The sequence below is a fragment of the Arthrobacter silvisoli genome (assembly GCF_003369445.1).
Taxonomy (GTDB): domain Bacteria; phylum Actinomycetota; class Actinomycetes; order Actinomycetales; family Micrococcaceae; genus Arthrobacter; species Arthrobacter silvisoli.
Genome location: NZ_QRCU01000006.1, coordinates 1 through 56,901, shown reverse-complemented (window position 1 = coordinate 56,901; position 56,901 = coordinate 1). Strand labels below are relative to the sequence as shown.

The window sequence follows — 56,901 nt, the reverse complement described above, 5'->3', positions numbered from 1 at the left end:
TTGATCCGCACGGCCACCAAGGCCGGGATCGCCCCGGCCAGGGCGCCCACCAGCACGGCGGCACCGAAGCCCAGTATCGCCGCCTCAAGCGGAAACGGCGGGTATTCGCTCAGCGCCGGTGCCACCTTCTGCTGGATCCAAGGATTCTTCACCACGGCCACCGCCAGCATGACGCCGACGATCCCCGCCACCGCGGTGGCCACGAGTGATTCCATCATGACGCCCACGAAGATCCGGCCCGAGGTGGCGCCGAAGCTGCGGCGGATGCCGATCTCCCGGACCCGGTAGCGGATGGTCACCATCGAGATGTTCAGCATGCCCATGGCGCCGAGGAGAAGCACCAGCCCGGCCACCGCGCCCACCACCAGCTGCGCTACGGCGATCGGGTCCCCGTGGGCGGCGTAGTCCACGCGGCTGACGTCCACGTACATGTCCGGGAACTGCAGCTGCAGGTCCGCCTGCATGGCGGGCATCAACGCCTCGGCCTGCCCGTCCTGCACCCACACTTTGAACTGGCCGAAGCCCTCGGCAATTCCTGCGGTTTGCGCCGCCCTGTTCAGCATGAACGCCGACGGCGGCGCCTGCGGGAAGAGATCGGGTACGACGCCGATGATCACCGCCGTCGTCTCTTGATCCCCGACGAGCTTCGCCAGGGGTTTCCGCACGAGGTCCGGCCTGCCGGCTGTGTTGTAGAACGCCTCCGAAACGACGACAGCGGGCGCCAACCGCTGTTCGTCATCGTCTGCAAACCACGAGCCGCGCGTGACGTCCGTGCGGTGGATGACCCCGTAGCCCGGATCCACCAGCGTCATCTGTACATCCTGGACGCCTCCCGGGAACTGGAAGCGCGCCTGAGCCTGCCCTGTGTGGGTCCAATAGCTGATCCCATAGCGTTCCACGATCCCCTGATAGGCCTTCTCGAGCCGTTCGGGATCCGGCATGGTGGGTCCGTTGACGCTCAGCGCGACCGTTGCCGTGCGCCCCTGGCTGCGTTCCGCCTGGACCTTGAAGCCTTCCCGGGCGAGGTCTCCCACGCCCACCACTGAAGTCAGAGCGGTCACTGAAACCGCCACGCCCACCAGCGCCAGCAGGATGCGGACCTTGTTGATGCGCAGTTCCTGCCAGGCCTCCACAAGCGCCGAAACGATGCCGGAAAGAAAGCCGCTCATGCCGGAACCTCCGCCGCTGCCTGCAGCACGCCCGCGTCGAGGCGGTACCGGGACCTCGCCAATGCCGCCACATTATGGTCGTGGGTGATGGTCACCAAGGCCGCGGCAGACTCAGTGGCGATCGAATCGAGCAACGCCATCACGGACTGCCCGGTTTCGACGTCGAGCGCCCCGGTGGGCTCATCGGCGAGAATCAGCCGGGGGCGCCGAACGAGCGCCCGCGCGATGGCGATCCGCTGCTGCTCGCCGCCGGACATCATGTTCGGTTTGGCTCCCGCCCGGGCGGCGAGGCCCACGCGGTCCAGCATTTCCATGGCCAGTTCGCGGCGCCGCCAGAAGTCCCTGCCCTTGGCGTAGTACAGCGGAGTCATGACGTTGTCCAAGGCGCTGCGACCCTGCAGCAGGTTGAACTGCTGGAACACGAAACCCACCGTGGAGCCGCGCAACCGGGCCCGGGCGTTGCCGCCGATGCGCTGCACCGGAGTTCCCAGGAAGTCCAGTTCGCCGTTGCTGGGAACGTCCAACAGCCCAAGCAGGTTCAGGAGGGTGGATTTTCCGCAGCCCGAGCGGCCGACGATCGCGGTGTGGTCGCCGCTGAAAACTTCGAGATCGATGCCCCGCAGGATGTGCAGTTCCTGGTCATCGGGCAGGACCACTGAGCGGGTGACCCCGCGCAGGCTCAGCAAGGTCTCCATGCCTAGCCGCCCGCCGGACCGTACATCATTTGCCCCGGGCCGGGCATGGCCGGATTCGCGGCGGCACCCGGCACGAACTCCAGCACCATGTCCCCCTCGGCCAGGCCCGAAGTGACCTCCACCTTGGAGCCGTCGTTCAGGCCAAGCTTCACGCGGCGCTGCTCCGGTTCCCGGGCCTCCCGGACAGGGGCTCCAGGGGCTCCGGGTGCGGCACCTGGCGCGGCTCCGGCGTCCGCTACAGCCGCAGCTTCCCCGGCGAGCCAGACGATTCCTTCCTTGACGCTTCCCTTCACCGAGCTCAGCGGAACAGTGATGACATTCTTCGACTCGCCCGCCGTCACGGTCATAGTGGCGCCGAGGCCTGCGAAGACCTCCGTTCCCGAGGGGATGGCGCAGCTCAACGTCCCGGTGGCCGGTCCGCCGTCCTGGGGTGCTTCCCCTCCCCCGCCGGGAACGGCGACAGCGGCCGGCTGCAGGCCGCCCGCAGCCACCGCCATGCCACCCGCACCCGTGCCGCCACCCGTCCCGCCTCCGGAAGCACCGGCGTCGGAGGCGTTGTTCTTAAGTGTCACTTCCGGGCAAGTGAAGGGCGCCGGGCCGCCGGTCAGCGCGATCTCCGCCGAGCCCGGCTTGCCCAGGAGCCGGAACTGCTGTGCGGCGGTCACGGGGCCGGACACCGTGTAGCTCCCCGGGTCCACCTTGCCCACGGTCTCGCCAACGGTCACCTGCTGGTCGATCAGCACACCGAGTTCGCTGACTTTGCCACCTCTTGGAGCGGGAACATCCGTGTAGACATACACCGGTTCGCTGCTCTGTTCTTCCGCAGCTTCTTCACCCGGTTCGGTAGCCTGCCCCGCTTCGCGGGGCTGCTCCGTCCGTACCTGGATCACCGCCTCGCCTTTGGCGACTGTGGTCCCGGCGTCCCGGTAGATATACACCACGGTTCCGGCGGCGGTGCTCCGGACGGCCTGTGCGGGATCGCTCTGGACCGTCGCTTTGAGCTGCACGGTGTTCGTCACCGTGGCCCGGACCGCGGGTACAGCCGGCGTCCCCACCTGCGCCATCGGGGCCGGCCCGGATTCTTCGGACCGCAGGCCGTCGATGAACGCGATTTTGACCAAAGCCAAAGCTATGACTGCAAAGACCAGCAGCCAGGCCACCGGCAAGACGACACGTCGAAAAACACTCATCCCTGCTCCATTCGGTAACTCCCCACAGAAACGCTCTGCGAGGGATGAACTACCCCAGCCTAAACGTACCGACCGGCACGTATGTTTTACCGGGAGCTTGAGTTACCCGGCCAAGCGGAGGAAAGCCGCCCGGAGGGGGCACCGCCTGCGGTGTCCCGGGTGAGAGGATGGTCACCATGAGCAAGCACATCGCCAGGCCATGGCTGTTCAACCAGGAAAACCAGGACCCGCGGGCCGCCACCGGAAAGACCCTGCGCTGGGGCGTCGTCGCCACGGGCGGGATTGCCCGGACCGTCACCGGGGACCTCCTCCAGCTTGAAGACGCCGAGCTGTACGCGGTCAGTTCGCGGAGCCAGGAGTCGGCGGATGCCTTCGCCGCGATGCACGGCGCCAAGAAGGCGTACGGGGACGACGGCGGAGTGCATGGCTACCAGCGGCTGCTCGCCGACGACGCGGTGGACGTCGTCTACGTCGCCACCCCGCATGCCCAGCATTTCGAGGTGGCCAAGGCCGCGCTGGAGGCCGGCAAGCACGTGCTGTGCGAGAAGGCCTTCACCATCAATGCCCGCGAGGCCGCGGAACTGGTGGCCCTGGCGCGCGATCGGCAGCTCTTCCTGATGGAGGCGGTGTGGAGCCGTTTCCTGCCCAGCATGCAGAGGGCCTTCGCGATTGCGGCCTCGGGCGAGCTGGGCGAGATCAAATGGGTCAGCGCGGACCTGGGCTTCCCCGCACCGTACGACCCCGCGGCACGGATCTGGTCACCGGCGGACGGCGGCGGCGCCTTGTTGGACCTCACCGTCTACCCGCTCCTCTGGGCGTGGGGCACCCTTGGCGCCCCGCAGACCGTCAGCGCCGTGGGCACCCTGAACAGCGACGGCGTCGACTCCCAGAACGCGCTGACCCTCGGATACGACAGTGGCGCCCTCGCGCAGCTGACCTCTTCCTTGCTGGCACACGGCCCGCGGTCTGCGTCCGTGGCCGGAACCGGCGGGTTCCTGCAGACCCACGGCTCCATCAACAATCCGCGCGAACTGCACATCCGCACGGGGTGGGACGAGCCGCGGGTGGAGCGTTTCGACGTCGTGGGCGTTGGCTACTGCTATGAACTGCGCGAGGTGACCCGGTGCGTCCAACAGAGCCTCACGCAGAGCCCCGTGATGCCGTGGGATGACACGGTGGACACCATGCGCTTGTTTGACGGCGTCCGGTCGCAACTGGGGATCCGCTACGCCAACGACCAGCCCAAGCGCGTGTGACAGGAGCGTCACACGGGGTTGGAAGATTCCGTACCAACGCCCTGTTCCCGTCATCTACCGGGACCGCCATGACACTTGGCGTCGATATTCCGCTTTTTCTGGACCGGCCAATTCCCTGGTCCTACGATGTACGCAACCGTTGAATCTGAGTCAGAGGCTGGGGGCGTCAGATCAAAGCTGCGCAAAGCCGCATAGCTGCTTCGGAAACCACGGCTACTAATCCGGCGGGTGGCGTCCCGTCCGGAGATCAGGTGGTGGCTCCGATTGCGGTCCCTGTCAACATCGGAGCCACCATGCTGACGATACTTCCGGCGAACTTCAGCCGCTAGCGCCTCCCGCTTTTCCTGCCCGCCCCTCGCACTCCGAAGCCCCGCGCCCCGGACATCTTCCGGTCCAGTGAGGCGGCGCCCGAACCCAGGAACACCAAGGCCAGGGACACCACGACGTAAACGATGAGCAGTTCGCCGGCGATCCCGCCTGTCCCGGCCAGCAGGGGCTTGCCGGATTCGGTGACGAACCAGATGGCTGCGAACATGACCGCTGCCAGGAACCCGGCCAGCCGGGTGAAAGCTCCCAGCAGGAACATCGCGCCGAGGCCCGTTTCGCCGAGGATGACCAGCCAGGACAGCATCTCCGCTTTCTGCACTCCCATCCCGGCAATGGACGCTTCGAAGGCTTCCTGCCCGGCCAGGATCTTCCGGACCCCGTGCAGCGCCATGAGGGCGCCGACGCAGATCCGGAGCAGCGCGGTTCCGTACGAGCTCGATGCGGCGGAAGGATTGAGGAAATTCACCCACCCAATCTAAGCCGCCCACCCAACTGGCTCGCATTTTTGTCGTTACGAGCCCTCGCAACTCAACGACTGCGAGCCAGTCGGGGGCTAAAGGGCAGAATGGAAGCCATGAATGTTGACGTAGTGGTGGTAGGCGGCGGAGCGATGGGCTCGGCCGCGGCCTGGCAGCTGGCCCGGGGCGGCACATCGGTGGTGCTCCTGGAGCAGTTCGAAGAAGGTCACAAGATCGGGGCCTCGCACGGCGCCACCCGGAACTTCAACACCGCCTACGCCGAAGCGGACTACCTCGAACTCCTCGCCGAATCCCGGAAGCTGTGGGACGAACTGGCCGAGGAAACCGGAACGCAGCTCCTGGACCTCGTCGGACTGGCGAACCACGGCAACGTGGCCAAGCTCCGCACGGTCCGCGAAGCCCACCAGGAACGGGGTATCGAGAGCTACTTCCTCTCCGCAGCCGAGGCCGGGGAACGCTGGCAGGGCATGGCCTTCCGCGGCGACGTCCTGTTCGTGCCCGGCTCCGGCCGGGTGCGGGCGGCCGAGGCACTTATAGCGCTGCGGAAAGCGGCCGAGGCCCGCGGCGCCCGTTTCGAATACTCGACGCCGGTACGCGCCATCCGGGTCCTCGGCGCCGACGCGGTGCTCGTGGTGACGGACCAGGCCGAGTACACGGCCCGCCGGGTGGTGGTCACGGCCGGCGCCTGGGCCGGCAAGGTCCTCGACGGTCTCGCCACCCTGCCGCCGCTGGTGGTCACCCAGGAACAGCCGGCGCATTTCACACCGCTGGACGGCTCCCTGGACTGGCCCAGCTTCAACCACAACCCGGATCCGGACGATCCCAGGGACGACTACTGGTACAGCCCCGTCTACGGCATGCTGACTCCGGGCGAGGGCATCAAGGCCGGGTGGCACGGTGTCGGCCCCGTGACGGATCCCGATGCGCGCACCTTCGAGCCCGAACCCCGGCAGCTCGAAGCCCTGGTGCGCTACGCGCGCGAGTGGCTTCCCGGCGTCGACCCCGCAACGGCGGTGCCGATCAGCTGCACGTACACCACCACTCCGACCGAGGACTTCGTGCTCGACGGATTCGGCCCGCTGGTGGTGGGCGCCGGCTTCTCGGGACACGGCTTCAAGTTCACCCCGGCGATCGGCAGGGTCCTGGCGGACATCGCCGACGGCGGCGTGGCGGCACCGCGTTTCGCAGCGGTGCGCTGACGGGGCGTTAAACCCAACTGACTCGCAGTAGATGTCGTTTTAACTGCGAGTCAGTTGGGTTAGGCCGTGACTACTTCAGGCCGGCGATCACCGTGTTGAAGGTCTCGGACGGGCGCATGACGGCGGAGGCCTTGTCGGCGTCCGGGCGGTAGTAGCCGCCGATCTCCACCGGGGAACCCTGCACGGCGAGCAGCTCGCCGACGATGGTTTCCTCACCGGAGGTCAGCGCCTCGGCGACCTTCGCGAAGGAGGCGGCCAGCTCGGCGTCGGCGGTCTGCTTGGCCAGCTCCTGGGCCCAGTAGGAGGCCAGGTAGTAGTGGCTGCCGCGGTTGTCGATGGTGCCCAGCTTGCGGCCCGGCGACTTGTTCTCCAGCAGGAAGGTGCCGGTGGCGCGGTCCAGGGTGTCGGCCAGGACCTGTGCCCGGGCGTTGCCCTCGGTGGTGGCCAGGTGCTCGAAGCTGACGGCCAGGGCCAGGAACTCGCCCAGGCTGTCCCAGCGCAGGTAGTTCTCCTTGAGGAGCTGCTGCACGTGCTTCGGGGCGGAACCGCCGGCACCGGTTTCGAAGAGGCCGCCGCCGTTGATCAGCGGAACCACGGAGAGCATCTTGGCGCTGGTACCCAGTTCCAGAATCGGGAAGAGGTCCGTGAGGTAGTCACGGAGCACGTTGCCGGTCACCGAGATGGTGTCTTCGCCCTTGCGGATGCGCTCCAGGGTGAAGGCGGTGGCCTTCTCCGGGGACATGATCTCGATCTGCAGGCCCTCGGTGTCGTGGTCCTTCAGGTATTCCTTGACCTTGGCGATGAGCTGGGCGTCGTGCGCGCGCTCTTCGTCCAGCCAGAACACGGCGGGGGTCTTGGAGGCGCGGGCGCGGGTGACAGCCAGCTTGACCCAGTCGCGGATGGGCAGGTCCTTGGTCTGGCAGGCGCGCCAGATGTCGCCGGGGGCAACCTCGTGCTCAATCAGAACCTTGCCGGAACCGTCAACCAGCTGCACCTTGCCGGCGTCCTGGATTTCGAAGGTCTTGTCGTGGCTGCCGTATTCCTCGGCGGCCTGGGCCATGAGGCCGACGTTCGGGACGGTGCCCATGGTAGTGGGGTCGAAGGCGCCGTTGGCACGGCAGTCGTCAATCACCACCTGGTACACGCCGGCGTAGGAGCTGTCCGGGAGGACGGCCAGGGTGTCGGCTTCCTTGCCGTCCGGGCCCCACATGTGGCCGGAGGTGCGGATCATGGCCGGCATGGAGGCGTCCACGATCACGTCGGAGGGAACGTGGAGGTTGGTGATGCCCTTGTCGGAGTCGACCATGGCCAGTGCCGGGCCGTTTTCCAGGCCCTGCTTGATGGCGGCGGCAACGTCTTCGCGGATGTCTTCCGGGAGTTCGTCGAGGCCGTTGAGGATGGAGGCGAGGCCGTTATTGGCGCTCAGGCCGGCGGCGTCGAGCTGCTTGCCGTAGGTGGCGAAGAGGTCGGCGAAGTAGGCCTTGACCACGTGGCCGAAGATGATGGGGTCCGAAACCTTCATCATGGTGGCCTTCAGGTGTGCCGAGAACAGCACGCCTTCTTCCTTGGCGCGGGCAACCTGGGCGGCGAGGAATTCGTCCAGGGCGGCGGCGCGCATGACGGTGCCGTCGACAACTTCGCCGGCCAGCACGGGGATGGACTGCTTGAGGGTCTTGACCGAGCCGTCTTCGCGGACCAGCTGGATGCGAAGGGTGTCGTCGGCCGGGACCACCACGGACTTTTCGTTGGAGCGGAAGTCATCGGCGCCCATGGTGGCGACATTGGTCTTGGAGTCGCTGCTCCAGGCACCCATGGAGTGCGGGTTCTGGCGGGCGTAGTTCTTCACGGACAGCGGGGCGCGGCGGTCCGAGTTGCCTTCGCGCAGCACCGGGTTCACGGCGGAGCCCTTGATCTTGTCGTAGCGGGAGCGGATGTCCGTCTCTTCGTCCGAGGAAGGGTTGTCCGGGTAGTCCGGGAGGGCGTAGCCCTTGCCCTGCAGTTCGGCGATGGCAGCCTTCAGCTGCGGGACGGATGCGCTGATGTTGGGCAGCTTGATGATGTTGGCTTCGGGCTTCTTCGCCAGTTCGCCGAGCTCAGCCAGGGCGTTACCGATGCGCTGCTCTTCGGTGAGGTAGTCCCCGAAGGCTGCGATGATGCGGCCGGCCAACGAGATGTCTCGGGTTTCCACGTCCACGCCCGCCGTCGAAGCGAAGGCCTCGATGATCGGCAGGAAGGAATACGTGGCCAGCATCGGCGCTTCATCGGTGTGGGTGTAGATAATCTTGGCCATTGCTCGGGCGTCTCCCTGAAGGTCTCCCGGGGCTGCAGCCGCACCATTGCTCCAATCGGCACGCAGGACGGACCACAAACCCCTTGCGTTGTTTGCCGGATGATGCCCGGCGGAACATTCCAACTATGCCACAGCGGGCCATTTTGCCCCTAAATTGCGGGGATTCCCGGGATTCCATGACGCGCCGCCGCGAGGGCGGCAGACGGCACGGCAGCCGCCCTCATAATTCATAGAGCGCTATCACAAACTCTGAAACATCCCTTTACAAAGCTGTCACAGCACGGGTACCTTCATTCCGTTATCCCGCGGCGGGGTTTCCGTCCGGGCCCGCTTTCCCCACCGAAAGTCAGGACAATCGTGACAAGAACCAAGACCCTGGCCACAAGCCTTCTCGGTCTCTCCGCGGCCGTACTGTTCGCCTTCACATCCGCGGGAGGGGCGGCCGCGACCTCCGCGTCCCCGGACATCAAGGAGGTGTCCCACCCCGTCAGCACCGTCCTGCAGACCAGCGGCGTGGCCGACTACTGGACCCCTGAACGCATGCGCTCGGCAATCCCGGGCGACGTCCTGGCACACAAGGCGCTGGAGCGTGGCAAGAGCACATCCCGTGCCGCCGTCGAAAAGGGCACCTCGACCAGGATTTCGGGCAAGGCCGGCAAGGGCAAACCGTCCCTGCACACCGACGAGGCCCCGGTATCGCACATCGGCAAGGTCTTCTTCACCCTCGGTGGCCTCAACTACGTGTGCTCCGGCAACTCCGTGGCTTCGGCCAACAAGAGCACCGTCTCCACCGCCGGCCACTGCCTCAACGAGGGCCCCGGAGCCTTCGCCACCAACTTCGTCTTCGTCCCGGCATACCTGAACGGCGCGGCTCCGTACGGGAAGTGGACCGCACGCGCCCTGTACACCACCAGCCAGTGGAGCTCCGGCGGGGATATCCAGTACGACACCGGCTTCGCCGTCGTCTCCACCCTGAACGGCCAGAGCCTCTCCGACGCGGTGGGCGCCTCCGGCGTCGAGTTCAACGCGGCCCGCGGCCTGAGCTACAAGGCCTTCGGCTACCCCGCCGCGAGCCCCTTCGACGGCCAGTCACTCAAGGCCTGCACCGGCACCGCCCATGACGACACCATCAACCCCGGCGGCACCACCCAGGGCATCCCTTGTGACATGACCGGCGGCTCTTCCGGCGGCCCCTGGTTCATCGGCAGCAACTCCGACGGCTACCAGAACTCAATCAACAGCTACGGTTACGGCAGCCGCTCCACCACCATGTACGGCCCCTACTGGGGTTCGGTCATCCAACAGGCCTACGGCACCGCCTCCGCCAACTGAGCTGAGTTAACGCAGCCCGGTTAAGCGACGACGGCGGCCGTCCCCTTTGAGGGGACGGCCGCCGTTTTCGTGTGGGCTGCAGTGCTTCTTAGCTGCAGTGCTTCTTAGTGGAAGAAGTGGCGTGCGCCGGTGAAGTACATCGTGATGCCCGCAGCGTTGGCCGCGGCAATGACTTCCTCGTCCCGGACGGAGCCGCCGGGCTGGACCACGGCGCGGACACCGGCGTCGATCAGGATCTGCAGGCCGTCGGCGAACGGGAAGAACGCGTCGGAGGCCGCCACGGCGCCACGGGCACGCTCAGGTGCGCCCGCTGCGGAGGCGTTGGACGCGCCGCCGGGGGCATCGCCCCCACTAGCGCTGTCGGACTCCACCGTCATGCCCAGGGTGTTGGCGCGTTCGACGGCCAGCTTGCAGGAGTCCAGACGGTTGACCTGGCCCATGCCGATACCGACGGTGGCACCGTTGTCGGCCAGCAGGATGGCGTTGGACTTGGGGGCGCGGCAGGCGGTCCAGGCGAAGGCGAGGTCGGCCAGGGTGGCGTCGTCTGCGGCTTCACCCGCGGCGAGGGTCCAGTTGGCGGGGTTGTCGCCGTCGGCGTCCACCTTGTCGCTCATCTGCACCAGCACACCGCCGGACACCTGGCGCATCTCGGCCGGATAGCGGTCGTAGCCCTCGGGCAGGGCGAGCAGGCGGATGTTCTTCTTCTTGGAGAGGATCTCCACCGCTTCCGGCTCGAAGTCCGGGGCGATGACGACCTCGGTGAAGATACCGGCGACCGTGCGCGCCATGCCGGCGGTCACGGTACGGTTCGCGGCGATCACGCCACCGTAGGCGGAGACGGGGTCGCAGGCGTGGGCCTTGGCGTGGGCGTCAGCAATGGGGTCCTCGGCGTCGGCGGAACCGACGGCCACACCGCAGGGGTTCGCGTGCTTGACGACAGCCACGGCCGGCCCGGCGAAGTCGAAGGCGGCGCGCAGGGCGGCGTCGGCGTCCACGAAGTTGTTGTAGCTCATGGCCTTGCCGTGCAGCTGGTCGGCCTGGGCGATGCCGGCCGGGGCGGCCTTGTCCACATACAGGGCGGCCTGCTGGTGCGGGTTCTCGCCATAGCGCAGCACCTCGGAGCGTTCCAGCGCCAGGCCGGCGTACGCCGGCCAGTCGATGACGCCGTCGCCGTCCTCGTCCAGGAACTGGGAGGCGGTCCAGGTGGCCACGGCGGTGTCGTAGGCAGCGGTGTGGGCGAAGGCCTTGGCGGCCAGGCGGCGGCGGGTCTTCAGGTCGAAGCCGCCGGCCGCGGCTGCCTCAACTACTTCACCGTAGAAGGAGGGGTCCGTGACGATGGTGACGGCGGCGTGGTTCTTCGCGGCCGAGCGCACCATGGCGGGGCCTCCGATGTCGATCTGTTCGACGACGTCGTCCTGCCCGGCACCGGAGCGGACCGTTTCGACGAAGGGGTACAGGTTGACGACTACGAGGTCGAAGGGCTCGATCTCCATCTTGGCCAGGGTGTCCATGTGGGCCTGGACGCGGCGGTCGGCGAGGATGCCTCCGTGCACGCGCGGGTGCAGGGTCTTGACCCGGCCATCCAGCATTTCCGGGGAACCGGTGACTTCTTCGACTTCCTTGACCGGGATGCCGGCCGCGGCGATCTTCTTGGCGGTGGAACCGGTGGAGACGATGGCGACGCCGGCTGCGTGCAGGCCCTTCGCGAGCTCCTCCAGTCCTGTCTTGTCGTAAACCGAGATGAGTGCACGGCGGATAGGGACACGGTCAAGCTGCGTGAAGCTCACAAAAAATCTCCGTCTTGGATCGCGTTGGGCTCGCGGATGGTGGGGATACGCCACAGTTTATCGCGTCCGCGGTGGCCCCCGTTTTCATTGCGTTGCGGCGCCCCGCTCTCCGTGCTCTGCAACCCCCCAAAGGACGTAGAGCAGGCCTCACAACGCGTAGTAGCTTAGTGCTCATGAACGCTTCGGAGATGGTGCTGGTGGCCGATCTCGGCAAGAGCAGGTGCCGGCTGGAACTGCGCTCCGGAGACCGGGTGCTCGCCCAGGCAGACCAGCACGGCTTCCCCGGACTTGGTATCACCGACGGCGCACGGCTGGCCTTCGAGCTGCTGGAAGAGACGGCCGCGATGATTCCCGCGGAACTGACCGCGTCTGGCCCGTCCGGATCCCCGCTGGCCGGTTTCGGTGCAGCCGTGGCCGGCGTCGAGGCTTCCGCCGAAAGCTCCAGCGAACTGGCCGCCCTGCTCTCTCGCCGCTTCCATGTCCCCGCCGCAGTCCTTTCCGACGCCACCGCCGCGCAGCTCGGCGCCATGCAGGGCGCCCCCGGCACCGTGCTCATCGTGGGCACCGGCGCGGTGGCGTTCCGCTTCGACGACGGCGGGCAGTTGCACCGCGCCGACGGCTGGGGCCCGCTGCTGGGCGACCGCGGCAGCGGCCGGTGGATCGGCCAGCGCGGCCTGGAGGCAGTGGTGCAGGCGTTCGACGGCGGCCCGGAGACTTCGCTGAGCGCCGCGGCCGGCGCTTTGGTCGAGACGCCCCTCCTCCTCCCCGCCTGGCTGGGCGGTTCCAAGAACCCGTACCGCAGCATGGCCAATTTCGCTCCCCTGGTGCTGCACGCCGCGCAGGCGGGTGACGCCGTCGCGCGCAGGATCGTGGACGAGGCCTGCACCATCCTCGCCGGCACGGTCACGCGGGCCAACGGCGGCCACGGCCGGGTGGCGGTGCTGGGCGGCCTGGCCAGCTCGGTGTACTTCGCGGGCCTCTTGCACAACACCCTGGCTTCGGCTGGGATGGAGATGGTCGAGCCCCTCGGCGACGGCATGGACGGGGCGGCCCTCGCTGCGACGCGCCGCGGGCTCCTGCAGGAAAGGTACATCCACCGTGACGGAACAAACTGGCCCGACTGACCCCACCGCCGCAACCCCTCCGCACGGCGACCCCCTGGCGGGGCTGCGCACCGAACTCGCCGGACTGCAGACCGAACAGGCGGCCCCGGACCTGGGCGGCATCGACACCATGGGCACCGCCGAACTCGTGGCCGCCATGAACGAGATCAACCGCGGCGTCCCCGCAGCCGTCGAGGAAGCCGCGCCCGCCATCGAACAAACAGTCGACGCCGTAGCGGAGCGCCTCGCCCGCGGCGGCCGCCTGCTCTACGTCGGCGCCGGAACTGCGGGCCGGATGGGCGTGCTGGACGCCAGCGAGTGCCCGCCCACCTTCGGCACTCCCCCGGGCCTCGTGGTGGGCATCGTCGCCGGCGGCCCCCAGGCCATCCAGAAACCGGTGGAGTACGCCGAGGACAACGCCACGGCGGGCGCCCGGGATCTTCATGACATCAACGTGACGGAAAAAGATGCTGTGATTGGCATCTCCGCCTCGGGCCGCACGCCGTACGTGATCGGAGCGCTGGAGGAAGCCCGCAGCCGGGGTGCGTTCACGGCGGCGATCGCGTGCAACCACGGCTCGGCCATCGGCAGGCTAGCGGACGTGGCAATCGACGTGGTGGTGGGCCCGGAGTTCGTGGCAGGCTCCACCCGGCTCAAGGCCGGAACCGCCCAGAAACTCGTGCTGAACATGATCAGCACGCTCACGATGGTCAAGCTCGGCAAGACCTACGGGAACCTGATGGTTGACCTGAAGGCCACCAACCAGAAACTCCTGGCACGCTCCCAGCGCACCATCCAGCACGCCACGGGAGCCGACGCGGACACCGCCATCCGTGCCCTCGATTCGGTGGGCGGATCGGTCAAGGCGGCCATCCTGGTGCTGCTGACGGGCATCGATCCGGGGCAGGCCAAGGGCGCCCTGGACGAGGCCGGCGGCTTCCTGCGGAAAGCGATAGAAAACCACCGCTAAAGTTTTCCCCAGGAGGGGAAAATGAACACGTATACGTCAGTGCCCAGCGGTGAGCAGGTGGTCCAGGAACTGCCTTGGCGCTGGGCGGTCCAAGGCCGGATTTTCCTGATCGGCGGCTTGGGCTTCATGTTCGACGCCTGGGACGTCACGCTCAACGGCATCCTCATTCCCCTGCTCTCCAAGCACTGGTCCCTGGAAGCAGCCGACGCCGCCTGGATCGGCACCGCCAACCTGATCGGCATGGCCCTGGGCGCCTTCGCGTGGGGAACCATCGCGGACACGATCGGGCGCCGGAGGGCGTTTACGGCCACACTGCTGATCTTCTCGCTCTTCACCGTGCTGGGCGCCTTCGCCCCGGACTTCGTGTGGTTCTGCATCTTCCGCTTCATGGCCGGTTTCGGCCTGGGCGGCTGCATTCCGGTGGACTATGCCCTGGTGGGAGAGTTCACCCCGCGGAAGCAGCGCGGCAGGGTGCTTACCGCGATGGACGGCTGGTGGCCGGTGGGCGCCGCGCTGTGCGGTTTCGTGTCGGCCGGGCTGATGGCCGCGTTCGCCGACTGGCGCCTGACCATGCTGGTGATGGTGCTGCCGGCCCTGCTGGTGTTCTGGGTGCGGCGCAGCGTGCCCGAGTCCCCGCTCTTCCTGATCCGCAAAGGCCGGCGCAAGGAGGCCGCGGAAGTCATCGACGCCCTCGTCGCTGCCACCGGCGCGGAGCCGCGCGCGTACAGCCTGCCCGATCCGCAGGGAGCACCGCGGCTCTCCGCCGGGAGCGCGTGGACCCAATTGCGCAGCCTGTGGCAGTTCAGCTGGAAGATCACGACGGCGGCCTGGGCTTTGTTCTTCACCGTCCTTCTCGTCTACTACCTGAGCCTGACCTGGATGCCGCGCATCCTGATCGGCGCCGGGTTCGAGGAATACAAGGCGTTCCTGACGACGGCGGGGATGGCCGCCGTCGGACTGCTGGGCGTGGTAGTGGCGGCGCTGCTGGTGGAGCGGCTGGGCCGCAAGTGGATCCTCGCCGTGACCGGCCCGTTGTCCGCGGCGACGCTCGTAGTGGTGGCGCTGGTGGTGGACATCCCGTCCGCTGCGGTGTTCTGGCTGCTGGTTTTCGGCTTCGTGGTGCAGGTTGCCATCCCGGTGCTGTACGCCTATGTGTCCGAGCTCTACCCCACCGAACTGCGGGGATCGGGGTTCGGCTGGGCCTCGACGTTCTCCCGGATCGGCGCCGGTTTCGGCCCGCTCGTGTTTGCCTCGTTCTTCTGGCCCACCTTCGGCCTGGCTACGTCCTTCGCGCTGGCCGGCGGACTGGTGCTGCTGGCGGTTCTCTGGATGGGGCTCTTCGCCCCGGAAACCAAGCAGCGCGCCCTGGACTGAGCCTGTTCAGTACTGAGGCCGTCCAGCCCGGCGTGCGCCGGGTCCGTCAGTCCCGGCGCCCCAGTGCGCGTGCGAGGACCATGCGTTCCCTGGCGGACACCTCGGGCAGGTAGGCGCGTGCCAGGGCCATGCCGATACGCGGCAGTGCCGAGAAGTCCGGGAAGGCCATGAACAGCGTGGTGTATTCAGGGTGGAACTTCGCCTTGAAGCGGAACAGGGAGCCGAAACCATAGGCCGGCTCGAGCGTCCTTGACAGCCAGGCGAGGAAGGCGGCGATGCCGGCTTCGGTTCCCTCCGGCTCTGCGTTCTCCGGTACCGGTTTGGTGGCCAGTGGAGCACCGGACAGGCTCACATACCGGGCGCCTTCCTCCTGCAGGTGCAGCGCGGCAGAGGCGATCAGGAATTCCATGACGCCGTTATGGGCATCGGGTGCGCGGCGCATGAAGTCCAGGGTCCAGGCGACCACCTCCCCGCCGTCATACACCGGCATCCAGGACGTCAGCGCCTCGATGCGCCCGTCCTCTGCCACGGCGAGCATGAGCCGGACCTCCGGATCCTTGAGTTCCTCCAGGCCGCCCAGGGTGAACCCCATTTCGGGCAGCTTGTTCTCCGCCACCCAGGATTCGGAAATGGCCACGATTTCGGTGGTCGCCGCGAACGGCAGTTCGCTCCAGGACGTCCACACTGCCGTCCTGCCTTCACGGATCGCCTTGTTGAGGGCGGTCCGCACGCTCTGCCAGTGCTTGCCCTTCATGGTGAATCCGGCGGTGTGGATCACTGTCTCCTCGCCCACCGGCATGTGCCGCCAGCCGAGCCGCTCGAAGTAGGGCAGCAGGCCGGGGTGGAAGGAATAGAAGACAGGGGTCCAGTTGTGTTCATCGCAGAACACCAGGAATTCACGGAGGGTCTGCTCCACCCGGTCCGGGGCGCAGACAGGCTCGCCGAGGACGATGGCCTGCCCGTTGACCTCGCGGTACGCGAGGGCCCCCTCACCGTCGGCGGTGAACCAAGGGGTGTTGCCCTCCCAGGTGGTCATATGCCCGAGCGAGCCGCCGCCGCGGCGGCGCAACAGCGCGCGGAACTTCTCGACGTCGTGCGCCACTGCAAGGCGCGGCGAGCGCGAAAGCAGCCAGAGGGCAGCGAGCACGAAGACCGCCCAGAACACGGGTCCGCTCCACTGGTAGGCCCAGCTCACGGCGGTGTGCCGCGGGACCACCAGGTGCGCCGGCCCGCCGAGGAAGTGCGGCGGGACGAAGCGGCGCGGCGCTTCCAGGAACAGCGTGGCAGCGTTGACCCGCGGCGCGATCGACTTCAGCGCGGACAGGGCGGTGACCGTGCAGGCGGCCGCCAGGACCAGGAAGGAGCCCAGCACCACCAGCAGGAAACGGCGGAACGCCCGCCGGGGTGCCCGGATGCCGAAGTGCCTGCGCTTGAGGATGAGCAGGAGGAGGGAGGCCACCGGGACCAGGGCCGCCGTGATCATCCAGACCAGGAGCTCCTGGCCGTTGAACGGGCGGTGCACCGGGGTTCCGGACTGCGCGATGAGGCGCACCACGCTGAACGATGCCGGGGAGACCAGGAGGATCGCAGTGTTGACGCACACCGCGAGCCACCAGCCGAAGCGCCTGCCCCGGTACAGCCCCCACGCCGCCACGCCCAGGAGCACCACGGGGACGAAGGCAAGGACCACCATGCCCGGTCCCTGCGAACCGATCCGGGCGAGCTGGTGGATACAGAGCCGGGACAGCGGCATGTCGCCGCGGCAGGCCGCGGCGAGCGTTCCGGGGTCCACGGGGTCGTTCATGAACAGGTAGGAACCGAACGCGAAGGGCGTCAGGTCCGTGCTCCCCAAATAGGCCACCAGCGGGCCCACTGCCGTGACCAGGACGACGGCGGCGACCAAGGTGCGGGTTTCCCGGTGCGAGCTGTAGGCCACGTGGAGGGGGCGCTTGGCGGACCGCAGCAACGCGCCCAACGGAAGGCCGGCAAGCACGGCCAGGAGCCGGTAGAAGTCTTCGGGGTCGCCTGAATACAGGACGAAGATGAGCACAAACGTCAGCAGGACCACCCTGATCCGGCGCCGCCACAGCAGCCCCATGCTGCCCGTGGCAGTGGACAGGGCGCCCAGCACGCCGGTGAGCGGATCAACCGTGGTGGAGGCGGACGCGCCGGTGGACCACCACTCCCAGGTGAGCGTTCCCAACCATTGCAGGAGGAGGCCCAGGAACCCGCCTGCCAGGCCGGTCGCGAGGAAAGCAAGCGCGGCCTTCCGCGTCCCGAGGGTCCGTTCCGCCAGACCGAGCAGCAGGATGGCCCCGATGGCCGCCAAGGCGGTTGCCGTGGCGTCCTGCGGAACCAGCAGCGCCGTCAGCAGGGTCCACCCGTGGCCTCCCTCGAAAGTGGTGTCCACGCCCAGGCCCCAGTGCACGCTGGCATCCACGCCGAACAGGGTGCGGCTGAACACCGCAGCGGCCAGGAAGACCGCCGCCATCAGGAAGGAGAAAGGGATGCGCCGGAGGAAGCTGTCCAGGCGTTCCTTGCTGTTCTGCACGTGGCTGCGCTGCTCCGGCGGCACGTTTCCCGGGCCGCCGTGCGCGGGTGGACGTTGCGTTGGCGGACCCTGCATGGGTGGACGCTGCCGGGTGATGTTGTGGCTCATGACGGCGACAGGCCCCAACGCGGGTAAAGGATCCGGAAGGCTTCGGCGAGCCCGCCGGCCACGGCGTTGCGGACGTGTCCCGCGCCCGGGACGCTGAAGAAGGATGCCCTGATTCCCACGCCCAGGGCGGTGGCGAGCATGCGTTGGGCCTGCTTGGTGTAGTCCGGGTCCTTGCTTCCGGCCGTGTACACGCCCACCATGTCCTCGTAGCGGCCGTGGGCGCGCATGATGTTTTCCGGCTTCACGGCGTCGTATTCCGCCTGGTTCCCGCCGAACACGGTGGCCAGGTTGTAGGCGGGCTTTTCGGATCCTTGGAACTCCTCGCCGGAGATGGAGATGTAACTGCCGAAGTCCTGGGGGTACTTGGCCGCGAAGTAGCTGGCGCACACCCCGCCGTCAGAGTATCCGGCGAAGGCCCAGTGCTTCCGGTCCTGCAGGATGGGCAGGTTGGCGCGGGCCCAGGGCAGGACGTCCTGCATGACGTAGCTCTCCACCTTGCCCCGGTTCGAGTCCAGGCAGAGCGGGTCGCTGTACGGGTCGCCCAACTGGTCCACCACCAGGATGATCGGCGCCAGGCCGTGGTTCTGCGCGGCCATCGCGTCGGCCACGTTCCCGGCCGGCTGCGGGCTGGGCGCTCCCGGCTGACCCATCATCATGATCACGAAGGGCAGCAGCGGTGGATGCTTCACCAGGGCCGCGGGCGGAAGGTAGAGGCCCGACCAGCGAGCCTGGAACCCGGAGTGCTTGGCCGGAATGGGCAGGGGCGTCTTGCCCCGGAGGCCGGTTTGCGGCATATCGGCAGGGGCCGTCCATGTCTCGTACAGCGGCCGCTCCGAACTCTTGAGCCACGTGGAGCGGAGCGGGATGCGGACGGTGTTCGCGGTATTGATGTTGAGCACGGATCCCAGGGTCTGGTTCAAGCCGTAGGAGGCGTTGACCTGGAAAGCAGCGGTGGCGATGAACACCGGGACAGAGCCGGCGGCGAGCACTGTCCGCCACCAGCGGCCACCCCGGAAATTGGCGATGGCGAGGGCGATCGCGGCGAAGGAGGCCGGTGCCCAGAACCAGACGTCGGCAATGAGGGGTCCTCCAAAAGTGTTGTCAACGAAGACGCAGTACCAGAGGACTCCGAGCCCCACTGCGGTCCCCGTGGCCAGCGCGCCGGCGGCCAGCGCAAACCAGCGGACGTTCCGCTTCTTGAGCAGCAAGCAGGCCAGCAGGGCCGAGCTGAGGAGGGTCCAGGCGAGCAGGAAGCGCGGCCCCGTGACCGTCATATCCAAGACGGGTTTCCAAAATCCCACAACCGCTCCTCGCATGTCCGCCGGTGCTACTCAAGGCGCGCCCGTATCCACGGAGGGGTGTCTGTCCGGCGTGCGATTCTTTATAGCAAGCGTTGCTGGGCGATGTCTGACAAAGTGCTGACAAGCAGCCGACGTTCCACGACCTTGATGCGTTCGTGCAGCGAGTCCTGGTCATCCCCGGGGAGGACGGTCACGGCTTCCTGGGCGATGATGGGCCCGGTGTCCACGCCGGCATCCGCCCAGTGGACGGTGCAGCCGGTGACTTTCACGCCGTAGGCCAGGGCGTCGCGCACGCCGTGCGCGCCGGGGAAGGCTGGCAGCAGGGCGGGGTGGGTGTTGAGGTATTTGCCGTGGAAGGTGTCGATGAATTCGGGGCTGACGATCCGCATGAACCCGGAGGACACCACCACGTCCGGCTGGTAGGAGGCCACCTTCGCGGTGAGGGCAGCGTCCCATTCGGCGCGGGTTTCGAAGGAGTTGAAGTTCACCACGAAGGTTTCCAGGCCGGCGTCGGCCGAGCGCTGCACGCCGTAGGTGTCCTCGCGGTCGGCACCCACGGCGGCGATGTCGACGTCGAGCTCCCCTGCCTTGACGGCGTCGATGACCGCTTGGAGATTGGAACCGGTGCCTGAGACGAGGACAACAATGCGCATTGCAATAGCTTATGGCTGCCTCGCGTAGGCTGGAAAACATGAATCCCGACGCCGGACCCCGCCCGCAGCTGCCAGCTCAGGGGGAGGCGGCGGCAGCCGCGCAGTCCCGTACGCAGCTCCTGTTCCGAAGTTTCCTGTTGACCGTGCTGGGCGCGGCGTTCGTCTACACCATGAACGTCAGCTACGTGTGGCTGAGCGGCATCCTCACCGTGGCCGCTTGGGTGTTGGGCGTTGTGGTGATGGTCCGCGCGGTCCGCTTCCGGCAGGGCAGGATCCTGCTGTTCGGCACGATTTCCGGACTGATGGTCTCGGCGGTGCTGGGCCTGCTGGTGGCGTTCTCGGCGTTGTTCTTCAACCAGGTCAACACTTTCCAGGAGTGCGCCCGGGACGCCCTGACGGACCGGGCCCTGGCCGGCTGCACGGCGGACTTCGAGAACTCCTTGCCCGCGGCTCTGCGGCAGCCCTGACCCTGCAGCAGGCCTAGAACTTGGCGGCTTCCAGGTCCGCCTCGCGCAGCTTCTGCCGGCGTTCCAGCCACGGCCCCGCCGTGTACCCGATGACGACGCCGATCCCCACTTCCGCGGCCAGCCAGGCCGCCGTCCAGAGCGGGTCGGGTCCAATCTCCGTGAGGCGGCCGATGCCGGCCGATCCCCGCGCAATCCAGGCCAGTGCACCGGCGAGGGCACCGGCGACGGCGCCGATGAGCGCACCGAGCACCACCGTGGACGCGGCGGCGGTGAACCAGCGGGCGCGGATCTTGATCGAGAGCCATTCGTCAAAGTGGTTTTCGCCCTCGCGCAGGAACCACCAGCCGGCCAGCACCCCGGCCAGCACGGGAAGGACCAGGGCCACCACGCCGAACTCCAACTGTCCGGTGGGCAGCCCGCCGAAGACAGGGACCGCGGGTAGGGGCCCGACGGCGGTGCCCAGCGGTCCGGCGTGCGAGCCGACTCCCAGCGAGAAGCCGGAGCCGGAGCTCCAGGCCAGGGTGAAGACCACCAGGTTGGGCAGGTAGCCGAGCTGGGCGATGGTGAGGACGGCGCCGCCGAGCGCCCCGGCTTTCAGGCCTTCGTAAACGGCGATGATTTGTGCCCAGTGGATGCCGAGGTCGACGGCGAGCAGCAGGGCGGCCAGGGCAAGCGAGGCCATCAGCGCCACGGACCCGGCCTTGATGGCGGAGGCGAAGTAGGAGCCTGCCCAGCGGGAATGTTGGCTGGTGCGGGCGATCCAGTCCACGGCGTCCACGCCGATGAGCCTGCTCCAGGAGCCTGATTCGCGGCGCGCCCCCACCACCATGCCCAGGCCGAAAGGGATGAGGGGCAGGAGCATGCCAAGCCAGATGTTGATGACCACTTCCTGGGTGCGGCAGATGAAGGCCGTGGCTGCACCGAAGGCACCGTAGACCAGGAGTGCGCCCAGGAACGCCTGCCACAGCTGGTCGGTGTATGACGCGCGGGCGAGCCGGCGGCCGGCGCGCCAGGCAAGCAGGAAGGGAATAAGGGTCAGGCCAAGGGGGAACAGGGAGAGGACACCGCTTCCTGGCTGGGCCGCGGTGCCGAGGTTGACCGAGGCGAGTTGGAGGGGGACACCGTGGATCAGCAGCCAGGACTGGCCTGCCAGGCGGGCCAGGAAGTCGACCTTGCGGTTCTCGAATCCGTCGGTGGCCCAGACCCCGGCGAGGGGCAGGATCACCACCAGCGCGGAGATGATGGCCGCCTGCGCCGATTCGAGTGCACCCTGCAGCCACAGGGGCATGGGAAGGCCACGGTTTCCGGTCTGGTCAGCACGCAATTTCATCGTGATCCATCGTGCCACGAAGGCCCTGCCCGGGCCCGTCGGGCGCGCTGGTGCGGGGCTGTTTTGACGCCGGCCTGGGCGCCCGCGGACCGGCCGCCTGTTGCGGAACGCGGGGGCCGCCGTCGGGCGCCTTTTCAGCGGCCCGGACGTAAGATGGGGAGTGTTCCCACGGAATGGTTGGAGGGCATATGAGCAGCGCGGCGTCACATGCGCAGGGAGTCCATTTCGGACGCCAGGACATCCAGGTAGCCGGCATCGGCGTGGCCTTGCTCGTGGCGCTGGTGGGCGTGCTGGGCTTCGTGCCGGGCATCACCACCCAGTACTCGGAGATGCGGTTCTTCGGGCCGGATTCGCAGGCGATGCTGCTGGGCTTGTTCCAGGTGTCGGTGCTGTTGAACCTGGTGCAACTGGCCGTCGGGGTGAGCGGCTGGTTCATGTCCCGCACCGTGTCCGGGGCGCGGGCGTTCCTGTATGGCTTCGGTGCCTTGTATGTGGTGCTGAGCGCCTACGGCCTGGGCGTCGGGACGGATTCCGCAGCGAACTTCCTCTCGGTGAACATCCTGGACAACTGGACGCACCTGGTCCTCGGAATCCTGATGATGACCGCCGGCTGGATGTTCTGGCCCAATCAGTCCGGTGGGAGAAAGTAGCCCGGATCTGGCAATCCCGGGACGATGAGGAGTGGCCAATGAATAGCGAGCACAGCTCAATCTAACGAGTCATCAAAAGGGTTGGCACAGTCTCTCCGGCGAAGCTGCCGGGGGCTGCGCCAATCTTTTTGTTTGCCGGGCGGTGGCACCGGAAAAATCACTGGACTTCCACGCATCCGCCTGCCCAGACTGTCCTAAGAACCGGCAGCCCGGCCTATTGGGGGTCCACACGCCGCCCGTTCACTGACGCTGAGAGGATCAGTCATGGGAGATCTTGTAGCTTTCCTGCCGCTAGCTTTCGGAATCATCGGTGTCCTGGTCGTCATCGGGGTCGTCTGGGGAATCATGAAGGCGATGTGGAAGGTGGCCGAGCCGAACGAGGCCCTCATCATCTCCGGCCTGACCCGCGGGACCCTCGAAAACACGGACGGCATGGACTTCAAGATCGTCACCGGCAAGGGCGCCCTGGTGGTTCCCGGCCTGCAGACGGTACGGACCCTTGCGCTGACCCTGAACGAGACTGAACTTCAGGTCAACTGCGTCACTTCCCAAGGCATCCAGGTGGTGGTGGAAGGCGTGGTGATCTACAAGATCGGCGACTCCCCCGCGTTCATCGCCAACGCCGCCCGCCGTTTCCTGGGCCAGCAGCCCAAGATGGAGAGCCAGGTCTACAACGTGTTCGAGGGCCACTTGCGCTCGATCATCGGGTCCATGACAGTTGAGGAAATCATCCGGGAGCGCGACAAGCTGGCCTCGCTGGTCCGCAGCGCGAGCGGCGTCGAGATGGAGAAACTCGGCCTCGTGGTGGACTCCCTGCAGATCAAGGACCTGCAGGACCCCACCGGCTACATCCAGAACCTGGCCAAACCCCACATCGCCCTGGTCAAGATGGAGGCACGGATCGCCGAGGCCACCAGGAACCGGGAGGCCGCCGAGAAGGAGGCCGAAGCCGCGGCCCAGATTGCTGACGCGCAAAGCCTCTCGGCCATCCGGCAGTCCGCGGCGCAGGCAAACGCGGAACGGGCACGGGCCAACGCCGCCCAGGCCGGTCCGCTCGCCGACGCCACCGCCCGCCAGCAGGTGGTGGTGCAGGAAACCGAGGTGGCCAAGCTTGAGGCCGACCGCGAAGAGCAGAAGCTCCAGACCACCATCCGCAAACCCGCCGACGCCAAGGCCTACGCCCAGCGCACCGAAGCCGAAGCACAGAAGGCGGCCGACATCAGCGCCGCCGAGGCACGGGCCAAGCGCACCGAACTCGAGGCCCAGGCCAACGCCCGGAAGCTGGAAGTCGAAGCGCAGGCGAGCGCAGCGGCCGCGGCTGCCATGGCCGGTGCAACGCGGGTCACCGGCGAGGCCGAAGCCGCTGCCACCAAGGCCCGCGGCGATGCCGCCGCTTCGGCCGTGAAGGCCAAGGCCCTTGCCGAAGCCGAGGGCATCAAGGCGCGTGGCGAGGCGCTGGAAACGAACCAGGACGCCGTGATTTCCCAGCAGCTGGCCGAAAACATGCCGGCGATCGTTGCCGCGGCAGCCGAACCGTTCGCCCATGTAGGGCAGCTGACCGTGCTGAACGGCGGGGAGGGCCTGAATAGCATGGTGGGCGGCATCCTGTCCCAAGTGGGCAATTTCCTGCCGTCGCTTGCCTCGGCGCTAAGGGGCGGGAAGGACGGCGTGAAGCGTCCCCCGGCCACACCCAATGCATAGAAACGTCGACCACAGCCTCACCGGCAAGATCGGCCGTGTCACGGGACGGATCGGCCCTGGAACCATCGGCGAGGTGATGCTGCCGTACCGGGGCGGGACCAGCGCCTTCCACGCCTATCCCTTCGACAAGAGCAGCGAATATCCCGTGGGCGAAAAGGTCTTGGTGATCTACTTCGAGCCGCCGCAGACCGTGTACGTGGATGAGCTGCCGGAGGAGCTGCGGGAGTCGTGGCCTGCCCCGGGGTGAGGCCCGCCCGACGGCGGCGGGCCGGTTTGGCTTCGGCGGCGCCGGGTCCTCACGGCTGCAGTCCGTAGATGAACTCCTTGGCATGGTTTACTGCCTTTTTGAAGGCGTCGTTGCGAAGCGAAACCTGCTCCCTGGTGCCGTCACCGGGGGCCGGTTCGACAAACGCCGTGGGTCCGGGCCGCAGGATCCAGATGTCCCCGGCCGGCGGCAAGTAGAAGACTCCGAAGGAGCGATGCCGGGGATCGTCGGTCCAGATCGGCACCACTGCGACGGCTGCGCCCGTATCGGGATTGATCCATTGCGCCCGTGGCATTGGCTGCTCGTGGACTTCCGGGTCCAGGAAAGGCGCGGTTCCTTTGCCCCAGCGTTGTTCGAAGCGCTCGTAGAAGGCGGGCATCAGGTGGCTGTCATAGGAACGCCAGGCACTCATACAGGTCTCCTTGGATAGCTTGTCCGGTTGCCGGGCAGGGGTGACCACCGGGTCGGTCCGTAGCTGAGCGGCTGGTCCGGAACGGGGCTGCCGGTTCCGGGTTGCGGGTGGGCCGGCTGCCGGTGAAAATGCACCTTCACAGGCGTCCCGTTCGCCGTGGCAGGACCCGCAGCGGTCCCCGCGCCGGCACCGCCAGGGCGGCCCCGGTCGTAGGCCGCCCGCTTTGCCGGATCAGACAACACCCTGTAAGCCTGCATGATGGCGTGCAGGCGCTCGATGTCGCGCGATGCGGAGGTGCCGCCGTCGTCGCTTTCCTGGCGGGTGTCCGGATGGAACCGCCGCAGCAGAGTGCGGTAGGCACGGGCGAGCTCCCGCGCCGAGGCAGTTACCGGCACGTTCAGGATCTGGTAGTAGTCGGTGTGGCTGTTTCCCACGATCGGTCCCGGTCGGGGTGCTATGAAATCCAGGTGCTATGGAAGTGGGGATGGCCCCCGGGCGGACCGGGGGCCATCGTTGGGGAGACACCGTCGGGGACCGCGTTTCCTCTGCGCAACAAGCGCTGTGGCGTGGCACGAAGCCTGCGCCCACTCTTCCGATGCGGTCGGTCCGATGCTCCCGGTCAGGCGCTCCGCCGTGGCCACCGGACCACGGGGCGGAGCGGGCGGGTCAGGCGTTGATCTCCTGGCGTTGTCCGCTGGAGGTGATCTCGATGCGCCGCGGCTTGGCCTTCTCGGCCACCGGAATGCGGAGCGTCAGGACGCCCGCGTCGTAATTGGCCTTGACCCCATCGGTGTCCAGGGTGTCCCCAAGGATGAGTTGCCTGCTGAAGACACCCTGCGGGCGTTCGGCAGCGATCATCTCGGTGTCCTCGCCCGCCGGCGACTTGCGTTCGGCTTTGACGGTGAGGACGTTGCGTTCGACGTCCAGCTCGATGGAATCAGGGGCCACCCCTGGCAGGTCGAGGGCAACGATGAATTCCTCGCCCTCCTGCCACGCATCCATGGGCATGCCGGCGGGGCGTGCTGTTGTGCCAAAAACCTGTTGGGCGAGCCGGTCGAATTCGCGGAACGGGTCAGTGCGCATCAGCATTTGGTTCTCACTCCTTCAGATCGTGATGCTGATTTGTCCGTTCCCAGCCTTCCTTGATCTATGGTGGCTGGTATAGTTTTTTTATAGCACTGGCCATAAAGAGGTGCAAGAGGTTTCGGAAGGGTTTTCATGGCTGATCCGGGTGGCGGGTTTTCCGCCGGAGAGCACGACGGCGGCACGGCCGCTGCAGCGGGCGGCGGCACCGGCCGCGGGCCTGCCGGACGGGACCACCTTGGGGTCTACGCCATCTCCGTCGCGGCCGAACTCGTCGGCACCGGCCAGCAGAACCTTCGGCTCTACGAACGCAAGGGACTGCTCACGCCGGAACGGACCGGCGGCGGCACCCGCCGCTACAGCGAGGCCAACCTCGTCACCCTGCGCCGGATCGGCGTGCTCCTGGATGAAGGACTGAACCTGGCCGGGGTGAAGCTGGTGCTGGAACTGGAAGCCACCAATCGCGGCCTGCTCGAGGACAACCGCGGCTTGGTCGAGGACAACCGGGGCCTGACTGAGGACAACCGCGAACTACGGGCGGACAACCGCGGGCTCCGGAAGGATCTGCAGCAGGCGCGGGGCACCAAGGACGGCGCTGAATAGCGGAGCCTGGGGCCCGAAGGGTTCAGCTCGATTCTTCTTTTCTCCAAGCGGCCGGCAGTTCGGACTTCCCGACATACCCCCGGGGGTGTTTTGACTACCCCAGGGGGTATCTGAAATACTCGGCGGGGTATTCATCCCTTCCTTCACGAGAGACGAGCCATGACCCCCTCCTCGACGGCTGCTGCTGCCACGCTCACTCCCGAAACCCTGCGAGCCTGGTTCAAGCAACACCGCGACCTCATGGTCATCGATGTCCGCTCCGCCGCGGAGTTCGAATCTCTGCACATCAAGGGCTCCTACAATGTCCCGCTGCCGCTCCTGTCCGAACACGCCGACGAACTGGCCACGCGGCTGGGCGCCCAGGTGGTCTTGGTCTGCCAGTCGGGAATCCGCGCCGAGCAGGCACGCCAACGATTGGACGCGATCGGCCTCGACAACGCCTCCGTGCTCACCGGCGGAGTGACGGGCTTTGCCGCGGCGGGCGGCGAGGTCGTCAGGGGTCGGGAGCGCTGGGACATCGAGCGCCAAGTGCGCCTGGTCGCAGGCACCCTGGTGATGCTGGGGCTGGCAGGCGGCCGGTTCGTATCCCCGAAGCTGCGCCTGGTGGCCGGAGCCATCGGCACCGGCCTGACGTTCTCCGCGGCAAGCAACACCTGCGCCATGGGGAAGGCCCTTTCGGCACTTCCTTGGAACAGGGCCGTCGCAGAGCCCACCCGCGAAAGTGCGATCCTGCACCTTCCTCCCACTGGCGACCGGACCACGGCGGCATGATTTCCGCCCTGGTCCTGGGGCTCGCCGTCGGCGTCATCCTGGGAGTGGTTGGCGGCGGCGGGTCGATCATCGCCGTCCCCGCCTTGGTATACGGGGCAGGCATGAACCCAGCCCAGGCTATTCCGACGTCGCTGCTGGTGGTAGGGCTCTCCTCCCTGGCCGCGTTGCTGCCGCGCGTCCGCGATGGCCTCAACTGGCCCGTGATCGCGGTGGTGGGAGCGGCCGGCATTCCCGCAGCGTGGGGTGGAGCGGTAGTGGGCCGGCTCCTGGACCCCGGCCTATTGATGCTCCTGTTTGCAGTGATCATGGTTGGCGCCGGAATCCGGATGCTTTCCGCACCCCGCGAAACAGAAGGCTCCTGCAGCACGGGCCCTTCGCGTGCAATCCGATCCTGCGTCCAGAAGGCGGTGGGCGTCGGCTTGCTCGTAGGGTTCCTCACCGGCTTGTTGGGGGTGGGGGGTGGTTTCCTGATCACGCCGGCCCTGACAATCTTCCTTGGGCTGCGCATGAAACAGGCCGTCGGAACATCCCTCGCCATCATCGTCGTCAACTCCGCCGCGGGTTTTGGTGCCCACGCCGCCGGATTCACCATCGACTGGCCCATCACCCTGGCTTTCGCGGTCCCGGCCATCGTGGGGTCCGTCATTGCGGCCCGTTTTGCCCGCCGGCTGAAGGACACGCACGTCCGCGTTTCCTTCGCCGTGCTCATTTTCGCCGTCGCGGCGTGGGTCACCGCCGGAGCTGTCACCGCCTGACCTGGCGCCGGGCCTTACAGATATCCCCCGGTGTCCGCCGTCGTCGGGCATCTGTTAACCAAAGCTTTCCCGCACCGTCACGCCGTCTCCCCCGCGCCGCCAACCGCCGCGACGAGCGTGGACAGCGTGAGGATCGCTATCGTCGCCGAATCATTCCTGCCGCTGATGAACGGGGTAACGCACTCCATCCTGCGGGTGCTGGAGCATCTGCAGGAACGCGGCGACGAGGTGATGGTGATTGCGCCGTCGACGTCGGACACTGCCGTTTCGGACGTCGTGCACGGCGCGTATGTGCACCGCCTTCCGTCCGTGCCGCTGGCCGGGTACACGAATGTGCGGGTGGCGTTGGGCGGTGTGAACCGGGTCAAGAGAATCCTTGCCGATTACGCACCGGACGTCGTCCACCTCGCTTCACCGTTCGTGCTCGGCTGGCGGGCCGTGCAGGCTGCACACCAGCTCGGCATCCCCACGGTTGCCATCTATCAGACCGAGGTTCCCAGCTACGCGGGCCGTTATGGCGTGCCGTTCCTGGAGAACTGGGCCTGGAACCGGGTGGACAACATCCACCTCCTGGCCAGCCGGACCCTGGTCCCGTCCACGTTCGCGCTGAACCAGCTGCGCGGCCGCGGGATCCTGCGGGTGGGCATGTGGCGGCGCGGTGTGGATACCGCGCGGTTCAACCCTGCGAAACGTTCGACGGCGTGGCGCGACTCCGTGCTTTCGGCAGGCAGTCCTGCAGGCGGGGGCTTGGCGCCCGAGGGTTTGGCGCCCGGCAGTTCGGCACCCGGCAGTTCGGCACCCGCGGGCGAGCGGATCATCGGCTACGTCGGCCGGCTCGCCGTCGAGAAGCAAGTGGAGGACCTGGCCGTCCTCGCAGACCTGCCCGGCACCCGGCTCGTGGTGGTGGGCGACGGGCCGCAGCGCGCAACCCTCGAATCCGCCCTGCCGAATGCCGTGTTCACGGGCTTCCTGGGCGGGGACGCCCTGGCCGAGGCCGTGGCCTCCTTCGACCTGTTCGTCCACCCGGGCGAATTCGAAACCTTCTGCCAGACCATCCAGGAAGCCATGGCCTCCGGTGTTCCCGTGGTGGCCACCGGCCGCGGCGGCCCCTTGGACCTGGTGGAGAATTCCCGCACCGGCTGGCTGTACGAGCCGGGGAACCTCACCCAGCTGCGTGCCTACGTCCAGGACCTGGTGGGCGACGACGCCAAGCGCCGCGCGTTCGGGGCGGCGGCCCTCGCTTCGGTCCAGGGCCGGACGTGGCCTGCCCTCAGCGCCGAATTGGTGCGCCACTACAAGTCCGCGATCGCCGGCGAGGAAATGGCGGAGCTCCCGTTGGATCCGCCCACCGTTCGTCCGCTTCCTCTTTCCCCAAGCCCTGCTTCGCCGGCGCCTGTCCGCCCGGCCCCGCCCCTGACTTCCAGCAAAGGACTTGCCTCATGAAGATCTCCGTCATCGGCTGCGGTTACCTCGGTGCCGTGCACGCGGCCACCCTCGCCTCGATGGGCCACACCGTGGTGGGCATCGATGTGGATGCCCAGAAGGTGGCACACCTGAACAAGGGTTTCGCGCCGTTCCACGAGCCTGGCCTGGACGAACTGCTGAAGGACGGCTTCGCCACCGGCCGGCTGGGCTTTTCCTCGGAGTTCGAGGACGCCGCCGGTGCCGCGCTGCACTTCCTGTGCGTGGGCACCCCGCAGTCCAAGACCTCGGACACCGCGGACCTGTCGTACCTGATCGCGGCCACGAAGAGCCTGCTGCCGCACTTGGCGAAGGGCGCCGTCGTCGTCGGTAAGTCAACGGTTCCGGTCGGCACGGTGGACATGCTCCGTGGCGTGCTGGCCCGCCGACCCGACGTGCTGCTGGGCTGGAACCCAGAGTTCCTGCGGCAGGGCACCGCCGTGAAGGACTCGCTCGTGCCGGACCGCCTGGTGTACGGGGTGCCCGGTGGCGGCTCTTCCGCGGCAGGTGTTCCGGTGACGAAGATGCTGGACGCCGTCTACGAACCACTGATCAGCGCGGGCATACCCCGGCTGGTCTGCAACTTCGCGACGGCGGAGCTCATCAAGTCCGCGGCCAACGCCTTCCTCGCCACCAAGGTCAGCTTCATCAATGCCATGGCCGAACTGTGCGACGCCTCGGGCGCCGACGTCTCCGAACTCAGCGAGGCGATGGGCCTGGACCCGCGCATCGGCAACAGGTACCTGCACGCCGGGCTGGGCTTCGGCGGCGGCTGCCTGCCCAAGGACATCCGGTCCTTCCGGGCGCAGGCCCGGGCCTTGGACGTGCCGTCCGTGGAGGAATGGATGGGCGTGGTCGATGCGGTCAACCTCGGCCAGCGTGCCCGCACGGTGCAGGTGGCCCGGGAGCTGTGCCGCGGGCACCTCTCCGGCCGCACCGTGACGGTGCTGGGGGCCGCCTTCAAGCCGGACACGGACGACATCCGCGACTCCCCCGCCCTGGACGTCGCCCTTCAGCTGGCCGCCGCCGGCGCCCACGTCACCGTGACCGACCCGAAGGCGATCAACAACGCCTGGATGCGCTACCCGCAGCTGCGCTTCGAGTCCTCCACCACCCGGGCGCTGGAGGGCGCCGAGCTGGTGCTCCTGCTGACCGAGTGGGAGGAATACCGTGCCCTGTCGCCTGCATCGGTGGGGGCACTCGTACGACGCCGGACGGTGCTGGACGCGCGGAACGTGCTGGACGTTGCAGCTTGGGAAGCCGCCGGGTGGACGGTGCAGGGGCTGGGGACCGGGGGGTCCGGAACACTGACCGCGATGCGGACCCCGATAGCGTCGAACCACTAAACCCTCAGCCCGCAAAACGCGAAACAGTACAGCACTCCGACTTCCGCTGACCTTCTTCCGCGCCCACAGGCCGCGCAACAGCAAGTGCAACAGTCCAATTGCGATCCGAACTATGCGGGCGCATGCGTTCCGATTGCATCAGATGTGACTGTGCCGGAGATGCTGGCTTCAGCCTTGCAGGCTGCCCGTAGCTGCTTCAATGCTTCCTCGGCGTTGCCCAGATCTCGGCCAAATTGTTTATTGAGCATCGTGTATGTGATCGCCTCAGCGGCTGTAGCGGACTCGGCCTTCAACTCCGGAGAGGCCGCCGCTGAAACTTCCGTTACCCGCATCAGGATGTCCTCGGCTGTGGGTGTCGCAAAGACAATAAAGCCTAAGATGTCCCCCATTCACGGCAGGTTTCCGTTTCGGAGAGCTCATTCGCCTGCTCGTCCACCTGGCGCACGGACTATGGCTGGCCGCTTGGGCTCGCAGCTTCCGGCGGCGCCTCGACACCGGAGTCATCGGCGTCGTCCTTCGGCGATGCGCTTTCGACCGCTACCGGTTGCGGACCATTCGGATAGACACAGCCGGTGAGAGCCAACGTGCTGAACAGTGCCAATGCGGCGAGCAAGCTCTTCATTGCGATTCCTCGTGTCGGTGGTTTTCACACCACGCTAGGAGCGCTCAGTCCCGAACAACACCGGCAATCAGGGCTAAGTGGATAACCGCCACAAAAACACAGGCAAACAAAAAGCAGGGCCGGTCAATGACCGGCCCTGCTTCTTAGTGAATCCGAAACCTAGATGGCCTGGATGTTCACTGCCTGGGGACCCTTGGGGCCCTGCTCGACGTCGAAGGAAACCTTCTGGTTCTCTTCGAGGGAGCGGTAGCCCGAGGAGTTAATTGCGGAGTAGTGGGCGAAAACGTCCTGGCTGCCATCTTCGGGGGAGATGAAGCCGAAGCCCTTTTCGGCGTTGAACCACTTGACGATACCTGTAGCCATTGTTTCTCAGTTCCTTACTGAAGGTGGAGGGTTGTCCCGACTGTCGGGCCTCCGGTGTGGGGTGTTCTCCACCGTTACTTCAGAAGTCGCGGGCGATGAGCCGCGGGAACTGCCTGAACTACCAAATGCCAAACACAACAACACGGTCTAGTCTACAGAGGTTTCGGCATATGGCTAGGGGAGATTTTTCAACGATCCTCCACAACGGGTCCCGCGGCTCCTCAGGGAGTCACGCCGAATGTCGCCAGCCAGTCCTGCACCACCGGGATATCCACCCGCTGGTAGCCATCGAGGTAGCGGCAGTTGGCGGTGTAGCCGTAACTGGTCACGCCGACGATCTTGTTGTCCAGGAACAGCGGACCGCCCGAGTCACCGAAGCAGCTGCCGCCCGTTCCGCGCACGTCGTTGGGGTTGCCGTTCACCTGCAGGATCTGCGGGGTGAGCTTCTGTCCGGGAGCCTCCCAGTAGCGCCGGATCAGCGGGAAGCTCATCGGGGTGGGCTTCTGCGGGCCGCTGTCGGGCTTGCGGACTTCGGTTCCGTAGCCGACGCCGGTGAAGATCGTGCTGTTGAGGCTGCCGTTCGGGATCTGGTCAAGCCGGCCGGCGGGCGCCAGGGCCGAGGTCGCGTGGTCGAGCGGCTGGCTGAGAACCACGACGCCGACGTCGTTCCAGTTCCTCAGGTCAGTGAAGTTCGAGTAGTTCGGGTGCGCATACGCGGTGCCGTAGGTGAGCCCGGCAAGGTCCTCGGCGGTGTAGCCGACGCTCGGGTCAGCGGCGGCCGGAATGCCCGACGGCGGCTGTTCGGCGATGACCGACTCGAAGGTCACCAGGGTGAGGCCGAGGGTTCCTGCCGTGCAGTGCGCGGCCGTCAGGATCACCGTTGGGGACACCTGGGTGGCGCTGCACCGGAAGCGGCCGTCCGGTTGGTAGAAGACGATCATGCCGACGCTGGGATGCAGTTCGCCGTCGGGAGTTCCACCCGTGCTGGCCTGGGCGGCGGGGACGCCGATCAGTAGCGCGGAGAGAGCAGTTCCCATGACCGCCAAAGAGGCGACAAGTCTCTTGAACATCAATCAACCCTTCTGCTGAGAGCCCCTGATCGGGACCCGCTGGGTGAAAGTTTCCTCCTGCTGGTGCGCGTTGGCTAGATGTGACTATCGCTTATTGCTGGGGCTGCTGGGGCAGGCCCAGCCGGCGGGTTTTGCGATGCCTCCCGGGCGGGCTCCCGCGGGCGTACAGTTCTGCCATGGAACCGAAGCGGGTCATCCTTCTTCCCGGCGCCGTCCTCCCTGCCGAACCGGCATATGGCGAACTGATCAAGGCGCTCGGTCCGGACGTCAATGCGGTCGCCAAGGACCTCGAGCTTTACTCAGGCGACGCTCCCCCGCCTGGCTGGTCCTTGGACACCGAGATTGACGGCATCCTGCGCGAAGCCGATGCCCGGAGGTGGAATACCTTCCATTTGCTCGGGTATTCCGGCGGGGGCGCTGTGGCCTTGGCCTTCGTTGCAAAGCACCCGGACAGCGTGCAAAGCCTGGCGCTGTTGGAACCTGCGTGGGCCGGCACTTGGGACTGGAGCCCGGAGCACACCCAGCTCTGGGAAGAGTACGACGAACTGGACCTGCTTCCGCCGGATGAGTTCATGGCTGCGTTCATGCGCTTGGGTGTGAAGCCCGACGCCGTCCTGCCGCCGCCGTCTGGCGACTCGCCTCCGTGGATGGGAAAGCGGCCTGCGGGCATCAGGGCGTTCATGCAGACATTCAAGGACTATGCCCTTGAGCGTGAAAAGCTGGCGTCTTTCCCGCGCCCCGTGTTTCTGGCCCTCGGCGGGCTCAGCAACCCGGTTGATTACGGCGAAGTGGCCGAACGGCTCTCGAAGGTCTTCCGCGATTTCCGGCTCGAAGTGTTCGAGGAACGGCATCATTTCGACCCGCCCCACCGCATCGAACCGGCGCGGCTGGCGGGAATGTTGCGGGCCCATTGGGAGAGGTCGGAAAACCGGGCGCGCCTGGGTTAGAGGCTCTATTTGTTCGCACTGGCTATTTGTTGCTGCCGGGGCTGCCGGGGCAGGCCCAGCCGCTGGGGTTCTCGATGCAGTTGTCGGCCACCTGCCGTGTCTCGCTCCGCCACACGCTGACGAGCTGGGCGGGCGAGGCGAACTGGCCGTTTCCGGTGATCGGAAGCGGCGGTCCGCCGTTCACCGAGTACGTTCCGCGGAACCCGGTGGTGACGGTGAGACGGAAGCCGCCGGTCTGCTTGTAGATGTGGCTCGTCCGGGTCTTGATGCCCCACTCGTCTTCCGAGATCGACCCGCCCGCAAACATCGTGGGGCCGAAGCTCGTGCCGTCACCGTAGTTGTAGGTGTACTCCACCGGCGTCGCCTCCAGGTGGACGTTCTGCCCCAGGATCACGACGTCGAACGCCTGCTCGCTTGCCGCGGCGAAGACATTCGTCTCCATGCCTTTGAGGGTGTGCGGCCCGGGCTGGACGGTCACCTTCGCGGACTGGATCGGAAGTTGCTTGAAGTCGTTGGCGATGCGGGCGGCGATGCGTTTCAGGACGTCTTCGGGCTTGGGGTCGTAGAGGCAGGTGGGACCGCCTTGCGGCTGCCAGTCCGACCACGTCGGATTGGTAATTGCCTTCGGGGCGAAGCGCCATTGAACCGGAGTACCTCGTTTACCGCCTGGCGTGCGCGGCTCGCAATTTACTGGAAGTGATTCACAGCCGCTGTCCAAACCATCGCGTTCGATGTCGCACAGCGGTAAGTAGTCGTATTGGTATGGGTTGGCGTCGACGTAGCCGGGAGGAGTGGGGACTGGAACCGTGGAACCCGGCAAGAGAACATACTTTGTTTCAGCTCTGATTCCGCCCTCACCAAAGCCCGCTTTAGTCCCATCAGAGTAGGCAGGCGCGGCGACACCAAGAAGCCCGCAGAGATGCGCACCCAACACCAGAGCTAGACAGATTGCCCTTTTCATGACCCCAGACGGCCCATGTCGACAACTTTCCAGGCTTCACCGTCACGCTTTGCGATGAGCGCAATCGCTGTGTTGGAAGCCGGTGACGACGTTCCGGCAGAACCGGCGCTGTCAAAATAATCGATCTTGGCTTGAAGCACTTGAACCACTACAGATTGCGACTTCGCTCCTGCTTGCCACTTGGCTTCAACAGCAGGAGTTGTCAGCTTTCCGCCAGCCATCCATTGCTTGTCCGAGAACACCTTATTGATATCGGATTTCAGGCTGTCGCAAAATGCGCAAGCGGACTCGGTCAAGCTGCTCCATGTCTTCAGATCACCTGTCTGATACCCGTAATCCAGCAGCGCGAACCAATACTTGGTGAACGCTTCGAGCCCGGCCTTCGAGTTCTGATCCGCCAACGCAGGTTTCACGGGAACCGGGACGTTCTGGGCCTTGCCCTCGGCCGACGCGGGAATGTATTTCGCGGACGGAGACGGCGTCGGAGTCGCCGAAGGCGACGCGGAGGTGCTCGAAGCGCTGGGCGAGGCGCCCGGCGTCGGGCTTCCGCCTTGGCACGCGGAGAGCAAGAGACCGACTCCTACAAGGGCGGCGACAACACGGCCGCGGGCAAAGGAAAAGGAGCGAGCAGTCATCGAGATCCCCAACGAATTCATCTTGACAGTAATAAGGGTGCACTTTCGAGGATAACCGAGCGGCACTCACCCCCGAAAAGTTATCCACAGGATCAGGCTTTCGGACTACACGGATGGCACGGAGCTGCGATTGCCGAAGGAGGCAGCAATGACGACCATTTCTGAGAATGATCTGCGCTATTACACACGCAAGATCATCGAACGAGTCAAGAATGGCGAAATGATCTTGCGTCACCAAGAACGGAGAAATCGCAGCCATTCTGGTTCCGCCAGCCTCATCGCCGTTCGAGCGACTGCTTCAGTCCGGCGCCGTCCGGGCAGCGAGCCATCAGCCGGTGGATTTCCGCGTTGTTCCACCAATCAGGCATGAGATCGGTACCACGGAAACAAACTCCGATCTGCGCGGCGACCGGAGATGGCCGCTGCGGATACCGGACTCCAAGCGTCCCCACCGAGATAGGCTGCCCGCGCCCGTCCTGGGCAGCGCCCCTCTCCAGCGCCCCGAAGCAGGCGTACAGTTCTGCCATGGAGCTGACCCGTTCCATCCTCTTGCCCGGCAGCGTCCTTCCTGCCCAGCCGGCCTATGGCGCACTCATCGAAGCCCTGGGACCGGAGGTGCACGCCCTCGCGAAAGACCTCGAGCTCTACGCCGGAGACGCCCCTCCCCCGGGCTGGAGCCTGGACACCGAGGTCGACGGCTTCCTCCGCGAGGCCGAAGCCCGCCACTGGGACACCTTTCACGTCGTGGGCTACCTGTTGACCGTTTTCCCCGACACCCGGACCGTAGTGTTCCCGGAGCGCAACCACTTCGATCCGCCGCACCGCATTGAACCCGAGCGTCTCGCGGCATCGCTGCGCCAATACTGGGAGCGGGCCGAAGGAATCAGCCATGCAGAACTCTGACGCACAGCAAAGCGACACCGTGATCATCGGTGCCGGGCAGGCCGGGCTGGCCATGAGCTACTGGCTCAGCCGGGCCGGCGTCGAACACGTGCTCCTGGACCGGCGCCCGGAACTCGGCGGCGCCTGGCAGGACCGCTGGGACGGCTTCTACCTGAACACCCCGAACTTCTCGATCGACCTGCCCGGCATGCCCTACGACGGCCCCGAACCCGAGGCGTTCATGCCGCGCGACGAGGTCGTGAGACTCTTCCGCCGCTACGCACAACTGATCGACGCACCGGTCCGCACGGGGACCGACGTCACCCGGATCTCGCCCGCGGACGGCGGCTTCGCCGTCGAGACCAATCACGGCGGCTGGCAGGCACGCAACGTCGTGCTGGCCACCGGCGCGTTCCAAGTACCTCGGATCCCGGCCCTCGCGGCCGAGATTCCCCCGCACATCTTCCAGCTGCACTCCCACCTGTACCGCAACCCCGGCCAGCTGCCCGACGGTGCGGTCCTGATTGTGGGGACCGCGCAGTCGGGCGGGCAGATCGCGGAGGAACTTCACGCGGCCGGCCGGCAGGTCCACCTGGCCGTGTCCAGTTGCCCGGAGGCGCCCCGCCGCTACCGCGGGCACGACCTCATCCACTGGATCCTGAACCTCGGCATCCACGGGCCCGAGTACGGGCTGAACGCCTTCAGGACGGAGCAGCTGCCCTCCCCCGCGGCGCGCTTCGCCTGCAACCCGCTGCTCTCCGGCACCGACGGCGGCCACGCCATCCACCTGCGCGACCTCGGCCGCCAGGGCATGCGGCTGCACGGTCACCTGGAAGCAGTCGACGACGGCGGACTCGTCTTCACCGACGACCTCCCCGAACGCCTGGCTGCTGTTGAGGCCGGGTTCGGTCAGCGGATGCAGCCCCTGTTTGATGCGTACATCGCGGCGGCTGGGATTTCTGCGCCGCCGGCGGAGCCGGCGCGGGTGGATGACTGGCTGCCTGAGCCTGCCCCGCCGCGTCTGGATCTGGCCGCCGAGAACATCACCACGGTGCTGTGGGCCACCGGCTACAGGCTCGACATGGGCATCGTGGACATACCGGTCCTGGACGAGTGGAACTACCCGCGGCATACACGTGGAGTTACCCAATACCCGCGGTTGTTTGCCGTGGGGTTACCGTGGCTGACCGGGCACTATTCGCCGCTGCTCGGGGGTGTAGGACTGGATGCGGAGTATCTGGCAGGACGGATTGCCAAGGAGTGAGTGTGGGTGTTTGCTTGCTCGTCGCGAGCCCGGACCACGTGCCTGGCTCCGCTGGAATCGAAGCAAGGCCGATCGGCATCATGAGCCGTGCTTTTGGCAACCGATACTGCCGGATAGGTGTTGTATCGAACGAAACGGGCCAGTAGTGCCAGTTGAAACGCACCCTATGGTTGGTGGCTCCTGCAGCAGGGGGCGCGGCCTTGAAGCTAGCGATGTCGGCGGGCGATCAGGCTCTGCCACAAGTGGAGCGATGGTTCCTCCCGCAGCGCTTGGGCGGGAAGTCGCATATCCTGAGTCAGAAATGCAAAATCACCATCAACCGCCATATGGCGGCAGCACCCTGGCTCCCGGAAGATCCAGCCGCTCCTCAGAGACTGCTACACATTCTCCGCTCACGGCCGCATCGCCCGCTCACTTAGGATCAGCGTACGACCTGGATGGCTCGGCAGACCAAGAGTACGCGTCCTGGGGTGCCCGCATTGGACTCTGAAGCTGCAATCCTTAGCCTTTTCGCCGGAATCGGAGGATTCGAACAGGCGCTTCGCAAGGCGGGCTTCACAGGCCCCATCACCTCCTACGAGAATTGGACTTCGGCTCGTTCAGTATTGCAACAACGATTCCCATCGGCGGAATTATTTGAGGACGTCAAGGACCTGCCGAAAAACCTTCATCGTGCCGATATTGTGACGGCCGGTTTCCCATGCACCGATCTCTCATCGGCTGGAAGATTGGCTGGAATTGCAGGTGACGCCTCAGGCTTGATTATTGGCGTACTTCAAGCCGTACAGCAACAAAAACCTGAGTGGGTCCTATTGGAAAACGTCCCGAATATGCTCCGATTGAGGCGCGGTGAGGCCTTGGAAATTATTGGACAAATGCTTACTGAGGCCGGATATCGTTGGTGCTACCGGACTCTTGATGCTCAGCATTTTGGCGTAGCTCAGAGAAGAAAGCGCGTCTTCCTCCTTGCTAGTCGCCACCACCAGCCCGAGCGGGTCTTGTTCAGGGACTACGTTGACAGTCCACTGACTGCGAAGAATCGAAGCAGTCCCGCTGCGAGGGCGCATGGGTTCTACTGGACCGAAGGAAACCGAGGCGTCGGATGGGGAACCGGCGTGGTTCCCACCATCAAAGGATCAACGACTGCGGGCATACCTTCGGCTCCTGCCGTCTGGTTGCCGCAGCAACCTCTGGATTCAAGGTTCCGAACGCCATCCATTGAAGCCCTGGAAACACTTCAGGGCTTCCGTCCTGGATGGACTCAAGGGGCGCCGCCTCGTGACCGCTGGAAGCTCGTCGGAAACGCAGTTGCCGTCCCGGTCGTAACCTGGATCGCAGAGGGGCTCAGAGCGTACGAGGAACTCAGTGCAGTACCGCTTCACAGCGCCGTCGGCGCTAAGCACGGCTGGGGCTCGGCGGGTTTGTTGCTCGACGGAAAAATCCAGCCAGTTGTCGCGTTGGAAGCCCCCACGACGGGCCCGCTGCGAAGGAGCTTCACACTCCATCGGCTCCTCGCGGAGCGAGGCTCAAACCCCTTGTCTGTGAAGGCAACGCGTGGCTTTGCTTCGAGGCTCCAGCGGAGCAACCTCAGATACGACGGATCCTTCATGAGAGACCTCACCAAGTACGCATCTCTGTAACGCCAGGGCTTGTGTGTATAACTGGTGTTTGAATTACTGAATATCGACCATGGGGGAAGACATGACGGTATCGGCTACAGGCTCGTTTGTCAGTGACGAACTGCCCGAGGTCGGTCAATTGGTCACTGTTCGAGGCTCAAAATGGATCGTCACCGATGTGGCCAGGCAAGCTCTCCAACGATCCAGTGCAGATGATGGCAAAGCCGAGCTCCAGCACGCGGTGTCGCTCCAGTCCATTGAGGAAGAGCACTACGGCCGCGAAATGACGGCCATTTGGCAACTTGAGCCGGGCCGCGGCGTCATCCTCGACCAAGGCCTCCCTCTGGCAGTAGACCCAGGCCATTTCGACGATCCGACGACGTTTGCCGCCTACGTTGATGCCCTCCGTTGGGGTGCCCTGACCTCGGCGGACGCCCGGACGCTGCAGGCCCCGTTCCGCAGCAGCGCAGCCATCGAGGCCTACCAGCTTGAGCCGCTCCGTCGTGCGCTGGAAGCACCTCGAGCAAACCTCCTCCTGGCCGACGATGTCGGGCTTGGCAAAACCGTCGAAGCCGGACTGGTGGTGCAGGAACTGCTGCTCCGCCACCGCGCCCGATCGGTCATCATCGTGTGCCCAGCCGGCCTAGTCATCAAATGGCAGGAGGAGATGCGCGACAAGTTCGGCCTCGGCTTCGAAATCGTCAACTCCAACACCATGCGCGACTTCCGCCGGCGCTTCGGAGTGCACGCAAACCCTTTCGTCCTGTTTCCCCGGGTGATCGTCTCAATGTCGTGGCTACCGTCACCGCGAGCCGAACGCCTCCTCCGGGACGTGTACGCCCGCGCCGACGACAAGCGTGTTGCCGACCGCTACGCATTCGATGTCGTCATCGTGGACGAAGCCCACCACGTTGCCCCGGCCACGCCCTCGCGCGGCGGCAATGACAAGAGCCGCTACGCCGTCGACAGCCAGCGCACGGTATCCGTCCGCGAACTCGCGAGGCGCTGCGAGCACCGGCTCTTCCTCAGCGCTACCCCGCACAACGGTTACACCGAATCGTTCACGGCCCTCATGGAGATGGTCGACCCGCAGCGGTTCGCCCGCGGCGCCGATCTCGATCCCAAGGCGCTGCGCGAAGTTGCCGTTCGCCGGCTCAAGAAAGACCTTCCTGATGAAGGCTTCCAGCTGCGCGAAGTGCACGCCCTGCTGTTCCTGCCCTCCGACGACGAGTCTGAGGCCTACGACAGATTGATCGCGTTCACCAAGCGGCGCAACGCTGCTGTAAAGGCCGAGAAGGGCAAGCGCGCAGCCGATCTCGCGACGCTGATTCTGAAGAAGCGATTCTTCTCCTCCCCGGCAGCATTCGCCTCGACCGCCCAAACGTATCTCGCCACCCGATTGCGTGGAGACGACGACATCGACTTGCCTGACTACGACGAGGTGCTCGGCGACGAAGCCTCCGATGAAGAAGAAGGTCGCCTGGAGCAGCCTGAGCTTGAAGCACTCCGCTTGGCACAGCGCGCACAGGTTCCGCTGACCGGTAAAGATGTCGCGGACCTTGAGTGGCTCATCGACTGGGGATGGCGCTACGCCTCATTGCCTGACACGAAGCTCCAGTCGCTCATCAACCTGATCCGAGGTCAGCTGCTCACTCCCGACGGAACGTGGTTGAACGAACGCCTCGTCATCTTCACCGAGTACGTTTCCACGCTCAACTGGATTCGCGACATCCTCAATGCGTTTGACCTCGGAGGGGACCGTCTTGCGGTGATCGAGGGCTCAACCGATGCCGAAGAGCGCGAACTCATCCGCGTGCGCTTCACCGAGAACCCTTCCAAGGACCCCGTGCGAATTCTGATCGCGACTGACGCCGCAGGTGAGGGCATCGACCTGCAAACACACTGCCACCGCCTGGTCAGCTTCGACATCCCCTTCAACCCCAACCGCCTTGAGCAGCGAATTGGCCGCATCGATCGTTATGGGCAGACCGAACGCCCGCAGATTTACCACCCTGATCCGGAAGACAAGTCGGCTACCTCCTCGAACTACGCCAGGGACACCGACTATCTTGCCCGAGTCGCCCGCAAAATCTCTCGTGTGCAGGAAGACCTCGGGTCCGCGGGCGACATCATCGATCCGGATATCCAGCGAACGCTCGGCTACGGAAACCTACCCGCCCGACCGAAACTAGTCAAGGGCTCCGGCGAGCAGATCATTCAGACTGCCATGCAAGGCGAACACAGTCTCCGCCGTGAACTAACTTCCCTTGCCGACAGGCTTGAAAGTTCCCGTGACCGCCTTCACCTGCATGACCGCAATCTGCGCCGCGTCCTGGAGACCGGGCTGCGGGTGTCAGGTCAGCCCGGCCTCATTGGTGTGGTCGACGACGACGAACAGGCCGATCTCTACGCCCTGCCCTCAGGGCTCGACCGCACCTGGACGCCGGGGCTGGAGGGGCTGCGCACTCGCCTCCGCCCCGATAAGCCACGCCCCATCACGTTCGACGGTGAAGAGGCGAAGGGTCGTACCGACATCGTCTACACTCACTTGGGACACCCGCTCATCCAGCGCGCCGCACGCGAACTTCGCGGCCAGATCTGGACCCGCTCAAACTACATCCATGGCGTGAGCGCCGTGGTAGTCGACGGGCTGGAACAGTCGTTCGTCGCCGGCGTCGCACGCTTGGTCGTGGTCGGCGACGGCGGCACTCGCCTCCATGAGGAAGTGTTCCTTGCCGGCACCCGGCTCACTCGACGCCAGGAACTCGGCGTCGAACGCTCGGAGGATCTTCTGGTCACAGCTCTAGACGCCGAGAAGTTGACTTCACCCGCCCCTGGCGTGCTCGCCGGACTAGCCGATGTTTGGAACGCAGAGGGCGCCGACGACGGCGGCATTCGCCAGCGCGTCGCCGACGCCGTCGCCTCCCGGGCTCAGAGGCTGCGCAGCGGGATTGAGCAGGACCTTGTCAAGCGCAAGACCGCCGAACTCGAACGTGTGAACGAGGTTTTCGCCCGGTTCCGCCAGACATTGGCGGGCACGCTCGACAACGCCGAAGAGCGCAAACGCGAGCTTGAGGACATGCTGTTCCACGAGGAGCAGCGCCAGCGCGAGAAGGACTTGATAAAAATCAGAAGACGTCTCGACGCCCTCGCCGAGGAGCAGCGCGATGAGCGGGACGCCGTGTCCAGGCGCTACGCCAATCTGCAACCGCACACATTCGTCGCCGCGGTCGTGTTCGCACTGAGCCCGGCCGATGCTGAGAGACTGGGGAAGAACGATGGCAACTAAGGACCCTTGGGAGTGGCTGTCCCTCGTCGACGTTGATGGGCCGTTCCTTTCGCGCGCTGCCCTCAAATCGGTGTTCCCCAACGGACTTGACCGGCCGTACAACGCCATTGACGACGTCAACAGCACGTTCGTGTACGAACACACCCTGTGGTCGAAGGCGTGGACCGCGCGGCAAGGTAAATCAGACCCCGCTGATGATCTTGCCTGGCGCGACCGCTGGGTGACCACTGTCCTACGCGATCTGCTGCAGTGGGATGAACACCTCGACGCGCACCCGGACCCGATGATCATCGCCAGTTCGCCTGATGGGGACGTGTCCGTACGCCCGTGGGCCTTGCTAGACGCGGGAGACGGCCCGGCGGCGCTGGTCGTAGTCGTTGATCCGACCGACGATCTCCGGCGAACCGGTGCCGATGGCTGGGCCGCTGACGCAATCGACCGAACTGCTGCCCTCCTGCGCGAGGGGCAGATTAGCATCGGGCTCGTCACTGACGGCCGCTGGTGGGGCATAGTCTCCGCCGTCCGCGACGTCACTACGGCGAGCGGCGTCTTCGATTCGCTCATATGGCGTGAGGAACGGGACAGCCGGGACGCGTTCCTCGCCCTCGCCGGGCTGGTCTCGCTCGCTGGCGGCGCCACCGAGAAGCGACTGCCGAAGTTGTTCGAGCTCAGCGTCGCCAGTGCCGAGGCAATCACCGAGGCCCTGGGCGACCAAGTCCGGCGTGCGGTCGAGCTCGTCCTCCAGGCGATGTCCGAGTCGCACTTGCGGGCCGTCGCAAACAGAGAGGGGTCTCCTCTGCCGGACGACAGCAAGCAGGTGTACGAAGCGGCAGTGTCCGTGTTGATGCGCGTCGTCTTTCTCCTCTTCGCCGAGGAACGCGCCCTGCTGCCGCAGCATCAAATGTACCGCGACTCCTACGCCATTTCCGGAGTTCGCGTTGACTTGGAACATCGAGCGCAGAACGACAGCGAGGAAGCCCTCGACCACACCTGGGAGACCTGGCACCGCCTACTCGCCGCCAGCGCTGCTATCTTCTCGGGTGCCACGTTCGAAGACACTCGGATGCCGGCGTACGGTGGATCGCTGTTCGACCCGGCCCGCTTCCCATGGCTACGCACGACCAACGCGCAAGGGCAGCTCTCCGTCCGCGTCTCCGACCGGGTCATGCTCCAAGTCCTCAAAGCCGTGCAGATCGCACATGTGGGCGGCGAAGCCCGCCAGCTTTCGTTCCGCGACCTCGACGTCGAACAGATCGGCTATGTCTACGAGGGTTTGCTCGGGTATTCCGCCGAATACACCCAAGACGTCGTCGTCGGGCTCCATGGCAAGAGCGGGTACGAGCCTGAAATCGCTTTGAACGAGCTGTGTAAGATCGCCGATGCTGCTACGAGCGGAGCAGACTTTGCTAATAAATTGATCGCATATCTGAAGGAAAAACAGCCGAATTCGAAACCGGCAACATTACGACAAATCGCGAAAGCTTACGATGTGGACGATGCAACGAAGGCCGCCGACGCCCGCACCCGCCTTGGCTTCGTGCTGCTTGGCCGCACCGAGTTTGTCGACCAGCTCGCGCCGCTACACGCTCTAATCCGGAACGATCTTCGAGAGTTCCCGTACGTCGTCCCCGAGGGCGGTCTCGTGATGACTGAGTCCCCGCAACGAGCCAATACGGGCACGCACTACACCCCGCGGTCGCTGGCAGAAGAAGTGGTACTCCATGCGCTCGAACCCATCGTCTTCTCGCCGGGTCCCCTCGACACCGAGAACCGGGACGACTGGGTCCTGAGGAGCTCCACTGAGATCCTCAACCTCAAGGTTGCGGACATCGCCGTCGGTTCCGGCGCCTTTCTGGTTGCCGCGGCACGTTACCTCGCAGACCGCCTCATTGAAGCCCTCTCAAAGGAGGGGCTGAGCGAAGCCGCCAACGAAGACGCAAAGCGGTGGGCCACCCGGGAAGTGGTTGCCCGTTGCCTGTACGGCGCCGACATCAACGGCATGGCCGTCGAGATGTGCAAGCTCTCTTTGTGGCTAGTTTCGATGGACCCCGGCAAGCCATTTTCCTTCGTTGATGACCGGGTGTTCCACGGCAACTCACTGCTCGGGGTCACCACCGAACGGCAGCTCCGTGCCCAGCATATCGACCCTAGCCACAGCCGAGTCCTCCAGAGAAAGCTCCTTCAACTCGATGTTGACAGCGATCTCGCCCGTGCTTCCCAACTTCGTCGCGAGCTCTCCAGCGGCCAGGTCGACGACGCCGATCGAATGCGCTCCACCAGAGCTAAGCGGAAGCTCCTTGACGAGTCGCGCAAGTTGACCACTCGGCTGCGTGATGTCGCCGATGGCATAATCGCGGCGGGACTCCGTGCAGGGGGCAAACCGGCCAAGGCGTTTGAGGCAAGCTATGGTGAGCTCGCGGATGCGCTTTTCGCTGCCTTCCCCCAAGGGGGTGGTGAGGGTGACCGCAGAGGACTTGACGCGATTCTTTCGGCGGGCCTGACTCCCACAGTGGATACCGGCGAAGCCCGTTGGAAGCCTCTTCATTGGGTGATCGAAGCGCCGGACGTAGTGGTGGACAACGGCGGATTCGACGCGATCATTGGCAATCCTCCCTTCCTCGGCGGAAAGAAGATCTCGTCGAGTTCCGGCGTCAACTATAGAGACTGGCTTGTGCGGATCTTGGCGAGCGGGGCAACGGGAAGTGCCGACCTGGTTGCATACTTCCTGCTTCGCGCCCATGAGCTGCTCAATTCCGATGACGGTCAAATGGGACTGATTGCGACCAATACGGTGGCACAGGGCGATACCCGCGAAGTAGGTATCGATCGCCTCCTCGTTCATGGCTTGGTGCTCCGGCGGAGTATCCAAAGCTCACCATGGCCTGCAAAGTCGGCGAACTTGGAGTATGCGGCCATTTGGGGAACAAATCGTCCCCTCAGCGAAGCCGTGCTTCCGGTTGCAGATGGCCTGAAGGTGGATGCAATATCCTCCCTGCTGGAACCGAGATCGAGGACTTCTGGCGCACCCGTTGCAATCCAGGCAAATCGACATCTTGCATTCGTAGGGTCGTACGTACTGGGAAGTGGATTCGTTCTAAAAGCCGAAGAAGCGGAGAGCCTTCTTGAGGTATCGCCGTTAAATGCGCAAGTAATACATCCCTACATGAATGGTGAGGACTTAAATTCTCGGCCCTCGGCGGACGCCAGTCGCTGGGTGGTGAACTTCTTTGACTGGCCAATTGAGCGTGCCCAAGCCTTTGGACCCGTATTCGATCACGTGGAGAGGACAGTCCGACCCGAAAGGCAAAGAACGAAACCGGATGGCGAGTATGCGCTTCGCAAGCCACTTCCCGACCGCTGGTGGCAGTACGCCGACAAGAGACCTGGCCTCTATAAAGCAATCAAAGAACTCGACTACGTGGCAGCGATCGCACTCGTGAGTAAGACCGTTATGCCGATGCGCGTGAACGCGAGACAAGTGTTCAGTCACGCGCTTGGCGTATTTGCCACTGACGATTTTGCCGATTTTGCGTTCCTATCCTCGATGCCACATCAGACTTGGGCAATCACCTATGGATCGACGCTTGAAACGCGGGTCAGATATACGCCGTCGGATGTCTTTGAGACGCTACCCCGCCCACAACCGACCGACCGGATGCGCCATCTAGGCGAGGCGCTGGATTCTGAACGCCGCGAGGTGATGCTCCGCCGTGAGCTGGGGCTTACTGCCCTGTACAACCTTGTCAACGATCCGAAAGTGACGATTGATCCCGATGTCGCCCGGATCCGCGAGATCCACATCCAAATCGACGTTGCGGTAATGGAGGCGTATGGCTGGACCGACATTCCACTCGATCATGGCTTCCACACCTATCGGCAAATGGAGCGCTTCACGGTGAGTCCGAAAGCGCGCGTCGAGATCCTCGACCGGCTGCTGGAGGAGAACCATCGCCGGGTGTCACTTGAGGCGCAGAACAACGGCCGAGTGCTCACCAACCCGGACCTCGACCTTGATCCGGAGACCGCCCCAGAAGGAGCGATGTTCTAAATGACCACCGAAACAATTCCGTCGCAATCGGCTAGCTCTGCACAGGTTCGCGACGAGCTCATAGACCTTTTGCAGCGCGATCTGATCGGGCCTTGGGGCGAGCCGGATGAGTCGGTCAATGGCACGCCGCGTGCTCGCTATCTTGTCGGAGCCCTGGCGCCAGTCGCTATCGGCGACGACGACCCACTCCCGCAAGCAAAAGCCCAGCCGGACGTACACAGCCCTAACGACTTCCGGGACTCAGACGTCCTGGCTGTCCAAGACGCCGATGCGAGGCGAGATGTACAGGGCGTGTTGGAAGAGCCTGACGAGTCCATCACCGATGCTGGAGGTGCCGAAGCCGACGAAGACCGCGGTCCGGAATCCAAGCTCATCGCACCGTCGTCGATGGGCCTCCGCTTCAAGGTCGGCCCCGACGTTGGCAACCTCGTTTTCACAGCACGGTGGGGTCAATACGCGCCCCGCCGGGAGGCCGACGAGGACGGCCGCACGCAGACTTTCTACGACCGGACCGACCACGTTGTGCCGCGGATGATCGACATCGCGGCAATCGGCGCCGGGCAAACGCATACCGAAGTGATCATCGAGGGCCACGTCGCGATCTCGGTCGAAGTCTTCGAGCACGACGGGCTGCGGGTAGTAGAGGCCGCCCTCCAGAACACAAAGGTCACCGGTAAAGAGCTCCCGCCCAAGGTCTGGCTGTTCCAGACCCAGCTGGAAGTCAGCACCGAAGACGGAACCGCAGTGTTCCGGCCCACCCGCGACGCGCTTGAGCGGGCACGCGACTTCGGCGACCCCGAGGTGCTGCAGCTCGATCTCTTGTACCGCGATCGCCTTGAGTTCGCCGTCGGCCGCACGGCATCCGCCTCCTGGACCCTGCCGGATCCACAGTCCCGCACGGCCACTGCGGTGCGTACGACCTGGCTGCCCACGGCCGAGGTCCCGCAAACCCTTGCACCAACTATCAAGGGGGCCGAGATGAGCATGCGGCTGCTCACGGAGGCGTCTCCTGATCAGCTTGGGCAATACCTAACACCTTTGCTCGACGGCTACGAGCACTGGCTCCATGAGCGACGCCTCGACGCCGCGGCTCTGCCCGAGCACCTCCTGAAAGTCGCTGAAACCGGAATTCAGGACGGCGAGGATGCGCTGAAGCGCTTGCGCGCTGGCCTCAGTCTGCTGACGAATACTGATCCGAAAGCCCATGCAAGCGAACAGGCTCGAAAAGCCTTTGCCTTCATGAACCGCACGATGCGCGATCAGCGTCTCCGATCCCAGATAGCCGCGCTCAGGAATGCGGACCGCACTTTGCCGGTAAAGGATGCGACGGCTGCGATCGATGCAAAGGGTGATAGCGCGGCTTCATGGCGTGCCTTCCAGCTCGCGTTCATCCTGATGCAACTGCCGTCGATCGTCGACCCGACGGTGCCTCGGCGGTCCGGCGACTTGCCCCGCGCGGAGTTGCTGTTCTTCCCCACCGGTGGTGGCAAGACCGAGGCCTATCTGGGGCTCGCGGCATTCACATTCGGCATCCGCCGCCTCCAAGGCGTCATCGAGACGCCCGGCGGCCTGATTGACGGCCGCGACGGTGTCGCCGTGCTGATGCGGTACACGCTCCGCCTGCTCACCTCTCAGCAGTTCCTGCGTGCCACCACGCTCATGTGCGCCGCCGAGGTAGTGCGGCGTGAAGACCCGGCGACGTGGGGCCAGGAACCGTTCCGCATCGGCCTTTGGGTAGGCTCAAGCGTCAGCCCGAAACGCTTTGCTGAGGCGGAGCAACAGGTGCGCGACGTACGTAATGACGACGGCAACTCCGCCTATGGACTCACGGTGCTCCAGTTCAGCAGCTGTCCCTGGTGCGGAACGCCAATTAACCCCAAAGCGGATGTCGTTGCCGTGAAAACGACCCAGCGCATCCATGTCTACTGCGGGGACAAGCTCGGGCGGTGCCCGTTCTCGGCGGGTGGCAGTGCGATAGACGGTCTTCCCGTGTTGACCGTCGACGATGAGATCTACCGCAATCCACCGACCTTCCTACTGGCGACCGTCGACAAGTTCGCGAGACTGGCCCGCGAGGGTGAGGCGGCGAGCCTGTTTGGCTACGTGTCTCAACGGTGCGAACGGCACGGCTACAAGCACCCCGACACAGTGACCTCTGTATGCGGAGCTAGCGGTCACACCTCAAAATCGGAAGGCGGGAGAACCTATCCAAAGGCCATCGTGAAGGGTGTGGACCGGCTGCGTCCGCCGGACCTCATCATCCAGGACGAACTCCACCTCATCACCGGCGCGCTCGGCACTGCAGTGGGATTGTTCGAAGGAGCAATAGACACGCTTTCAACGTGGGAGTATGGCACTGCCGACAGCCCCGCGCTAGTGAAGCCCCTGGTTATCGCCTCCACCGCGACCGTGAGGAACGCCCGCGATCAGGTGATGAAGCTCTATGCACGCCAGGTGCAGATCTTCCCACCCCAGGTCCTATCAGTGACAGACACCTTCTTCTCGAAGGAAGTCACGATCAGTGAGAAGGACCCCGGCCGGCGTTACGTCGGGGTTTGCGCCCACGGGGCCCGCCTGACCCTGGCGGAGATCCGGGTCAGCGAAATTCTGCTCCTCGCCGGTCAGAAGTTGTTCGACGCCCATGGTGCGGCGGCCGAGCCATACGTGACGCTGGTTGATTACTTCTCCGCCACCCGGGAGCTGGCCGGCATGCGCCGCTATCTCGAAGACGACATCGTCACCCGAACCAGCAACCCCGACAAAGACTCTGGTTACCCCCGGCGGGGGTCCAGTGGGCTGCGGATCGGCGAGTTGACGTCCCGCATCTCGTCAGCGGATATTTCGAAGACGCTAACCACCCTGAGTGTTCCGTTTGACCCGGACCGGGATACGACTGAGGCTAAACGGGAATACGGTGTGCGGGCCGCAGCCGCCAAGAAGGCCGGCCGGAAGCTTCCCCCACGGGATATGCCGTATGACGTGGTCCTCGCTACGTCCATGCTCCAGGTAGGTGTAGATGTGCCGCGGCTTGGGTTGATGCTGGTGGTCGGCCAACCGAAGAACACTGCGGAGTATATTCAGGCGTCTTCGCGCGTTGGTCGTGAAGCCTCCAAACCCGGCCTCGTGGTGACGCTCGCCAACCGGTCCCGGCCGCGGGACATGGCGCACTATGAACAGTTCGAGCACTACCATGACACGTTTTATGCGCACGTCGAAGCACTGTCCGTGACCCCGTTCTCCGACGCCGCTTTGGAGCGTGGCCTGACTGGCGTGCTGGTGTCGGCGGCCCGCGTCGCCGACCAACGGAATGAGCCCTCACTCTCGCCCGAAATCGGGGCTGGGACGATTGTGCAGCGGCGAACGTTCGCCGACACCCTTGTCGGCAGGCTTGTCACACGGGTCAGAATTGCCAGCGGCGGCGACGACGCGGTAGCCGAAGCTGCCAAGAGCAAGCTCATCCTGCGCCTCGACAAGTGGACGGACGAGTCGGACAAGTGGTCAGGCGCCTTGACTTACCAAAAGGACTCCCTGGGCGGTGGGCAGATCGTGTCACCCCTGCTGGTGAGCCCGGAGACAGTGGTTCCCGACGAAGACAGCCGACTTTTTCAAGTGGCCAACTCGATGCGCGAAGTTCAGCCCGAGATCAATCTCCTTGTAACACCGATCGTTGGCAGACTAGCGGAGCCGCTAAGTGCAGCTGCGCCGAAATGGGTCTTCTCGAAGAAGGATGCGAAATGAGTCAAGTCGTAGAGGAAGAAGCATCCAGCGTCGCCGGAGTGGTGGCCAACCCGTTTGGGGAGCTGGAAGCCGTCGGCGCGAAGAACCACAGCCGGGTAGGCTCAGTGCGACCTAGCGCCCTGCTTTATACCTCGGGCATTGGGGCAACGGTGGACATGCCTCACATAGCGGTGATGCCCCAAGGCCTTGACGCTTGGGAGATCGCTTACTCGAAGCAGGGCGGCCCGCAGCTGGTCTTGGTGCCGCGCCTGCTCGCTGCGGTCCGCAAGATGTTGCCTCGTGTCGAAGAGCTGCGGCAACTCCCCTGGGTGCCGGAGAAGGCCCATGAAGGTGGCACTCCCATCGGAATCCCGACCCGCGTATTCCCGCAGTGGCTGCGCTGCACCGGCTGTGACCTGTTGGCACCTATCTCGGAGTCCACCAAGTTCGAGTTCGTGAACACGAGCAAACACCGACCCGACAAGGCGCAGTTCGTGCACAAGTCGTGCAAGGGCCGCCCAAAGAAGGGCCAGAAGCAGGGCACTTTGGAAGCGCGGCCGCGCCTGGCCGTGCCTGCCCGCTACTTGATCGCCTGTACCGACGGACACCTCGACGAGTTCCCTTATGTCGAGTGGGTGCATGGCGCCGACGGCATCCCGGTGAAGTGCAAGGTCGCCAAGCCGGAGATGCGAATGATGGAATGGCGATCCAACCTCGGACCGCAGGTGAAGATCTCTTGCGTGGCCTGCGACGCCTCACGAAACATCGCTGAGCTCACTCGGGCCGGCGGAGAAGAGATGCTTCCCGACTGCCGCGGACGGCACCCACACCTTCCCACGTATGCGCCGGCCGACCATCCGTGTCAGGCGGACGTTAGGCTGATGCTGCTAGGCGCAGCCAACCAGTGGTTCCCCGCCTCGGTGAGCGTGCTCGTGCTGCCTGCACGCAAGCACATTACGCCAGCCGACATAGCCGAGACGGTTAAAGCCCTTCCCCCCACAACTTTTACAAAGGTTACTACCGTCGAGAAATTGACTTCGTGGCGGGAATTCGGCGATTCAAGTGTCACCACAAAGTTCAGCGGGGTCTCAGACGAAGATCTCTGGACAGCCATTCAAGTCGCTCGGGGCAATGCCGCCGAAATCGATGCCCCGGCCACTCCGTCAGGTTTTGACCCGATCAACCTCCTTGAGCCCGAATGGGACACTCTTGTCCATCCCGAGGATTTCGAACGCGAGGACCGCAGGGCCGGCTTCCGCGTCCGTACCGTGAACGTAGCAACCTCCCTGCAGCCGGTACTTTCGGATGTGGTCGCGGTGGAGCGAGTCAAGAAAGCGAACGCTTTCATCGGATTCACACGAATCGATGCCTTGGATCGTGTGGGCGATGCACCCAACCGGATCGCACCACTCGTGCAATCGGGCAACCCCAAGTGGGTTCCAGCTACAGAAGACCGCGGTGAAGGAGTGTTTCTACGGTTTGACGAGAGTGTGATTCGAATGTGGGAGGATGACGTGCTCGATTCTGACGTGTGGAAGGCACATGTCGCAGCACATGAACGAAACATGGGCCGCCGACAAAGCCGCACAGCGGAAAAGATCGATCCGGCCGACCGTATGCCACCGCCGCGATACTGGGCACTGCACACGATGTCTCATGTACTTATCCGTGAAATGGCAATGTCCAGTGGTTACGGCTCGGCATCGCTATCCGAACGTCTCTACGCATGGCGTGAGACCGACGATCGGGAGGCGGCAGCAGGTATTCTGATCGCCACGACATCCCCAGACAGCGAGGGAACTCTCGGGGGATTGGTTGATCTGGCCAGAACGGAGCGGCTCGAAGGTGTATTCCGGGATGCGTTGCTGCGAGCCGAAAGGTGTTCTTCGGACCCTATTTGCGCGCATCGGGTGCCCAGCGGTCAAGAGGATTTCCTCCACGGTGCGGCCTGCCATTTCTGCCTGTTCGTGTCGGAGACGTCCTGCGAGAAGGCCAACCGCTTCCTCGACCGTCGCTTTGCATTGACCCTGAATGCAGGGCCCGAGTACGCGGTTGAAGGTCTGTTTCAGCCAACGCTCGCAAAGTTCGGAGGCCAGGCCTAGTGGCAGACACATTGCTTCAGCTGGCGCGGGCACTGACAGCCTCACAAGCGACGAGCATTGCCGCATCATTGGAAATCGACGGGCGTCTGGACCGGGCAGCGTCGTTCTTGCCGAACTCGTCACATTCTGCGGTCGGGTTCCTAGCAAAAGCCTTCTCATTGCTCGGTGACCCAGCGCTCCTGGCGTCAGTGCTAAGGGGATTTGCGGCTGCGGCGGAGCGAGCGCCCTCTCCGCCGCGCCCTGTCTGGAGCGGTCCGAGCTTCTCGGGTGATGGCGACCACACAACAGCAGCTGTCGCACACCTGATCGATGAAGCGAAGGAGGACATTCTCGCCTCGACTTACTCGGCGTCGATGGGCTCCCCTTTTGTCAAGGCTCTATGGCGGGCAATCGCCAGAGGTGTCTCTGTCACTCTCGTGGTTGAGGCGGCAAAGATGAATGACACAACTGCGAAGCTCCAGGCCGTTCTTGAAGGTGCCTGTTTCCTAGCGTATGTCCCTCCTGAAGGCCAGTACGGCGTCCAACATTCAAAAGTCGTCATAGTGGACTCGACCCTGGCACTCGTTACCAGCGCAAACCTCAGCGCTGCCGCAGCCAACCTAAACCTGGAAGCAGGCGTTCTCATCCAGGATCCAGGATTCGCTTCGAAAATACGTCAGCGGTACAAGGCTTTAGAGGGTATCGGTCGTCTACAGAGGGTACCTAAAGCATAAGGTTCCGGCAGCAGCTACATCTTCACCGTAGGACTGTACGTCACGTCCGCTACCATCGTCAGAACTGGGTATTTTCGGACTGACATCCAGGAATTCTGCGCTTCTGCGTCCCAGGTTTGTTTCCGTCCGATATATTTGCAGAATGGCTGATTCCCAAAAGAGTGAAACACTTTCGTTGGATGTCGACGAGTCCGATGTTGCGAAAGATGTCAGAACCGATGCGACGGTCACCTGGAGCACCGACTGGACCGTTGAGACGTTGGTCGGCCAACTCCAACGCGGCCGATTCGACCTTGAGCCAGCCTTTCAGCGCCGCGATGTCTGGAGCGACATCAAGAGGTCCCGATTCATAGAGAGCCTCCTTCTGGGAATACCAATCCCTCAAATAATATTGGCAGAACAGAAGAACTCGCGAGGAAAGTTCATAGTTCTGGATGGAAAACAAAGACTGCGCAGTCTGCAAATATTTGCCGGAATCGACAGTAACCCCATGAAGCTATCGGGACTTCAGATCCTCACCCATCTGAATGGAATTACTTTTGAAGATATGCGCAGCAACCCCAACCTAGACGTCCATGCAGCCGCCCTAGAAAATCAAGTCATTCGCAGTGTCGTTCTTAGAGACTGGGAAAATGAAGCGTTACTATATTTGACTTTCCTTCGACTTAATTCGAACGTTGTCGGCTTATCTCCACAAGAGCTTCGAAGGGCTCTTCACCCTGGACCCTTCATGAATTTCATTATGGAGTGTTCAGCCGAAAGCGCGGCCATCCGCTCATTCCTCGGCGGAAAGGGTCCCGACTTCCGAATGCGAGATGCAGAGATGCTGATTCGACACATCGCATTATCGATGAGGATGCATGAGTACCGAGGCAATCTCCGCACTTTCCTTGACGAAACATGCGAATTTCTTAACAGGCACTGGGCAAGCCACGAAATTCAGGTAAGACAGTTGGCAACTGGTCTCGACCAAGGAATTGATCTTACTTTTCACGTCTTTGGCAAAAACGCGTTCAAGAGGTTTACGAAGCGGGGGTATGAAAGTCGACGAAACAGGGCAGTTCTAGACATCATGGCTTTTCATTTCCAGGATGGCAGGTTCGTAGATCTGGCCTACTCTAGGCCGGCAGAAGTTCGTCACCTTTTTGAAACGCTTTGCCTAAATAATGAGGAATTCTCCCTTTCTCTCACGGCGACAACGAAATCTATTGAAGCGGTTCGTACCCGTTTCAGCGCCTGGGGCATGGCCCTAGACCAATTGATGACAGCGTCCGGTGAGTAGCCTTGTCTAGAAGGATCCTGCTTAAGGCGAGCCTTGCCAACGAGATTTTGGCTATCCGCCGCCTTTACCTAACGCCGCGCCGCCCAGTGCCTCGAGACAAGGATCTCGTCTTCGGAGACACCTATCTTGTCGCCGCCCACGCGGCTTTGGAGTCATACTTTGAAGAGCTATCTCGCCGAGTCCTGATCTCGGCTCTCTGGAAATACCAGCGGCTCGGCCAAGTCAATACCGTCCTTGAGACCGTGCTCAAGGTGCATCACGGCATTCAAATTGGAGCCCTCCCTCGACGGCCCTTTTCGTTCAGATCCCTAGACGAGGAGATAAAGGAGGCCGCTGACTGGTACGTCCAAAGGATAGGGTCAAATAACGGCATCAAGAGTTCAAACCTATATGGCTTACTATTGCCTCTGGGATTTAACGAGGCTGATTTCGACACACTATGGCTTGCAAACATGGATTCTTTTGGAGGCCATCGTGGGGACATCGCACATGGCCGATCCGTTAACGGCAGGCAGTCCGCCCCGCTGACGCTCAATCGTTCAGGCACGAGTATTTCGATCAATCTGCTTCCTCAGGCGCAGGCAAGGTCCCGCGTCCGAAACCCGTGCTGGGAGGTGGACAGGACACTTAATCAGATCTTGCCTGAGGCGTATGACTGGGACAATAAGTGTCTTAGCCTTCTGTAACCACCTTCGACAAGTTCGATATCATCGTCAAACTCCTGGTCGAGACCCTGCAGATGGCTGTGGTGGGCACCGTGCTCGGCGCCCTGGCCTCGCTGCTGCTAAGCTTCGGCGCGGCCAGCAACATTGCCCCGCGCTGGGTCTACACCGCGTGCCGCTGGGTGCTGAACGTGCTGCGCTCCATCCCGGACCTCATCTTCGCCCTGATGTTCGTCTCCGCCGTGGGCCTGGGACCGTTCGCCGGCATCCTGGCGATCGTGCTGGGCTCGGTGGGCTCGATCGGCAAGGTCTACGCGGAGGCCATGGAATCCGTGCAGCCCGGACCGGTGGAGGCGCTCGCCGCGGTGGGCGCGAACAAGCGGCAGATCGTGGCCTACGCGGTGCTCCCGCAGGCCGCTCCCCTGCTGGTCAGCTACACGCTGCTCCTGTTCGAAGGCAACGTCCGCGGCGCCACCATCCTGGGCCTGGTGGGTGCGGGCGGCATCGGCCTGGAACTCACCACCGCCATGCGCATGTACGACTACGGCCACCTCTGCGCCATCATCATCAGCATCATCGTGCTGGTGACCCTCATCGACCGGGCCAGCGCCTTCATCCGCGCCAAGCTCAGTTAGGAACCATTCTTTTGGAAACACTCGACCGGGCCAGCGCCTTCATCCGCGCCAAGCTCAGTTAGGAACCATTCTTTTGGAAACACTCGATCTTGCTCCCGTGAACCTCCGCGACCTTGGCGGCCTGCCGGTTGACGGCGGCGTGACCCGCAGCGGCGTGCTGCTGCGCAGCGGCGTGCTGCTGCGCAGCGACGACGTCTCCGTGATGCCGGCGGACTTCGCCCGGCAGATGGTCGACGACGGCGTCCGGCAGGTCATCGACCTCCGCTCGGCTGAGGAGGCGCTCTTCACGGGCCGTGGTCCCCTGACGGTGCCGGGCGTCAACTACCACCACCTTCCGCTGACGGCCTCCGTGTCGATGCCCGAGGACATCGACCGCGAGCTCATGTCCGCCTCCGTCACCCCGGAGCAGGTGGGCGCCTGGTACGCAGGCCTCGTGGAGAACCAGGCCCGGCAGCTCGCGCTGGGACTCACGGTGGTCGCCATGGGCGAGGGCGCCACGGTGTTCCACTGCGCCGCCGGCAAGGACCGCACCGGGGTGTTCGCCGCCGTCGTGCTCTCAGCCCTGGGTGCCTCCCCGGAAACGATCTCCGCGGACTACGCCGCAACCGCCGCCCGGCTGCCGCAGCTGTTCCCGCGGCTGCGGGCGATCATGGGCGGGCTGCTGCCGGAGGTCATGCCGTCCGACGCCGTGCCTGGCGGCGGTATTCTCGGGGCGATGATGGGCGCGCACGCGGCGTCGATGGACGCCATGCAGTCGGTCCTGGTCCAGCGGCACGGCAGCGTGCTGGAGCCGGTCCGCCAAGCCGGGCTGAGCGACCGGCTCATCGAGGAACTACGTGGCAAGCTGGTGGCCGATGACTGACGCGATGCGCGCCCCCGGCCGGCCGAGGGATACAACCCTGGCGGCCTCGGTCCTCTCCGCCACCGTGGACCTGCTCCTGGAGCGCGACACCCGGGAGGTCACCATAACCGCCATCACCGAGCGCTCGGGCGTGAGCCGGGCGGCGATCTACCGGCGCTGGCCCAGCCGCGAGGAACTGATCGCCGCCGCGCTGGACAGCGTGCGCAGCGGAGTGGAGGTCACGCCGTCGGGCAGTTGCCTGGACACGATCCTCAACGCCTACGACCAGGGCTCCGCGGTGGTGGACGGCCGGGTGGGCACGCTGATCAAGAAGCGCGTGGCCCTGGGCCTGGAGAACGAGAAACTGCGGGCGCTGTCCTGGGAGCGGCACGTCTCGCGGCGCCGGGAGCCCGTGGCGGCGGAGATCCGGCGCGGCATGGAGACCGGCGAGATCGATCCCGGCGTGGACGTGGAGGCCATGATCGACCTCATCAACGGCATGTACTACTACCAGCTGGTGGTGCGTTCGGCTGCGTCCGACCTGACTTGGCTCATTTCCTTAGTGCGTGACTTTTGGTCCGATGATCGCGTCGACGATGGCTTGCTGTTCGGCGGAAATGT

Annotated in this window: 49 protein-coding genes and 1 pseudogene (1 of these 50 only partly in view); 31 read left to right on the top strand and 19 right to left on the bottom strand. The window is 64.9% G+C overall.

From position 1 onward, the window contains the following. The 3 genes in view from DWV11_RS00900 to DWV11_RS00890 are tightly spaced (at most 2 nt apart) and all read right to left on the bottom strand, a layout consistent with a single transcriptional unit that may run on beyond the window. Positions 1–1,169: the 5' portion of an ABC transporter permease gene (locus DWV11_RS00900; RefSeq protein WP_115786974.1), read on the bottom strand. The gene continues 25 nt to the left of window position 1, outside the view; the window shows 1,169 of its 1,194 coding nt (coding positions 1–1,169); its start codon is at positions 1,167–1,169; its stop codon lies off the left edge, out of view. After that, positions 1,166–1,864: an ABC transporter ATP-binding protein gene (locus DWV11_RS00895; protein WP_115786972.1), complete on the bottom strand. Its 699-nt coding sequence runs from the start codon at positions 1,862–1,864 to the stop codon at positions 1,166–1,168. The genes DWV11_RS00900 and DWV11_RS00895 overlap by 4 nt, the downstream gene beginning before the upstream one ends. Positions 1,865–1,866: 2 nt before the next feature. Beyond that, positions 1,867–3,054, bottom strand: coding sequence for an efflux RND transporter periplasmic adaptor subunit (locus DWV11_RS00890; RefSeq protein ID WP_136017852.1), 1,188 nt, complete (start codon positions 3,052–3,054; stop codon positions 1,867–1,869). A gap of 176 nt (positions 3,055–3,230) precedes the next feature. Here DWV11_RS00890 and DWV11_RS00885 point away from each other — a divergent pair, with 176 nt between their 5' ends. Beyond that, positions 3,231–4,310, top strand: coding sequence for a Gfo/Idh/MocA family protein (locus DWV11_RS00885; protein ID WP_115786968.1), 1,080 nt, complete (start codon positions 3,231–3,233; stop codon positions 4,308–4,310). Between the two features lie 170 nt (positions 4,311–4,480). Continuing rightward, positions 4,481–4,639, top strand: a complete 159-nt coding sequence (locus tag DWV11_RS20590; RefSeq protein ID WP_115787000.1) for a chaplin family protein — start codon at positions 4,481–4,483, stop codon at positions 4,637–4,639. Here the strand turns inward: DWV11_RS20590 and DWV11_RS00875 are convergent. Further along, positions 4,636–5,103, bottom strand: coding sequence for a DoxX family protein (locus tag DWV11_RS00875; RefSeq protein WP_115786965.1), 468 nt, complete (start codon positions 5,101–5,103; stop codon positions 4,636–4,638). The genes DWV11_RS20590 and DWV11_RS00875 overlap by 4 nt on opposite strands. A gap of 108 nt (positions 5,104–5,211) precedes the next feature. On the opposite strand from DWV11_RS00875, the gene DWV11_RS00870 reads away from it, so the two are divergent. Then, positions 5,212–6,315 (top strand): FAD-dependent oxidoreductase, encoded by a 1,104-nt coding sequence (locus tag DWV11_RS00870; protein ID WP_115786998.1) that lies wholly within the window; start codon positions 5,212–5,214, stop codon positions 6,313–6,315. Positions 6,316–6,385: 70 nt separating this feature from the next. Here DWV11_RS00870 and DWV11_RS00865 read toward each other — a convergent pair whose 3' ends face one another. Next, positions 6,386–8,605 carry an NADP-dependent isocitrate dehydrogenase gene (locus DWV11_RS00865; RefSeq protein ID WP_115786963.1) on the bottom strand — a complete coding sequence of 740 codons (2,220 nt, stop codon included), beginning with the start codon at positions 8,603–8,605 and terminating at the stop codon, positions 6,386–6,388. A gap of 357 nt (positions 8,606–8,962) precedes the next feature. Here DWV11_RS00865 and DWV11_RS00860 point away from each other — a divergent pair, with 357 nt between their 5' ends. After that, positions 8,963–9,937 carry a trypsin-like serine peptidase gene (locus tag DWV11_RS00860; protein ID WP_210725633.1) on the top strand — a complete coding sequence of 325 codons (975 nt, stop codon included), beginning with the start codon at positions 8,963–8,965 and terminating at the stop codon, positions 9,935–9,937. Between the two features lie 104 nt (positions 9,938–10,041). On the opposite strand, the gene purH is transcribed toward DWV11_RS00860, so the two are convergent. Continuing rightward, the gene (gene purH, locus DWV11_RS00855) at positions 10,042–11,724 is read right to left on the bottom strand and encodes a bifunctional phosphoribosylaminoimidazolecarboxamide formyltransferase/IMP cyclohydrolase (RefSeq protein ID WP_115786959.1); all 1,683 of its coding nucleotides are present in this window, start codon (positions 11,722–11,724) and stop codon (positions 10,042–10,044) included. Between the two features lie 173 nt (positions 11,725–11,897). Between purH and DWV11_RS00850 the strand changes: the two genes are divergently transcribed. The 3 genes from DWV11_RS00850 to DWV11_RS00840 are packed head-to-tail and all read left to right on the top strand — an operon-like array spanning position 11,898 to position 15,171. Continuing rightward, positions 11,898–12,848, top strand: coding sequence for an N-acetylglucosamine kinase (locus tag DWV11_RS00850; RefSeq protein ID WP_115786996.1), 951 nt, complete (start codon positions 11,898–11,900; stop codon positions 12,846–12,848). Then, positions 12,823–13,797 (top strand): N-acetylmuramic acid 6-phosphate etherase, encoded by a 975-nt coding sequence (murQ, locus tag DWV11_RS00845; protein ID WP_115786957.1) that lies wholly within the window; start codon positions 12,823–12,825, stop codon positions 13,795–13,797. The genes DWV11_RS00850 and murQ overlap by 26 nt, the downstream gene beginning before the upstream one ends. Before the next feature lie 21 nt (positions 13,798–13,818). After that, positions 13,819–15,171 carry an MFS transporter gene (locus DWV11_RS00840; protein WP_115786955.1) on the top strand — a complete coding sequence of 451 codons (1,353 nt, stop codon included), beginning with the start codon at positions 13,819–13,821 and terminating at the stop codon, positions 15,169–15,171. A 46-nt stretch (positions 15,172–15,217) separates the two neighbouring features. Here DWV11_RS00840 and DWV11_RS00835 read toward each other — a convergent pair whose 3' ends face one another. From DWV11_RS00835 to purN, 3 genes are all read right to left on the bottom strand, one after another. Continuing rightward, a complete protein-coding gene (locus DWV11_RS00835) occupies positions 15,218–17,797 on the bottom strand; it encodes a bifunctional lysylphosphatidylglycerol flippase/synthetase MprF (RefSeq protein WP_168404497.1) in 2,580 nt (859 codons plus the stop codon). A 29-nt stretch (positions 17,798–17,826) separates the two neighbouring features. Then, positions 17,827–19,131: an alpha/beta hydrolase gene (locus DWV11_RS00830; RefSeq protein WP_168404495.1), complete on the bottom strand. Its 1,305-nt coding sequence runs from the start codon at positions 19,129–19,131 to the stop codon at positions 17,827–17,829. A gap of 80 nt (positions 19,132–19,211) precedes the next feature. Continuing rightward, entirely contained in the window at positions 19,212–19,784 is a 573-nt protein-coding gene (purN, locus tag DWV11_RS00825) for a phosphoribosylglycinamide formyltransferase (protein WP_115786951.1), read from the bottom strand. Positions 19,785–19,822: 38 nt separating this feature from the next. Here purN and DWV11_RS00820 point away from each other — a divergent pair, with 38 nt between their 5' ends. Beyond that, positions 19,823–20,251, top strand: a complete 429-nt coding sequence (locus DWV11_RS00820) for a hypothetical protein (protein WP_245953378.1) — start codon at positions 19,823–19,825, stop codon at positions 20,249–20,251. Between the two features lie 13 nt (positions 20,252–20,264). Here DWV11_RS00820 and DWV11_RS00815 read toward each other — a convergent pair whose 3' ends face one another. Next, positions 20,265–21,581 carry a cell division protein PerM gene (locus tag DWV11_RS00815; protein WP_115786947.1) on the bottom strand — a complete coding sequence of 439 codons (1,317 nt, stop codon included), beginning with the start codon at positions 21,579–21,581 and terminating at the stop codon, positions 20,265–20,267. A gap of 188 nt (positions 21,582–21,769) precedes the next feature. Here DWV11_RS00815 and DWV11_RS00810 point away from each other — a divergent pair, with 188 nt between their 5' ends. From DWV11_RS00810 to DWV11_RS00800, 3 genes are all read left to right on the top strand, one after another. Then, positions 21,770–22,231, top strand: coding sequence for a DUF4383 domain-containing protein (locus DWV11_RS00810; protein ID WP_115786946.1), 462 nt, complete (start codon positions 21,770–21,772; stop codon positions 22,229–22,231). Positions 22,232–22,495: 264 nt separating this feature from the next. Further along, positions 22,496–23,932 (top strand): flotillin family protein, encoded by a 1,437-nt coding sequence (locus DWV11_RS00805; RefSeq protein WP_115786944.1) that lies wholly within the window; start codon positions 22,496–22,498, stop codon positions 23,930–23,932. Next, positions 23,925–24,179 carry a hypothetical protein gene (locus tag DWV11_RS00800; RefSeq protein ID WP_115786942.1) on the top strand — a complete coding sequence of 85 codons (255 nt, stop codon included), beginning with the start codon at positions 23,925–23,927 and terminating at the stop codon, positions 24,177–24,179. Before DWV11_RS00805 ends, DWV11_RS00800 begins: the two co-directional genes overlap by 8 nt. 49 nt (positions 24,180–24,228) lie before the next feature. Here the strand turns inward: DWV11_RS00800 and DWV11_RS00795 are convergent, their stop codons facing one another. The 3 genes from DWV11_RS00795 to DWV11_RS00785 form a co-directional block, all read right to left on the bottom strand. Further along, the gene (locus DWV11_RS00795) at positions 24,229–24,609 is read right to left on the bottom strand and encodes a hypothetical protein (protein WP_115786940.1); all 381 of its coding nucleotides are present in this window, start codon (positions 24,607–24,609) and stop codon (positions 24,229–24,231) included. Further along, positions 24,606–25,043, bottom strand: coding sequence for a J domain-containing protein (locus DWV11_RS00790; RefSeq protein WP_245953377.1), 438 nt, complete (start codon positions 25,041–25,043; stop codon positions 24,606–24,608). Before DWV11_RS00790 ends, DWV11_RS00795 begins: the two co-directional genes overlap by 4 nt. A gap of 232 nt (positions 25,044–25,275) precedes the next feature. After that, on the bottom strand, positions 25,276–25,698 hold the full coding sequence (locus DWV11_RS00785) for an Hsp20/alpha crystallin family protein (protein WP_115786936.1): 423 nt from the start codon (positions 25,696–25,698) through the stop codon (positions 25,276–25,278). A gap of 129 nt (positions 25,699–25,827) precedes the next feature. Here DWV11_RS00785 and DWV11_RS00780 point away from each other — a divergent pair, with 129 nt between their 5' ends. The 5 genes from DWV11_RS00780 (at position 25,828) to DWV11_RS00760 (ending at position 30,628) form a co-directional block, all read left to right on the top strand. Further along, a complete protein-coding gene (locus tag DWV11_RS00780) occupies positions 25,828–26,295 on the top strand; it encodes a MerR family transcriptional regulator (protein WP_115786934.1) in 468 nt (155 codons plus the stop codon). Positions 26,296–26,454: 159 nt separating this feature from the next. Continuing rightward, positions 26,455–27,066, top strand: coding sequence for a rhodanese-like domain-containing protein (locus DWV11_RS00775; protein WP_115786932.1), 612 nt, complete (start codon positions 26,455–26,457; stop codon positions 27,064–27,066). Further along, positions 27,063–27,821 (top strand): sulfite exporter TauE/SafE family protein, encoded by a 759-nt coding sequence (locus DWV11_RS00770; RefSeq protein WP_115786930.1) that lies wholly within the window; start codon positions 27,063–27,065, stop codon positions 27,819–27,821. Before DWV11_RS00775 ends, DWV11_RS00770 begins: the two co-directional genes overlap by 4 nt. A 126-nt stretch (positions 27,822–27,947) precedes the next feature. Beyond that, the gene (locus DWV11_RS00765; protein ID WP_168404493.1) at positions 27,948–29,264 is read left to right on the top strand and encodes a glycosyltransferase family 4 protein; all 1,317 of its coding nucleotides are present in this window, start codon (positions 27,948–27,950) and stop codon (positions 29,262–29,264) included. Continuing rightward, entirely contained in the window at positions 29,261–30,628 is a 1,368-nt protein-coding gene (locus DWV11_RS00760; protein WP_115786928.1) for a UDP-glucose dehydrogenase family protein, read from the top strand. The genes DWV11_RS00765 and DWV11_RS00760 overlap by 4 nt, the downstream gene beginning before the upstream one ends. A 110-nt stretch (positions 30,629–30,738) precedes the next feature. Here the strand turns inward: DWV11_RS00760 and DWV11_RS19990 are convergent, their stop codons facing one another. From DWV11_RS19990 to DWV11_RS00750, 4 genes are all read right to left on the bottom strand, one after another. Then, a complete protein-coding gene (locus DWV11_RS19990) occupies positions 30,739–31,017 on the bottom strand; it encodes a hypothetical protein (RefSeq protein ID WP_168404485.1) in 279 nt (92 codons plus the stop codon). A gap of 59 nt (positions 31,018–31,076) precedes the next feature. Next, the gene (locus DWV11_RS19985; RefSeq protein ID WP_168404491.1) at positions 31,077–31,250 is read right to left on the bottom strand and encodes a YajG family lipoprotein; all 174 of its coding nucleotides are present in this window, start codon (positions 31,248–31,250) and stop codon (positions 31,077–31,079) included. Between the two features lie 159 nt (positions 31,251–31,409). Continuing rightward, on the bottom strand, positions 31,410–31,613 hold the full coding sequence (gene cspE / locus DWV11_RS00755) for a transcription antiterminator/RNA stability regulator CspE (RefSeq protein WP_074586232.1): 204 nt from the start codon (positions 31,611–31,613) through the stop codon (positions 31,410–31,412). Positions 31,614–31,834: 221 nt separating this feature from the next. After that, positions 31,835–32,683 (bottom strand): trypsin-like serine protease, encoded by an 849-nt coding sequence (locus tag DWV11_RS00750; protein ID WP_115786926.1) that lies wholly within the window; start codon positions 32,681–32,683, stop codon positions 31,835–31,837. 176 nt (positions 32,684–32,859) lie between these two features. Here DWV11_RS00750 and DWV11_RS00745 point away from each other — a divergent pair, with 176 nt between their 5' ends. Continuing rightward, entirely contained in the window at positions 32,860–33,630 is a 771-nt protein-coding gene (locus DWV11_RS00745) for an alpha/beta fold hydrolase (RefSeq protein WP_115786924.1), read from the top strand. 22 nt (positions 33,631–33,652) lie between these two features. On the opposite strand, the gene DWV11_RS00740 is transcribed toward DWV11_RS00745, so the two are convergent. After that, complete coding sequence (locus DWV11_RS00740) at positions 33,653–34,450, bottom strand: PKD domain-containing protein (protein WP_245953376.1); 798 nt, start codon at positions 34,448–34,450, stop codon at positions 33,653–33,655. A 137-nt stretch (positions 34,451–34,587) separates the two neighbouring features. Continuing rightward, positions 34,588–35,226, bottom strand: a complete 639-nt coding sequence (locus DWV11_RS19865; RefSeq protein ID WP_136017851.1) for a DUF6318 family protein — start codon at positions 35,224–35,226, stop codon at positions 34,588–34,590. A gap of 148 nt (positions 35,227–35,374) precedes the next feature. On the opposite strand from DWV11_RS19865, the gene DWV11_RS00730 reads away from it, so the two are divergent. From DWV11_RS00730 to DWV11_RS00670, 14 genes and pseudogenes are all read left to right on the top strand, one after another. Further along, on the top strand, positions 35,375–35,596 hold the full coding sequence (locus DWV11_RS00730; protein WP_210725632.1) for a hypothetical protein: 222 nt from the start codon (positions 35,375–35,377) through the stop codon (positions 35,594–35,596). A gap of 155 nt (positions 35,597–35,751) precedes the next feature. Then, on the top strand, positions 35,752–36,129 hold the full coding sequence (locus DWV11_RS00725) for a hypothetical protein (RefSeq protein ID WP_115786921.1): 378 nt from the start codon (positions 35,752–35,754) through the stop codon (positions 36,127–36,129). Beyond that, positions 36,116–37,372: a flavin-containing monooxygenase gene (locus tag DWV11_RS00720; protein WP_115786920.1), complete on the top strand. Its 1,257-nt coding sequence runs from the start codon at positions 36,116–36,118 to the stop codon at positions 37,370–37,372. The genes DWV11_RS00725 and DWV11_RS00720 overlap by 14 nt, the downstream gene beginning before the upstream one ends. Positions 37,373–37,809: 437 nt before the next feature. Continuing rightward, on the top strand, positions 37,810–39,012 hold the full coding sequence (locus DWV11_RS20585; RefSeq protein WP_115786918.1) for a DNA cytosine methyltransferase: 1,203 nt from the start codon (positions 37,810–37,812) through the stop codon (positions 39,010–39,012). Positions 39,013–39,061: 49 nt separating this feature from the next. Continuing rightward, positions 39,062–42,280, top strand: coding sequence for a DISARM system SNF2-like helicase DrmD (gene drmD / locus DWV11_RS00710; RefSeq protein ID WP_245953375.1), 3,219 nt, complete (start codon positions 39,062–39,064; stop codon positions 42,278–42,280). Next, a complete protein-coding gene (locus tag DWV11_RS00705) occupies positions 42,270–46,328 on the top strand; it encodes an Eco57I restriction-modification methylase domain-containing protein (RefSeq protein ID WP_210725631.1) in 4,059 nt (1,352 codons plus the stop codon). Before drmD ends, DWV11_RS00705 begins: the two co-directional genes overlap by 11 nt. Then, the gene (gene drmA / locus DWV11_RS00700) at positions 46,329–50,066 is read left to right on the top strand and encodes a DISARM system helicase DrmA (RefSeq protein ID WP_115786917.1); all 3,738 of its coding nucleotides are present in this window, start codon (positions 46,329–46,331) and stop codon (positions 50,064–50,066) included. Beyond that, positions 50,063–52,147, top strand: a complete 2,085-nt coding sequence (gene drmB / locus DWV11_RS00695; RefSeq protein WP_115786915.1) for a DUF1998 domain-containing protein — start codon at positions 50,063–50,065, stop codon at positions 52,145–52,147. The genes drmA and drmB overlap by 4 nt, the downstream gene beginning before the upstream one ends. Next, the gene (gene drmC, locus DWV11_RS00690) at positions 52,147–52,860 is read left to right on the top strand and encodes a DISARM system phospholipase D-like protein DrmC (protein ID WP_115786913.1); all 714 of its coding nucleotides are present in this window, start codon (positions 52,147–52,149) and stop codon (positions 52,858–52,860) included. The genes drmB and drmC overlap by 1 nt, the downstream gene beginning before the upstream one ends. Before the next feature lie 142 nt (positions 52,861–53,002). Further along, positions 53,003–54,142, top strand: a complete 1,140-nt coding sequence (locus tag DWV11_RS00685; RefSeq protein ID WP_115786911.1) for a DUF262 domain-containing protein — start codon at positions 53,003–53,005, stop codon at positions 54,140–54,142. A gap of 2 nt (positions 54,143–54,144) precedes the next feature. Beyond that, positions 54,145–54,828, top strand: a complete 684-nt coding sequence (locus DWV11_RS19980; protein ID WP_168404487.1) for a HEPN domain-containing protein — start codon at positions 54,145–54,147, stop codon at positions 54,826–54,828. A 17-nt stretch (positions 54,829–54,845) separates the two neighbouring features. Continuing rightward, a pseudogene (gene phnE, locus DWV11_RS00680) lies at positions 54,846–55,439 on the top strand (phosphonate ABC transporter, permease protein PhnE); the annotation flags it as partial. 73 nt (positions 55,440–55,512) lie between these two features. After that, positions 55,513–56,301 carry a tyrosine-protein phosphatase gene (locus tag DWV11_RS00675; protein ID WP_245953373.1) on the top strand — a complete coding sequence of 263 codons (789 nt, stop codon included), beginning with the start codon at positions 55,513–55,515 and terminating at the stop codon, positions 56,299–56,301. Continuing rightward, positions 56,294–56,901, top strand: a 608-nt coding sequence (locus DWV11_RS00670) for a TetR/AcrR family transcriptional regulator (protein ID WP_136017850.1), incomplete at its 3' end; no start/stop codon positions are given. The genes DWV11_RS00675 and DWV11_RS00670, both read left to right, overlap by 8 nt.

What these genes read in the sequence shown, in the direction of transcription:
- DWV11_RS00770 (WP_115786930.1), top strand. Translation starts at nt 27,063, where the DNA reads ATGATTTCCGCCCTGGTCCTGGGGCTCGCCGTCGGCGTCATCCTGGGA.
- DWV11_RS00800 (WP_115786942.1), top strand. Translation starts at nt 23,925, where the DNA reads ATGCATAGAAACGTCGACCACAGCCTCACCGGCAAGATCGGCCGTGTC.
- DWV11_RS00750 (WP_115786926.1), bottom strand. Translation starts at nt 32,683, where the DNA reads ATGTTCAAGAGACTTGTCGCCTCTTTGGCGGTCATGGGAACTGCTCTC.
- drmD (WP_245953375.1), top strand. Translation starts at nt 39,062, where the DNA reads ATGGGGGAAGACATGACGGTATCGGCTACAGGCTCGTTTGTCAGTGAC.
- DWV11_RS20585 (WP_115786918.1), top strand. Translation starts at nt 37,810, where the DNA reads ATGGCTCGGCAGACCAAGAGTACGCGTCCTGGGGTGCCCGCATTGGAC.
- DWV11_RS00890 (WP_136017852.1), bottom strand. Translation starts at nt 3,054, where the DNA reads ATGAGTGTTTTTCGACGTGTCGTCTTGCCGGTGGCCTGGCTGCTGGTC.
- DWV11_RS00805 (WP_115786944.1), top strand. Translation starts at nt 22,496, where the DNA reads ATGGGAGATCTTGTAGCTTTCCTGCCGCTAGCTTTCGGAATCATCGGT.
- DWV11_RS00865 (WP_115786963.1), bottom strand. Translation starts at nt 8,605, where the DNA reads ATGGCCAAGATTATCTACACCCACACCGATGAAGCGCCGATGCTGGCC.
- DWV11_RS19990 (WP_168404485.1), bottom strand. Translation starts at nt 31,017, where the DNA reads ATGGGGGACATCTTAGGCTTTATTGTCTTTGCGACACCCACAGCCGAG.
- DWV11_RS00815 (WP_115786947.1), bottom strand. Translation starts at nt 21,581, where the DNA reads ATGAAATTGCGTGCTGACCAGACCGGAAACCGTGGCCTTCCCATGCCC.
- purN (WP_115786951.1), bottom strand. Translation starts at nt 19,784, where the DNA reads ATGCGCATTGTTGTCCTCGTCTCAGGCACCGGTTCCAATCTCCAAGCG.
- cspE (WP_074586232.1), bottom strand. Translation starts at nt 31,613, where the DNA reads ATGGCTACAGGTATCGTCAAGTGGTTCAACGCCGAAAAGGGCTTCGGC.
- DWV11_RS00730 (WP_210725632.1), top strand. Translation starts at nt 35,375, where the DNA reads ATGACGACCATTTCTGAGAATGATCTGCGCTATTACACACGCAAGATC.
- drmA (WP_115786917.1), top strand. Translation starts at nt 46,329, where the DNA reads ATGACCACCGAAACAATTCCGTCGCAATCGGCTAGCTCTGCACAGGTT.
- DWV11_RS00780 (WP_115786934.1), top strand. Translation starts at nt 25,828, where the DNA reads ATGGCTGATCCGGGTGGCGGGTTTTCCGCCGGAGAGCACGACGGCGGC.
- DWV11_RS00850 (WP_115786996.1), top strand. Translation starts at nt 11,898, where the DNA reads ATGAACGCTTCGGAGATGGTGCTGGTGGCCGATCTCGGCAAGAGCAGG.
- DWV11_RS19865 (WP_136017851.1), bottom strand. Translation starts at nt 35,226, where the DNA reads ATGACTGCTCGCTCCTTTTCCTTTGCCCGCGGCCGTGTTGTCGCCGCC.
- DWV11_RS00725 (WP_115786921.1), top strand. Translation starts at nt 35,752, where the DNA reads ATGGAGCTGACCCGTTCCATCCTCTTGCCCGGCAGCGTCCTTCCTGCC.
- DWV11_RS00760 (WP_115786928.1), top strand. Translation starts at nt 29,261, where the DNA reads ATGAAGATCTCCGTCATCGGCTGCGGTTACCTCGGTGCCGTGCACGCG.
- DWV11_RS00705 (WP_210725631.1), top strand. Translation starts at nt 42,270, where the DNA reads ATGGCAACTAAGGACCCTTGGGAGTGGCTGTCCCTCGTCGACGTTGAT.
- DWV11_RS00835 (WP_168404497.1), bottom strand. Translation starts at nt 17,797, where the DNA reads ATGCAGGGTCCGCCAACGCAACGTCCACCCGCGCACGGCGGCCCGGGA.
- DWV11_RS00785 (WP_115786936.1), bottom strand. Translation starts at nt 25,698, where the DNA reads ATGCTGATGCGCACTGACCCGTTCCGCGAATTCGACCGGCTCGCCCAA.
- DWV11_RS00895 (WP_115786972.1), bottom strand. Translation starts at nt 1,864, where the DNA reads ATGGAGACCTTGCTGAGCCTGCGCGGGGTCACCCGCTCAGTGGTCCTG.
- drmB (WP_115786915.1), top strand. Translation starts at nt 50,063, where the DNA reads ATGAGTCAAGTCGTAGAGGAAGAAGCATCCAGCGTCGCCGGAGTGGTG.
- DWV11_RS00820 (WP_245953378.1), top strand. Translation starts at nt 19,823, where the DNA reads ATGAATCCCGACGCCGGACCCCGCCCGCAGCTGCCAGCTCAGGGGGAG.
- DWV11_RS00775 (WP_115786932.1), top strand. Translation starts at nt 26,455, where the DNA reads ATGACCCCCTCCTCGACGGCTGCTGCTGCCACGCTCACTCCCGAAACC.
- DWV11_RS00810 (WP_115786946.1), top strand. Translation starts at nt 21,770, where the DNA reads ATGAGCAGCGCGGCGTCACATGCGCAGGGAGTCCATTTCGGACGCCAG.
- DWV11_RS00795 (WP_115786940.1), bottom strand. Translation starts at nt 24,609, where the DNA reads ATGAGTGCCTGGCGTTCCTATGACAGCCACCTGATGCCCGCCTTCTAC.
- DWV11_RS00720 (WP_115786920.1), top strand. Translation starts at nt 36,116, where the DNA reads ATGCAGAACTCTGACGCACAGCAAAGCGACACCGTGATCATCGGTGCC.
- DWV11_RS00745 (WP_115786924.1), top strand. Translation starts at nt 32,860, where the DNA reads ATGGAACCGAAGCGGGTCATCCTTCTTCCCGGCGCCGTCCTCCCTGCC.
- DWV11_RS00885 (WP_115786968.1), top strand. Translation starts at nt 3,231, where the DNA reads ATGAGCAAGCACATCGCCAGGCCATGGCTGTTCAACCAGGAAAACCAG.
- DWV11_RS00840 (WP_115786955.1), top strand. Translation starts at nt 13,819, where the DNA reads ATGAACACGTATACGTCAGTGCCCAGCGGTGAGCAGGTGGTCCAGGAA.
- DWV11_RS00870 (WP_115786998.1), top strand. Translation starts at nt 5,212, where the DNA reads ATGAATGTTGACGTAGTGGTGGTAGGCGGCGGAGCGATGGGCTCGGCC.
- DWV11_RS00685 (WP_115786911.1), top strand. Translation starts at nt 53,003, where the DNA reads ATGGCTGATTCCCAAAAGAGTGAAACACTTTCGTTGGATGTCGACGAG.
- DWV11_RS19985 (WP_168404491.1), bottom strand. Translation starts at nt 31,250, where the DNA reads ATGAAGAGCTTGCTCGCCGCATTGGCACTGTTCAGCACGTTGGCTCTC.